Origin of the sequence: Streptomyces sp. NPDC005820, from assembly GCF_040630255.1 — a bacterium.
Classification (GTDB): domain Bacteria; phylum Actinomycetota; class Actinomycetes; order Streptomycetales; family Streptomycetaceae; genus Streptomyces.
In genome coordinates this window covers 68845-124047 of record NZ_JBEXXE010000011.1, presented here as the reverse complement: position 1 = coordinate 124047, position 55203 = coordinate 68845, and the positions used below count along the sequence as shown (strand labels likewise).

The 55203-nt window shown below is 72.2% G+C and carries 55 protein-coding genes and 3 pseudogenes (1 of these 58 only partly in view); 20 read left to right on the top strand and 38 right to left on the bottom strand.

All coding sequences use genetic code 11. The features are described 5' to 3' along the window. The first annotated feature begins 118 nt into the window (after window positions 1–118). Window positions 119–601 carry a rhodanese-like domain-containing protein gene (locus tag ABZ464_RS15795; protein ID WP_359276519.1) on the top strand — a complete coding sequence of 161 codons (483 nt, stop codon included), beginning with the start codon at window positions 119–121 and terminating at the stop codon, window positions 599–601. A gap of 16 nt (window positions 602–617) precedes the next feature. Here the strand turns inward: ABZ464_RS15795 and ABZ464_RS15790 are convergent, their stop codons facing one another. The 3 genes from ABZ464_RS15790 to ABZ464_RS15780 form a co-directional block, all read right to left on the bottom strand. Then, window positions 618–1421, bottom strand: coding sequence for an ATP-grasp domain-containing protein (locus ABZ464_RS15790; protein ID WP_359276517.1), 804 nt, complete (start codon window positions 1419–1421; stop codon window positions 618–620). Window positions 1422–1492: 71 nt separating this feature from the next. Continuing rightward, window positions 1493–3196, bottom strand: coding sequence for a DUF885 domain-containing protein (locus ABZ464_RS15785; protein WP_359276514.1), 1704 nt, complete (start codon window positions 3194–3196; stop codon window positions 1493–1495). Window positions 3197–3308: 112 nt separating this feature from the next. Further along, a complete protein-coding gene (locus ABZ464_RS15780; RefSeq protein WP_359276512.1) occupies window positions 3309–3812 on the bottom strand; it encodes an Lrp/AsnC family transcriptional regulator in 504 nt (167 codons plus the stop codon). Between the two features lie 60 nt (window positions 3813–3872). Here ABZ464_RS15780 and ABZ464_RS15775 point away from each other — a divergent pair, with 60 nt between their 5' ends. After that, window positions 3873–5099, top strand: a complete 1227-nt coding sequence (locus tag ABZ464_RS15775; RefSeq protein WP_359276510.1) for a PLP-dependent transferase — start codon at window positions 3873–3875, stop codon at window positions 5097–5099. Window positions 5100–5130: 31 nt separating this feature from the next. On the opposite strand, the gene ABZ464_RS15770 is transcribed toward ABZ464_RS15775, so the two are convergent. From ABZ464_RS15770 to ABZ464_RS15755, 4 genes are all read right to left on the bottom strand, one after another. Beyond that, entirely contained in the window at window positions 5131–6390 is a 1260-nt protein-coding gene (locus tag ABZ464_RS15770) for a GNAT family N-acetyltransferase (protein ID WP_359276507.1), read from the bottom strand. Window positions 6391–6499: 109 nt separating this feature from the next. Continuing rightward, on the bottom strand, window positions 6500–8086 hold the full coding sequence (locus tag ABZ464_RS15765; RefSeq protein ID WP_359276504.1) for an alkaline phosphatase D family protein: 1587 nt from the start codon (window positions 8084–8086) through the stop codon (window positions 6500–6502). Between the two features lie 369 nt (window positions 8087–8455). Continuing rightward, window positions 8456–9286 (bottom strand): alpha/beta fold hydrolase, encoded by an 831-nt coding sequence (locus ABZ464_RS15760; RefSeq protein ID WP_359276502.1) that lies wholly within the window; start codon window positions 9284–9286, stop codon window positions 8456–8458. 89 nt (window positions 9287–9375) lie between these two features. Continuing rightward, window positions 9376–10023: an NAD(P)-binding domain-containing protein gene (locus ABZ464_RS15755; RefSeq protein WP_359276833.1), complete on the bottom strand. Its 648-nt coding sequence runs from the start codon at window positions 10021–10023 to the stop codon at window positions 9376–9378. Window positions 10024–10207: 184 nt separating this feature from the next. Here ABZ464_RS15755 and ABZ464_RS15750 point away from each other — a divergent pair, with 184 nt between their 5' ends. Next, the gene (locus ABZ464_RS15750) at window positions 10208–10975 is read left to right on the top strand and encodes a GntR family transcriptional regulator (protein WP_359276499.1); all 768 of its coding nucleotides are present in this window, start codon (window positions 10208–10210) and stop codon (window positions 10973–10975) included. A 62-nt stretch (window positions 10976–11037) separates the two neighbouring features. On the opposite strand, the gene ABZ464_RS15745 is transcribed toward ABZ464_RS15750, so the two are convergent. From ABZ464_RS15745 to ABZ464_RS15735, 3 genes are all read right to left on the bottom strand, one after another. Next, entirely contained in the window at window positions 11038–12195 is a 1158-nt protein-coding gene (locus tag ABZ464_RS15745) for an ROK family transcriptional regulator (protein ID WP_359276497.1), read from the bottom strand. Window positions 12196–12294: 99 nt separating this feature from the next. Then, the gene (locus ABZ464_RS15740; protein ID WP_359276494.1) at window positions 12295–12957 is read right to left on the bottom strand and encodes a response regulator transcription factor; all 663 of its coding nucleotides are present in this window, start codon (window positions 12955–12957) and stop codon (window positions 12295–12297) included. Window positions 12958–12971: 14 nt separating this feature from the next. After that, complete coding sequence (locus ABZ464_RS15735; RefSeq protein WP_359276491.1) at window positions 12972–14126, bottom strand: histidine kinase; 1155 nt, start codon at window positions 14124–14126, stop codon at window positions 12972–12974. Window positions 14127–14236: 110 nt separating this feature from the next. Between ABZ464_RS15735 and ABZ464_RS15730 the strand changes: the two genes are divergently transcribed. From ABZ464_RS15730 to ABZ464_RS15720, 3 genes are read left to right on the top strand one after another with little or no spacing between them, the layout of a single operon-like run. Then, window positions 14237–15169 (top strand): ATP-binding cassette domain-containing protein, encoded by a 933-nt coding sequence (locus tag ABZ464_RS15730; RefSeq protein WP_359276488.1) that lies wholly within the window; start codon window positions 14237–14239, stop codon window positions 15167–15169. A 2-nt stretch (window positions 15170–15171) separates the two neighbouring features. Further along, a complete protein-coding gene (locus ABZ464_RS15725; RefSeq protein WP_359276486.1) occupies window positions 15172–15897 on the top strand; it encodes an ABC transporter permease in 726 nt (241 codons plus the stop codon). Window positions 15898–15954: 57 nt separating this feature from the next. Next, entirely contained in the window at window positions 15955–16329 is a 375-nt protein-coding gene (locus tag ABZ464_RS15720; protein WP_359276483.1) for a hypothetical protein, read from the top strand. Between the two features lie 90 nt (window positions 16330–16419). On the opposite strand, the gene mug is transcribed toward ABZ464_RS15720, so the two are convergent. The 3 genes from mug to ABZ464_RS15705 all read right to left on the bottom strand — a co-directional run bounded on the left by mug (window position 16420) and on the right by ABZ464_RS15705 (window position 19108). Beyond that, window positions 16420–16965, bottom strand: coding sequence for a G/U mismatch-specific DNA glycosylase (gene mug, locus ABZ464_RS15715; RefSeq protein WP_359276830.1), 546 nt, complete (start codon window positions 16963–16965; stop codon window positions 16420–16422). Further along, entirely contained in the window at window positions 16962–18404 is a 1443-nt protein-coding gene (gene purB, locus ABZ464_RS15710) for an adenylosuccinate lyase (protein WP_359276481.1), read from the bottom strand. Before purB ends, mug begins: the two co-directional genes overlap by 4 nt. A 395-nt stretch (window positions 18405–18799) precedes the next feature. Further along, complete coding sequence (locus tag ABZ464_RS15705; RefSeq protein ID WP_359276478.1) at window positions 18800–19108, bottom strand: helix-turn-helix domain-containing protein; 309 nt, start codon at window positions 19106–19108, stop codon at window positions 18800–18802. On the opposite strand from ABZ464_RS15705, the gene ABZ464_RS15700 reads away from it, so the two are divergent. The 3 genes from ABZ464_RS15700 to ABZ464_RS15690 all read left to right on the top strand — a co-directional run bounded on the left by ABZ464_RS15700 (window position 19047) and on the right by ABZ464_RS15690 (window position 21951). Then, window positions 19047–19784, top strand: coding sequence for an ABC transporter transmembrane domain-containing protein (locus tag ABZ464_RS15700; RefSeq protein WP_359276476.1), 738 nt, complete (start codon window positions 19047–19049; stop codon window positions 19782–19784). The two genes, ABZ464_RS15705 and ABZ464_RS15700, sit on opposite strands and share 62 nt — an antisense overlap. A 48-nt stretch (window positions 19785–19832) precedes the next feature. Then, window positions 19833–20888, top strand: coding sequence for an ABC transporter ATP-binding protein (locus tag ABZ464_RS15695; RefSeq protein WP_359276473.1), 1056 nt, complete (start codon window positions 19833–19835; stop codon window positions 20886–20888). Between the two features lie 121 nt (window positions 20889–21009). Further along, the gene (locus tag ABZ464_RS15690; RefSeq protein WP_359276470.1) at window positions 21010–21951 is read left to right on the top strand and encodes an AraC family transcriptional regulator; all 942 of its coding nucleotides are present in this window, start codon (window positions 21010–21012) and stop codon (window positions 21949–21951) included. On the opposite strand, the gene ABZ464_RS15685 is transcribed toward ABZ464_RS15690, so the two are convergent. From ABZ464_RS15685 to ABZ464_RS15665, 5 genes are all read right to left on the bottom strand, one after another. Further along, window positions 21842–22729: an aquaporin gene (locus ABZ464_RS15685; protein WP_359276467.1), complete on the bottom strand. Its 888-nt coding sequence runs from the start codon at window positions 22727–22729 to the stop codon at window positions 21842–21844. The two genes, ABZ464_RS15690 and ABZ464_RS15685, sit on opposite strands and share 110 nt — an antisense overlap. Window positions 22730–22732: 3 nt before the next feature. Next, complete coding sequence (locus ABZ464_RS15680) at window positions 22733–23545, bottom strand: MBL fold metallo-hydrolase (protein WP_359276464.1); 813 nt, start codon at window positions 23543–23545, stop codon at window positions 22733–22735. A gap of 49 nt (window positions 23546–23594) precedes the next feature. Then, the gene (locus ABZ464_RS15675; RefSeq protein WP_359276461.1) at window positions 23595–24245 is read right to left on the bottom strand and encodes a DsbA family protein; all 651 of its coding nucleotides are present in this window, start codon (window positions 24243–24245) and stop codon (window positions 23595–23597) included. Between the two features lie 203 nt (window positions 24246–24448). Beyond that, complete coding sequence (locus ABZ464_RS15670) at window positions 24449–24967, bottom strand: GNAT family N-acetyltransferase (RefSeq protein ID WP_359276459.1); 519 nt, start codon at window positions 24965–24967, stop codon at window positions 24449–24451. A gap of 225 nt (window positions 24968–25192) precedes the next feature. Continuing rightward, window positions 25193–25324 (bottom strand): hypothetical protein, encoded by a 132-nt coding sequence (locus ABZ464_RS15665; protein ID WP_359276850.1) that lies wholly within the window; start codon window positions 25322–25324, stop codon window positions 25193–25195. Here ABZ464_RS15665 and ABZ464_RS15660 point away from each other — a divergent pair. Beyond that, window positions 25301–25573 (top strand): annotated as a pseudogene (locus tag ABZ464_RS15660) (alkanal monooxygenase); the annotation flags it as partial. The gene ABZ464_RS15665 and the pseudogene ABZ464_RS15660 overlap by 24 nt on opposite strands. Before the next feature lie 191 nt (window positions 25574–25764). Here the strand turns inward: ABZ464_RS15660 and hpaD are convergent. Genes hpaD through ABZ464_RS15630 form a run of 6 tightly spaced genes read right to left on the bottom strand, consistent with a single transcriptional unit; the run spans window position 25765 to window position 32619 of the window. Continuing rightward, on the bottom strand, window positions 25765–26760 hold the full coding sequence (hpaD, locus tag ABZ464_RS15655; protein WP_359276456.1) for a 3,4-dihydroxyphenylacetate 2,3-dioxygenase: 996 nt from the start codon (window positions 26758–26760) through the stop codon (window positions 25765–25767). Then, window positions 26757–28241 (bottom strand): 5-carboxymethyl-2-hydroxymuconate semialdehyde dehydrogenase, encoded by a 1485-nt coding sequence (hpaE, locus tag ABZ464_RS15650; RefSeq protein WP_359276454.1) that lies wholly within the window; start codon window positions 28239–28241, stop codon window positions 26757–26759. Before hpaE ends, hpaD begins: the two co-directional genes overlap by 4 nt. Window positions 28242–28243: 2 nt before the next feature. Continuing rightward, the gene (dapA, locus tag ABZ464_RS15645; protein WP_359276451.1) at window positions 28244–29170 is read right to left on the bottom strand and encodes a 4-hydroxy-tetrahydrodipicolinate synthase; all 927 of its coding nucleotides are present in this window, start codon (window positions 29168–29170) and stop codon (window positions 28244–28246) included. After that, a complete protein-coding gene (locus tag ABZ464_RS15640) occupies window positions 29167–30627 on the bottom strand; it encodes a fumarylacetoacetate hydrolase family protein (RefSeq protein ID WP_359276449.1) in 1461 nt (486 codons plus the stop codon). The genes dapA and ABZ464_RS15640 overlap by 4 nt, the downstream gene beginning before the upstream one ends. Beyond that, window positions 30624–32093, bottom strand: a complete 1470-nt coding sequence (gene hpaB / locus ABZ464_RS15635) for a 4-hydroxyphenylacetate 3-monooxygenase, oxygenase component (RefSeq protein WP_359276446.1) — start codon at window positions 32091–32093, stop codon at window positions 30624–30626. The genes ABZ464_RS15640 and hpaB overlap by 4 nt, the downstream gene beginning before the upstream one ends. A gap of 22 nt (window positions 32094–32115) precedes the next feature. Then, the gene (locus tag ABZ464_RS15630) at window positions 32116–32619 is read right to left on the bottom strand and encodes a flavin reductase family protein (RefSeq protein WP_359276443.1); all 504 of its coding nucleotides are present in this window, start codon (window positions 32617–32619) and stop codon (window positions 32116–32118) included. A gap of 191 nt (window positions 32620–32810) precedes the next feature. Between ABZ464_RS15630 and ABZ464_RS15625 the strand changes: the two genes are divergently transcribed. The 6 genes and pseudogenes from ABZ464_RS15625 to ABZ464_RS15600 all read left to right on the top strand — a co-directional run. Then, window positions 32811–33350 (top strand): MarR family transcriptional regulator, encoded by a 540-nt coding sequence (locus ABZ464_RS15625; protein WP_359276440.1) that lies wholly within the window; start codon window positions 32811–32813, stop codon window positions 33348–33350. A 106-nt stretch (window positions 33351–33456) separates the two neighbouring features. Beyond that, window positions 33457–34404: a helix-turn-helix domain-containing protein gene (locus ABZ464_RS15620; protein WP_359276437.1), complete on the top strand. Its 948-nt coding sequence runs from the start codon at window positions 33457–33459 to the stop codon at window positions 34402–34404. 116 nt (window positions 34405–34520) lie between these two features. Beyond that, window positions 34521–35531 carry a carbon-nitrogen hydrolase family protein gene (locus ABZ464_RS15615; RefSeq protein ID WP_359276435.1) on the top strand — a complete coding sequence of 337 codons (1011 nt, stop codon included), beginning with the start codon at window positions 34521–34523 and terminating at the stop codon, window positions 35529–35531. 308 nt (window positions 35532–35839) lie between these two features. Then, window positions 35840–36520, top strand: coding sequence for an alpha/beta hydrolase (locus ABZ464_RS15610; protein WP_359276432.1), 681 nt, complete (start codon window positions 35840–35842; stop codon window positions 36518–36520). A gap of 121 nt (window positions 36521–36641) precedes the next feature. Next, on the top strand, window positions 36642–37265 hold the full coding sequence (locus ABZ464_RS15605) for a deaminase (protein WP_359276430.1): 624 nt from the start codon (window positions 36642–36644) through the stop codon (window positions 37263–37265). Between the two features lie 158 nt (window positions 37266–37423). Beyond that, window positions 37424–37562: pseudogene (locus tag ABZ464_RS15600) on the top strand (NADPH-dependent FMN reductase); the annotation flags it as partial. A 39-nt stretch (window positions 37563–37601) separates the two neighbouring features. Here the strand turns inward: ABZ464_RS15600 and ABZ464_RS15595 are convergent. The 7 genes and pseudogenes from ABZ464_RS15595 to ABZ464_RS15565 form a co-directional block, all read right to left on the bottom strand. Continuing rightward, a pseudogene (locus tag ABZ464_RS15595) lies at window positions 37602–37970 on the bottom strand (DUF5958 family protein); the annotation flags it as partial. Between the two features lie 64 nt (window positions 37971–38034). Further along, window positions 38035–38874 (bottom strand): SGNH/GDSL hydrolase family protein, encoded by an 840-nt coding sequence (locus tag ABZ464_RS15590; protein ID WP_359276427.1) that lies wholly within the window; start codon window positions 38872–38874, stop codon window positions 38035–38037. A 102-nt stretch (window positions 38875–38976) separates the two neighbouring features. Further along, a complete protein-coding gene (locus ABZ464_RS15585) occupies window positions 38977–39990 on the bottom strand; it encodes a hemolysin family protein (protein WP_359276424.1) in 1014 nt (337 codons plus the stop codon). Then, window positions 39987–41321 carry a hemolysin family protein gene (locus tag ABZ464_RS15580; protein ID WP_359276422.1) on the bottom strand — a complete coding sequence of 445 codons (1335 nt, stop codon included), beginning with the start codon at window positions 41319–41321 and terminating at the stop codon, window positions 39987–39989. The genes ABZ464_RS15585 and ABZ464_RS15580 overlap by 4 nt, the downstream gene beginning before the upstream one ends. A gap of 187 nt (window positions 41322–41508) precedes the next feature. Then, on the bottom strand, window positions 41509–41934 hold the full coding sequence (locus ABZ464_RS15575; RefSeq protein ID WP_359276419.1) for a GNAT family N-acetyltransferase: 426 nt from the start codon (window positions 41932–41934) through the stop codon (window positions 41509–41511). A gap of 204 nt (window positions 41935–42138) precedes the next feature. After that, window positions 42139–44706 carry an ABC transporter permease gene (locus tag ABZ464_RS15570; RefSeq protein ID WP_359276416.1) on the bottom strand — a complete coding sequence of 856 codons (2568 nt, stop codon included), beginning with the start codon at window positions 44704–44706 and terminating at the stop codon, window positions 42139–42141. A gap of 4 nt (window positions 44707–44710) precedes the next feature. Next, a complete protein-coding gene (locus tag ABZ464_RS15565) occupies window positions 44711–45505 on the bottom strand; it encodes an ABC transporter ATP-binding protein (protein ID WP_359276413.1) in 795 nt (264 codons plus the stop codon). A 121-nt stretch (window positions 45506–45626) separates the two neighbouring features. Here ABZ464_RS15565 and ABZ464_RS15560 point away from each other — a divergent pair, with 121 nt between their 5' ends. Together ABZ464_RS15560 and ABZ464_RS15555 are read left to right on the top strand one after the other, a co-directional pair. Next, window positions 45627–45869: a toxin-antitoxin system HicB family antitoxin gene (locus tag ABZ464_RS15560; RefSeq protein WP_359276410.1), complete on the top strand. Its 243-nt coding sequence runs from the start codon at window positions 45627–45629 to the stop codon at window positions 45867–45869. A 4-nt stretch (window positions 45870–45873) separates the two neighbouring features. Further along, on the top strand, window positions 45874–46248 hold the full coding sequence (locus ABZ464_RS15555; protein WP_359276407.1) for a fic family toxin-antitoxin system, toxin component: 375 nt from the start codon (window positions 45874–45876) through the stop codon (window positions 46246–46248). A gap of 13 nt (window positions 46249–46261) precedes the next feature. Here ABZ464_RS15555 and ABZ464_RS15550 read toward each other — a convergent pair whose 3' ends face one another. Both ABZ464_RS15550 and ABZ464_RS15545 read right to left on the bottom strand, forming a co-directional pair. Beyond that, entirely contained in the window at window positions 46262–46936 is a 675-nt protein-coding gene (locus ABZ464_RS15550; protein WP_359276405.1) for a class I SAM-dependent methyltransferase, read from the bottom strand. A 99-nt stretch (window positions 46937–47035) separates the two neighbouring features. Then, complete coding sequence (locus tag ABZ464_RS15545; protein WP_359276402.1) at window positions 47036–47722, bottom strand: alpha/beta fold hydrolase; 687 nt, start codon at window positions 47720–47722, stop codon at window positions 47036–47038. A gap of 193 nt (window positions 47723–47915) precedes the next feature. Here ABZ464_RS15545 and ABZ464_RS15540 point away from each other — a divergent pair, with 193 nt between their 5' ends. After that, on the top strand, window positions 47916–50006 hold the full coding sequence (locus ABZ464_RS15540) for a LuxR C-terminal-related transcriptional regulator (protein ID WP_359276399.1): 2091 nt from the start codon (window positions 47916–47918) through the stop codon (window positions 50004–50006). A gap of 55 nt (window positions 50007–50061) precedes the next feature. Here the strand turns inward: ABZ464_RS15540 and bioD are convergent, their stop codons facing one another. From bioD to bioB, 3 genes are read right to left on the bottom strand one after another with little or no spacing between them, the layout of a single operon-like run. Then, window positions 50062–50787, bottom strand: coding sequence for a dethiobiotin synthase (gene bioD / locus ABZ464_RS15535; RefSeq protein ID WP_359276827.1), 726 nt, complete (start codon window positions 50785–50787; stop codon window positions 50062–50064). Window positions 50788–50789: 2 nt separating this feature from the next. Further along, window positions 50790–52079 carry an adenosylmethionine--8-amino-7-oxononanoate transaminase gene (locus ABZ464_RS15530; protein WP_359276396.1) on the bottom strand — a complete coding sequence of 430 codons (1290 nt, stop codon included), beginning with the start codon at window positions 52077–52079 and terminating at the stop codon, window positions 50790–50792. Further along, window positions 52072–53283 carry a biotin synthase BioB gene (gene bioB / locus ABZ464_RS15525; RefSeq protein ID WP_359276393.1) on the bottom strand — a complete coding sequence of 404 codons (1212 nt, stop codon included), beginning with the start codon at window positions 53281–53283 and terminating at the stop codon, window positions 52072–52074. The genes ABZ464_RS15530 and bioB overlap by 8 nt, the downstream gene beginning before the upstream one ends. Before the next feature lie 148 nt (window positions 53284–53431). Here bioB and ABZ464_RS15520 point away from each other — a divergent pair, with 148 nt between their 5' ends. Further along, entirely contained in the window at window positions 53432–54559 is a 1128-nt protein-coding gene (locus ABZ464_RS15520; RefSeq protein ID WP_359276390.1) for an 8-amino-7-oxononanoate synthase, read from the top strand. A gap of 48 nt (window positions 54560–54607) precedes the next feature. Here the strand turns inward: ABZ464_RS15520 and ABZ464_RS15515 are convergent, their stop codons facing one another. Both ABZ464_RS15515 and ABZ464_RS15510 read right to left on the bottom strand, forming a co-directional pair. Then, on the bottom strand, window positions 54608–54865 hold the full coding sequence (locus tag ABZ464_RS15515) for a DUF397 domain-containing protein (protein ID WP_359276387.1): 258 nt from the start codon (window positions 54863–54865) through the stop codon (window positions 54608–54610). A 9-nt stretch (window positions 54866–54874) separates the two neighbouring features. Beyond that, window positions 54875–55203: the final stretch of a helix-turn-helix transcriptional regulator gene (locus ABZ464_RS15510; RefSeq protein ID WP_359276384.1), read on the bottom strand. 532 nt of this gene lie beyond the right edge of the window; the window shows 329 of its 861 coding nt (coding positions 533–861); the start codon falls outside the window, past its right edge; it ends in the stop codon at window positions 54875–54877.

The window sequence follows — 55203 nt, the reverse complement described above, 5'->3', positions numbered from 1 at the left end:
GAAGGCGGTGGATTCCCCGGCGGGCCGCGACGCGGGCCGGGGATTCTCCCTTCAGAAAGATGATCACCGGCCGTAGATTTCTGGTCGTCGGAAAACCCGTCCACCGAGAGGCCCCGCGATGACCGCCACGACCAGCACCGCGAACCCCGTCCTGCGGATCGCCCCCGCCGCCCCGGCCGAGGCCGCCGCCTACTTCCGGGCGAGCCTCGTCTTCCACGCCGACGTCTCCGACGTGGCCGCCGCGCTCGCCGCCGAGGGCGACCCCGGGTTCGTCGTCCTGGACTCCCGCTCCACCGAAGCCTGGGACCAGGGCCACATCCCCGGCGCCGTCCACCTGCCCACCGCCCTCATCCCCGAACAGGCCGAGCACCTCCTCGACCGGAACGTGCCCGTGGTGACGTACTGCTGGGGGCCCGGCTGCAACGGCGCCACCCGTTCCGCCCTCGCGCTCGCCGAACTCGGCTACCGGGTCAAGGAGATGCTCGGCGGCTTCGAGTACTGGGCGCGCGAGGGCTTCGCGTACGAGACCTGGGAGGGCCGCGCGCACCGCGACGCCGATCCGCTCACCGCCCCCGTCGACGCGGAGCACTGCGGCTGCTGATCGCCGCCCCCGGCGCTCAGTCCCGTACGACGTCCGGCACCGGCCGCAGGAAACGGTGGTCCGCCGCCCCGAACTCCCCCTCGGGGCGGGCCGCCCGCAGGACCACGTCCAGGGCCGCGTCCCCGTCGCACGCGTAATGTCCGCTGGCCCAGGCGGCGTTGGCCTCCACCACGGCCCAGCCGGCCCCGTCGATCTGACCCACGTCGACCACGATCGCGCCCGGCAGCCCCGCCCCCGCGAGCCGCGTCATCCGCTCAGCGAACGCCAGCACCTCGGTGCGGCGCGGGTCCTCCGCCAGCGGGGCCACGTCGAGGGCGCCCCGAACGGCGTACCGGCTCCCGGTGCGCACCTCGCCGTCCAGCAGGAACAGCCGGTACTCCGCGGCGAACGCCACGATGTCGCTGACCAGCACCGGTTCCGTGCCGTCGACCGCGTCCGGCCCCGGCAGTCCGCTCCCGTCGGGGTAGACCCGGGCCGGGAAGCTCTTGTCGTTCGGCGGCTTCACGAACGCCGGGCGCCGCAGCCGCCACGCCTCCTCGATGGTGGTGAACTCCACCTCCCGCAGGGTGAGTTCGTACGGCAGGCTGGCCAGCCAGTCCGGCGGCGCCTCCAGCAGCCCGACCCCCAGCTCCCGCGCGACCGCGTCCGCGAACAGCGGACCGGCGTACAGCGAGGCCCCCGGTTCCCGGCGGGATGCCTCCGGCACCCGCCAGTCGCGCAGTGTCTCCACGTGCGCTCCGCGCCGCCGTGCCGCGTCCGCGAGGGCGTGGCCGGTCGCGGTGACACGGGGGGAGAGGAACAGGGTCCGGGTGGTGGTCATGGGAGACGAGGGTGGCGTACGAGCGGGCCCCGGGAACAGCGAATTTCCCGGGGCCCGCCGCCACACCTGTCTCAGAGCCGCGCCAGCTCGTCCACCAGGTCGTCGAGCCCCAGCGACCCCTGCGAAAGGGCCGCCATGTGCCAGGACTTGAGGTCGAACGCGTCCCCCCGGCGCTCGCGCGCCTGCTCCCGGCCCAGCAGCCAGGCGCGCTCACCGAGCTTGTAGCCGATGGCCTGGCCCGGGATCGTCAGATAGCGGGTCAGCTCGCTCTCCACGAAGTCCGCCGGGCGGCTGCTGTGCGCCCCGAAGAACTCCTGCGCCAGCTCGGGCGTCCAGCGCTCACCCGGGTGGAACGGCGAGTCCGCCGGGATCTCCAGCTCCAGATGCATGCCGATGTCCACGATGACCCGCACCGCCCGCATCATCTGCGCGTCCAGATAGCCGAGCCGGTGCTCGGGATCGGTGAGGAAGCCCAGCTCGTCCATCAGGCGCTCCGCGTACAGCGCCCAGCCCTCGGCGTTGGCGCTGACCATGCCGACGACGGCCTGGTACCGGGAGAGGTCCGCGGCCACGTGCGCCCACTGCGCCAGCTGGAGGTGGTGGCCCGGCACCCCCTCGTGGTACCAGGTGGAGACCAGGTCGTACACCGGGAAGCGGGTCTGGCCCATCGTCGGCAGCCAGGTGCGGCCCGGTCGCGAGAAGTCCTCCGACGGGCCCGTGTAGTACGGGGCGGCGGCGCTGCCCGCCGGGGCGATCCGCGACTCCACCCGCCGTACCCGCTCGGCGAGTTCGAAGTGCGTGCCGTCCAGCGCCTCGATCGCCTGGTCCATCAGGCCCTGCAGCCAGTCGCGGACCTCGTCGACGCCCTCGATGTGCCTGCCGTGCTCGTCGAGGTGCGCGAGGGCCACCCAGGGCGTGGCCGCACCCGGCAGGATCCGCTCGGCCTCCTTCTTCATCTCGCCGAGCAGCCGGTGGTACTCCGCCCAGCCATACGCGTACGCCTCGTCCAGGTCCAGGTCGGTGCCGTTGTAGTAGCGCGACCAACGGGCGTACCGCTCCCGGCCGACCGTGTCCGGCGCGCCCTCGACGGCCGGCGCGTACACCTCGCGCATCCAGTCCCGCAGCTCCACGACCGCCGCCGTCGCGGTACGGGCCGCCTCCTGAAGCTCCGCGCGCAGCGCCTCCGGCAGCGACTCGGTCCCGGCGGCCACGAAGTCCTCGAACCAGCCGCGGCCGGCGCCGTCCGTGTCCGACCACTCGGTGAGCTGGTCGATGAAGGTGGCGGTCGGCCGCGGCGGCCCGTACAGCTTTCGTTCGAGGCCGAGCGCCAGGGACTCGCGGTAGCCGGCGAGGGCCGCCGGCACGGCGCGCAGCCGCTCGGCGATCGCCGCCCAGTCCTCGTCGGTCTTCGTGGGCGTCACGGTGAACACCTCGCGCACATGGTGCGCGGGCATGCCCAGGTTGCCGACCGCGCGCAGCCCCTCCTCGGCCTCGTGCACGGCGAGCTCCGCCGTCAGGCGCTCGCGCAGCAGGCGCGCGCACCGGCGCTCGATGTCACTGTCCGCGCCCGGCCGCCGCTCCGCCTCGTCGAGCTCGGCCAGCGTGTCCCGGGCCAGTCGCGCCCGCGCCTCCAGGCCCGCGGGCGAGAAGTCGGGCAGACGGCTCGAACTCTCCGCCACGCCTAGATAGGTACCGGTGACCGGGTCGAGGGCGATGAGGCCGTCGACATAGGCGTCGGCGACCGCACGGGGAAGCGGGTTGGTGGTCTGTGACATGCACACCATCCTCGTACGGAGGGATGCGCACGGCACGGCGTTTGAGCTGAGGGCGTAGGACGGTGCCGGAGGGTTTGAGCCGGACCGTCGTGGGGGTGCGAGCCGGCAGGCCTCACGGTGTTCGAACGGGCCGTGCGGCGCCCTCGCCCGGCGGCAGCAGCGGCCCGCAGTCCCACTGCTGGAAGATCAGCCGGGTCTCCACCCGCGCCACCTCCCGCCGGGCGGTGAACTCGTCCAGGACCAGCCGCTGCAGATCCGCCATGTCGGCGACGGCCACATGCACCAGGTAGTCGTCGGGACCGGTGAGATGGAAGACGGTCAGCGCCTCCGGCAGCGCCCGGATCCGCTCCACGAACGGCCCCACCAGCTCCCGCCGATGCGGCCTGACCTGCACCGACAGCAGTGCCTGGAGCCCCCGCCCCAGCTTGGCCGGATCCAGCCGCAGCTGATGCCCGAGGATCACGCCCGAGCGGCGCAGCCGGGTCACCCGGTCCAGACACGTCGACGGCGCCACCCCGACCTGCGCCGCGAGATCGCGATAGGTGGTCCGGGCGTCGTTCTGCAGCAGCCGCAGCAGCTGAAGATCCACCGGGTCCAGTACGACAGATTCGGCCATCGGCCGAACGTAGCACGGTATTCGATTCCTGTGACCCGTGCGTTGTTCACTCTGCGGTCCATGGACTCAGCCGCAGCGAGCACGCACGCCTACCACGAGGTACGTCCGTCCGCAGCACCCCGCGCCCTGGCCACCGAGGCCGTGCACGCCGGGCGGGACGATCTGGCCCGGCAGGGGCTGCACGCCCCGCCGATCGACCTGTCCACCACCTACCCGTCCTACGACAGCCGCGCCGAGGCGGCCCGTATCGACGCGTTCGCCGCGACGGGCGCCGAACCCGAGGGCCCACCGGTCTACGGGCGGCTCGGCAACCCGACCGTCGCCCGTTTCGAGACCGCCCTCGCCCGGCTGGAGGGCACCGGGAGCGCGGTCGCCTTCGCCAGCGGGATGGCCGCCCTGAGCGCGGTCCTGCTCGCCCGCGCCTCCCTGGGCCTGCGTCACGTCGTCGCCGTACGCCCCCTCTACGGCTGCAGCGACCACCTCCTGACCGCCGGGCTCCTCGGCTCGGAGGTCACCTGGACCGACCCGGCCGGCATCACGGACGCGCTGCGCCCCGACACCGGCCTGGTCATGGTCGAGTCACCGGCCAACCCGACCCTCGCCGAGGTCGACCTGCGGGCCGTCGCCCACGCCTGCGGCTCGGTCCCGCTGCTCGCCGACAACACCTTCGCCACCCCGGTGCTCCAGCGTCCCGCCGAACACGGCGCCCGACTGGTCCTGCACAGCGCCACCAAGTACCTCGGCGGGCACGGGGACGTACTGGCGGGTGTGGTCGCCTGCGACGAGGAGTTCGCGGGACTGCTCCGCCAGATCCGCTTCGCCACCGGAGGCGTCCTGCACCCCCTGGCCGGCTACCTCCTCCTGCGCGGCCTGTCCACGCTCCCGGTCCGGGTCCGGGCGGCCTCCGCGACCGCCGCCGAACTCGCCCGCCGGCTCACCGCCGACCCGCGCGTCGCCCGCGTCCACTACCCGCGTCTGGGCGGCGCGATGATCGCCTTCGAGGTGCACGGCGACCCGCACGAGGTGATCGCGGCGGTCCGCCTGATCACCCCGGCGGTGAGCCTCGGCAGCGTCGACACCCTCATCCAGCACCCGGCGTCCATCAGCCACCGCATCGTCGCCGCGGACGACCGCAGGGGAGCGGGCGTGAGCGACGGACTGCTGCGTCTCTCGGTGGGCCTGGAGGACGTGGAGGACCTGTGGACCGACCTGGACGAGGCGTTGGGGGCGCTTGCGCACCCCCTCCAGGGCCGCGGGGAACTGCGCGACAGATCACGACGCACCTGAACCCGCGAGCGATCCCGCACGCCCACGGCGCTCAGGCGTTCCCCGACTCGCCGGAGTGAGAGAACGACTCCGCGGCCACCCCCACGGAATCCAGCCGAGCCGTGATCACCAGAGTCCCTTCCTCGATCTGGTAGTCCAAGGGCAGCCCAAGACCACGCATCGCGGCGACCATCCCCGTGTTCGAGGACTGCGTCACGGCGTACACACTCGTGCACCCAGCCTCGACAGCCATCCCCACCAGCCGCTCGAGCAGCTCACGCCCGATCCCCCGCCGCTGCCACTGGTCCTCCACGAGCAGCGCCACCTCGGTCTCGTCCCCGTCCCACATGAGGTGACCCAGCCCGACGATCCGCCCGGACGGCGTCCACACCGCGAGGGTGCGTCCGAACCGGGGGCTGAGCAGGTGGTTGAGGTAGCGGTCGGCATCACCGACGGGCCCGTGGTACCGCCGGCCGAGCGTCCGCGCCGAGCACCGCTCGTGCATCGCCCTGGCCGCCTCCAGGCAGCCGGTGTCGGCCCGGCGTACGGTGATGTCGTCGCCCTCGGGCAGCGTCAGCACGTCCTGACCGCGCGGGATCCGCGGGCCGAGCCGGGCGTCCAGTTCGACCAGGGCACGCGCGCGGGCGAACTCGGTCGGGGTGAACGGCAGATACGGCCGCTCCACGGTGATCACTCCGCCTTCCGGCGCCCGCAGGCGCATCACGGTGTCCTCCAGCACCCCTTCGACGGGCACGTCGCCCGGTCCCCGGCCGCCGCCGACGGGTGTGCCGGGCAGCGAGCGGATCGTGCACCGGCCGAGGAGCTGGCGCAGCGCGAGCGGCAGTTCGGCCGCGTCGAGGGCGGTGCGGGTGGCGAGCCCGAGGATCCGGGTCGGCGCGTCCACCAGGTCGTGGGCGTCGGCCCGCTCGATCCAGGTGCCCGTGCCGCCCCCGTCGGCGACGGCGCGGGTGATGTCGGCCGAGGCCAGCGCCGCCGGGGCGCGCAGCAGGAACTCGTCGACGGTGTCCTCGCCCAGCGGATGCGTCTGCAGGCTGAGGATGTCCACCCGGTGCCCCGCCAGCGCGGTGCAGAGCGCGGCCAGGGATCCCGGCGCGTCCTTCACCGTGGTCCTCATGCGCCACAGGGTGCTCTCCCCGCCGACGGCGCCGGGCCCGGCCTGCTCCTCCGAGGGGGAGGGCCGGGCACCGGTATCGCTCGTGGGCGGCGGGTCTTCGTGGCGTCGTGCCCTCCACGGGGCCTTGAAGAACGCGGAGAGCGCGGCGATTTTCACGTCAGACAGGTTTCGACTCATGCAGCCACTGTGGAGGAACGGTGTTGCGTGATCACGAACGGCTTGTGACTGACGGGTAAAGGCCGCTAATGCCCGTTTTGTTAATTCTTCTACGACTACTGCCCCGCGCTCACTGCCCCACGCGCCCCGGCTGCAGCACCTGGGTGAACAGCACGGTGCCGTCCTGCTCGCGCAGCCGGACCGTCAGCTCCCCGCTGTCGCCGTCGATGTCGACCTCGCCGAAGAACTGGTAGCCGCCGGCCGGGGACACGTTGGACGCGGTCGGAGCCTTCACGAACACCCGCTCCGGGCCGAAGGTGTTGTCCAGCGCGTTGGCCGGGAAGGCGCCCGCGTTGAGCGGGCCGGAGACGAACTCCCAGAACGGCTCGAAGTCGGTGAACGCGGCCCGCGAGGGCTGGTAATGCTGGGCGGAGGTGTGGTGCACATCGGCGGTCAGCCACACCGTGCCGGTGATCCGGCGGTGCTTCACGAACCGCAGCAGCTCGGCGATCTGCAGCTCACGGCCGAGCGGGGCGCCCGGGTCGCCCTGCGCCACGGCCTCGATGTTCGCCCTGCCCTCGGTGGCGTCCGGCACGACCAGGCCGAGCGGCATGTCGGCGGCGATCACCTTCCACACCGCGCGCGAGCGCGACAGCTCCCGCTTGAGCCACTCCAGCTGCTCCCGGCCGAGGATGCCCTGCGGGTCCACCGTCTGGTCGTCGGGCGAGTTGGCGTTGCGGTACGTCCGCATGTCCAGCACGAACACGTCGAGCAGCGGGCCGTGTCGCAGCACGCGGTGCACCCGGCCCTCCTCGCGGCCCGGCCGGAGCGTCGAGATCGGGAAGTACTCGCTGAACGCCCGGCGGGCGCGCGCCGCGAGGACGTCGACGCTCTTCTCGGTGTAGCGGGTGTCGGAGGCGGCGATCACCTCGCCCGGGTACCAGTTGTTGCGGACCTCGTGGTCGTCCCACTGGATGATCGACGGCACCTGGGCGTTGAACCGGCGCAGGTTCTCGTCCAGCAGGTTGTAGCGGAAGTTGCCGCGGAACTCCGCGAGGGACTCGGCCACCTTGGACTTCTCCTCGGTGACGATGTTCCGCCAGAGGGAGCCGTCGGGCAGCGCCTGGGTCGCGGTGAGCGGGCCGTCGGCGTAGATGTTGTCGCCGCTGCAGAGGAAGAAGTCGGGGTCGAGCTTGGCCATCGCGTCGTAGATGCGGTAGCCGCCGAGCTCGGGGTTGATGCCCCAGCCCTGGCCGGCCAGGTCGCCGGACCACAGGAAGCGCACCCCGCGCCGGCGGCCGGCGGGCACCGTGCGGAAGGTGCCGGTGACCGGCTCGCCGGTGCGGCGCGGGTCGTCCGGGTCGGCCAGCAGCACGCGGTAGTGGATCTGCTCGCCCGTGGGCAGGCCGTGCAGCCGGGTCGTGCCGGTGAAGTCGGTACCGGCGCCGAGCAGCGGGCCGTGCCACCGCCGCGCGTGCCGGAACGACTCGGTGGCGGCCGTCTCGACGATCATCCGTGCCGGACGGTCCGACCGCACCCACACCAGACCGGAGTCCGAGGTCACGTCCCCGGTCTGCACACCCCAGTCGGCCCGGGGCCGTCCGGACAGGGCCAGGGCCGGCGCCGCGCCGGCCGCGACGGGCAGGGTCAGGGCCGCGGACGCGGCCAGCGAGCCGCGCAGGACACTGCGGCGCCCGGGCAGGGGAAGGTGGGACATGGGTGGGCCTCCAGGGGCGGGATCCGGCCGATGTGCACCGCCACAACTACTGGGGCGCCGCAGCGCACACGCAAACCCCAAGTGAACAACTACCGGCACCCCCGCGGGAGTCGCCCCGCCCACACCGGGGAGCGGCTCCCCGCATCGGCGGCATCCCGCTCCCGCGCGGGCCGCCGCCGGCCCTGGCCTGTCCCGGTCGCCCAGGCCGGCTTCCGGCTCACCTCGTGTCGGGCCCCTACCGGACCCGGTCGGTCTCCGGTCCGCTCCCGGTCGTGCGATGCCCCGCCGTCGGTTGCCCTCGGAGCATCCACCCCTGGTTCTTCACGGGACCGGTTCCCCCGGTCGGCGCGTCACCCGACCGGCGTAACCTCAGCTGCTCGCGTCCAGGATGACGCGGGCCACCAGCGCCGGGTCGTCGTTCATCGGGCAGTGGCCGCAGCCGGGGAGGCGTACCAGGCGGGCGGCCGGGATGATCTGCTTGGCGCGGATGCCCTGGCGGCGTACCAGCAGCCAGTCGCGGGTGCCCCAGCCGACGGTGACCGGGATGCCGGGGATGTCGTCGGTGAACTGCACGGTGGTGCCCGCCCGCAGGGTCTCGTCGAAGCCGGTGGCCTGCGCCAGTGCGAGCGTCTCGGCGACCACGGCCTCGGGCGCGCGCCGGCCGGGGCGGGCGTAGATGGTGCTGGTCAGGGCCGTGCGGCCGGCCGCCGTACGGGACAACCGCTCGACCAGGGGGAGCGGGAGCCGGCGTGAGATGTGCCGCATGGTGAGCAGGACGCCGAAGGCGTACCGCCGTTCGGCCTCCGACCAGAACCCGGCGGGGGACAGGGCGGTGACGGACCGTACGAGCTTCTCGCGGCCGAGTTCCAGGGCCAGCAGACCACCGAGGGAGTTGCCCGCGACATGCGGCCGTTCGAGCTCCAGCGCCTCGCAGAAGGCGGCGAACACGGCGGTCGTGGTCGGCAGGTCGTAGGCGAGCCCGTCCGGCAGCGCCGGGGAGACGCCGAAGCCCGGAAGGTCCACGGCGATGACGTCGCGTTCGGCGGCCAGGATGTCCACCACCGGGTCCCAGGCCTGCCGGTGATGGCCGATCCCGTGCAGCAGCAGGAGCGGCTCGCCGCGGCCCGTGCGCTCGTAGGAGACGGAGACCGGCTGCGGGCCACTCGGCGTGGTGACCGGGAAGGAGACGGTGGCGGGCATGGGGGAGCTCCTCGTCTGGACGGACCGGCGAACGTCGTAGACAGCTTGTCAGCAATTGCTACCGACGGGTAGCCCCAAGGGTGCCCGGGTCAACGGGGTGTGTGCAGCTCCAGGTTGAAGTCCGCGTGCCCGAAGTGGCGCATGAGGTTCAGCCACAGCGGCAGCCACATCTCCACACTCCGCGCCGCCTGGATGCCGCCCAGGTCGAGCACCCGGTCCGCCGGCCATCCGAACTCTCCGAGCAACTCCGTGACCTGCGCCTTCGCCTCCGCGTCCGCGCCGCACACGAAGATCTGGTGCCCCCCCGGCACCCGCCCGGGATCGACCATCACCTGACAGTTGACCGTGTTCAGCGACTTCACCACGCGCGCGTCCGGGAACGCCCGCTGGATCTGCTCGCCCACGCTGTCCGACTCCACCGGCGACAGCCGCACCTCGCCGTCCTCGAACGACAGCGGATTGGAGACGTCCAGCAGGACCTTCCCGGCGAGATGGTCCGCCCCGGCCGCCTCCAGCGCCGCGAGCGCCACCTGCCCGCCCACCGCGTTCACGACCACCTCGGCGCCCGCGGCGGCCTCGGCGAACGTACCGGCGGCGGCACCCGTGCTCGCGGCCCACTCCTGGCCCACCGGGTTGTCCTTCGTACGCGAACCCAGCGTCACCTGGTGGCCCAGTTCCACCAGCTTCCCGCCGAGCGTACGACCGACCTGCCCCGTGCCCAGCACCCCGTACCGCATGGCGACCTCCCGTTTCCGCACGACTGCCGACTCGGTCATTGTGTGCCGGGAGCCCGGATTCCGCCCGGAGGATTGGTCTTGACCAAGGGTGGGGGTCGCCCTATGGTCGCAGAGAAGTACAACAACCTTTAATAAACAAGGGCGCGAAATACGCCGCCGGACCACGGCGATTGCGGAGGACAGGGTGGGGACCACGCAACTGGAATCGGTGCCGGAACCGAAGTACTGGCATCTCAAGACCGTGCTCAGCGAGGCGCTCGACTCCGAGTTCGCCGTCGGCGAGATCCTGCCGAACGAGCGCGAGCTGGCCGCCCGCTTCGGTGTCGCCCGTGCGACGCTGCGCCAGGCCCTGGAGCAGCTCGAACTGGAAGGCCGGCTGCAGCGCCGCCGCGGCGTCGGCACGACCGTCGCACCGCCCCGGATGGGCGTGGCCGTCGGCTCGGAGCGGCAGGCCTGGCCGGGCAGCGGGGACGACGCCTGGAGCTGCGTCGACTGCGCCCTCGCGGTCCCGCCCGCCGCCGTCGCCACGGCCCTGGAGACCCCGCGCGAGGAGGCCGTGCACGTGGTGCGCCGCTCGCGCGTCTCCCACGGCCAGCCGGTCGCCGCCGAACTCCTCTACGTCCCGGCGGCCTCGGTGCCGGACCTGACCGCGATCGACACCCCGTCCGAAGCGGCACGCGCGCGTGCGGTGCTGCGCGAACTGCAGCACCTGGACCTGCAGGGCCAGGACCGGGCCGTGGAGCTGGGCTCGGCCCGCGCGGACGACGCCAGGGAACTCGACCGGCTGCCCGGCGCCCCCGTCCTCCTCGTCACCACCCGCTTCTTCGCGGGGGGCCGTACCGCCGCCCTCTCCGTCGCCACGTATCGCGCTGACACGTGCCGCCTGACGTTCGGCGCCTCGGGCGGTGTGGAGATACACCACGGGCCCGAACCGGAACGCCAGGCGTCCTGACGGCCGAAGCCCGCGCCCCGGAACTCCTCCGGGGCGCGGCGCGTTTCACCGGTGACGCCCGGTCACCTGCGGGCCGTGACCGTCCCCTCCACCGCGAACAGCTGCTCCTCCACATGGTCCAGCGCCAGCCGCAGCGCCCCCGTCGCCACCGCCGCCTCTCCCAGCATCGACAGCGCCACCCTCGGCGGCCGCAGACAGTAGCGCGCCAACTCGCGCCGCAGCGGCTCCAGTACGTCGTCCATCCCGGCCGCCCAGCCGCCGACGACGACCAGCTCCGGATCGAGGGCGAGGACCAGCGCGGCCACGTCGTGGACGAGCCGCTGGATGAACCGGTCCACGGCCGCCCGCGCCTGCTCGTCGCCCTCACGGGCCCGGGCGAACACCTTGGCCACCGCCTGCTCGTCCAGCGGATGCAGCGGCTCCCCCGTCGTGGACAGCAGGGTCTCCGGCGTCACCTCCCGCCCCAGCAGATGCAGCGCCCCGATCTCCCCGGCCGCCCCGCCGTACCCCCGGTGCAGCCGTCCGCCGATCAGCGACCCGGCGCCCGGGCTCAGCCCGGCCAGCACGAACACGACGTCGTCGGACTCCCTGGCCGACCCCTTCCAGTGCTCGGCGACGGCCGCCGCGTTGGCGTCGTTCTCCACCAGCACCGGACACTTGAAGGAACGGCCCAGCCGGTCGCCGAGCCGCAGCCCCGTCCACTCGGGCAGCGCCGTGCCCAGCCGCACGGTTCCGTCCGCCTCGACTATGCCGGGCGTGGCGACCCCGACCGCCCGCAGGGAGTCGCGCGGGACACCGGCCCGGCGCAGGAGTTCGGCGACCGCGGCGCGCAGCCGCTCCAACCGCTCGTCCGCGGACGCCGTCTCGTCGACGTCCTTGGCCTGTGAGCCCAGCAGCCGCCCGTCCAGGTCGGCCAGCAGGGCCGCCACCCGGTGCGGGCCGATCTCCAGACCCAGCAGATGCCCGGCCTCCGCGCGGAACCGGAACCGCCGCGCCGGCCGCCCCTGCCGCCGGGCGACGCTCTCGTCGGCCGCCTTCTCCACGACGAGCCCCGCCGCGATGAGATCCTCGACGACCCCCTCGACGGTCGGCCGGGACAGCCCGGTCACCCGGGTGATCTCCGTGAGCGTCGCACAGTCCGTGGCACGCAGCGCGTGCAGCACCACCGCGGAGTTGATCCTGCGCAGCAGCGAGGGGTCCCCGCCGGTCAGCCGCCCCAACGTCCGTCCTCCCAGCTCGTGCGCGTGTTGGGCGGATCGTACTCGGCGGGGACCTGCCGGGCGAGTGCGGAATCCGTACCGATGCGGTCACCGACCGTCTCAACCCGGCGCCACGAAGCCCGACTCGTACGCGGTGATCACCGCCTGGACGCGGTCCCGCGCCCCCAACTTCGCCAGCACCGCGCTCACATGCGACTTCACCGTCTCCGTGCCCACCACCAGCTGCCGCGCGATCTCCGCGTTGGACAGCCCGCGCGTCATCAGCCGCAGCACCTCGGCCTCCCGCTCGGTCAGCCGGGCCCGCTCCAAGGTGTCCCGGGCCGCGCGGTTGCCGCCCACCGCGCCGTACTCGGCGGCCAGCCGCCGTACCGACGACGGGAACAGCAGCGACTCGCCCTCCGCGACCAGCCGTACCGCGTGCACGATCTCGGCGGGCCGGGCCCGCTTCAGCAGGAACCCGTCCGCGCCCGCCCGCAGCGCCTCGTACACGTACTCGTCGTTCTCGAAGGTCGTCACGACCAGGATCTTCGGCGGCCCGTCCACCGTCCGCAGCACCGCGCGGGTGGCCTCGATACCGTCCATCAGCGGCATGCGTACGTCCATGGCGACCACGTCGGGCCGCAGTCGCCGCACCAGCGGGATCACCGCGGCCCCGTCCGCCGCCTCTCCCACGACCTCGATGTCCCCCTGCGCCTCCAGCACGGCCCGCAGACCCGCACGGACCAGGGGTTCGTCGTCGACGAGGAGTACGGTCACCGGCATCCGGCCAGCGTAGATCAGCGCAACGGCAGCTCCGCCCGCACCTGCCAGTCGCCCGCGTCCGGACCCGTCGAGGAGTGTCCCCCGAGCAGGGCCGCGCGCTCGCGTATCCCACGCAGCCCGCTGCCCCGCCCGGGGCCCTGTATGGAGGCCGCCAGCGGATTGCGCACCTCCAGACGCAGGGTGTCCTCCGCGACGCCCACGCGGACCCGGACCGGGACGGCTCCCGCGTGCCGCAGCACATTGGTCAGCGCCTCCTGGAGGATCCGGTAGCCCTCCCGGGAGACCGGTCCCGGCACGGTGTCCAGCGGGCCCGTCAGCTCGGCGTCGACCTTCGCGCCGGACGCCCGCGCGGACTCCAGGAGCCGGTCGGCCTCGGCGAGCGTGGGCCGGCCGCGCACCGGGCGCTCCGCCTCGCGCAGCACCCCGAGCACCCGCTCCAGATCCGCCAGCGCCGACCGCCCCGTGTCCTCGATGGCCGCCAGGGCCCGGTCGGTGAACTCCGCGTCGCCGGCCGCCCGTGCCGCGCCCGCCTGCACCACCGCCACCGTCAGCGCGTGCCCGATGGAGTCGTGCAGCTCCCGCGCGATACGGGTGCGCTCCAACAGCTGCTCGGTCCGCTCCTCCAGGGCGGCGAGCCGCTCGGCGGCGGAGGGACCGAGGAGGGCCCGGGCGGCCTCGGTGACCAGCCGGCCGAGGCCGACCACCACGCCGTACAGCACGAAGAGGGGCAGGGGGGCGAGCAGCGCCCAGGCCCAGTGGCCGGGGGCGTCCCGCACGAGGGGGATGTCGCCGCCCGGGTGACCGAGGGCGGCGGCCGTCAGCTCGTAGCAGAGGGCGGGCAGCCAGACGCAGGCGAAGACCGTCGACACGCCCAGCAGCATGCGCACTTCCAGCCACACCACCGTGCGCAACCGGTCGCGCCACGTCGCGGACGGGGCCATCGAGAAGCCCGGGCCGGCCTCGCCGGGCAGAAGCAGCAGCCGCGCCTGCACCCCCTCGCCCCTGCGCACCCCCGGGATCAGACCGACGGGGACGAGCAGCAGCGCGGGCACCCAGGGCCGGGACGGGTCGATGAACATCCAGACGCTCACGACCAGCACCGGCACCCACAGGTGCAGCAGTCGTGTGTACGTCGTCCCCCGCAGCAGCGGGCGCAGCAAGCGGCCCATGCGGACAAGCCTGCCAGGACCCACTGACAACGGACCTCCCCCGAGCGGGGGAGACGCTCTCCCCGGCCGGGGGAGGCCCCGTGCCCCGGCCGGCGGCCAGAGTCGTGGCCATGACCAGCATCGACGTCCACGACCTCACCAAGGAGTACGGCAACCGGCGCGCCGTCGACCGGCTCACCTTCGGCGTCCGGCCCGGCCGGGTCACGGGCTTCCTCGGCCCCAACGGCGCCGGCAAGTCCACCACCCTGCGCCTCGTCCTCGGTCTCGACCGGCCCACGTCCGGCACCGCCACCGTCGGCGGCCGCCCCTACGTCACCCTCCCGGACCCCCTCCGCCGGGTCGGCGCCCTGCTCGACGCACAGGCCGCGCACGGCTCCCGGACCGGCCGCGACCACCTCCTCGCCCTCGCCGCGAGCAACCGCGTCCCGGCCCGCCGGGTGGACGAGGTCCTGGAGGAGACCGGCCTCGCCCCGGCCGCACGCCGGCGGGTGCGGACGTACTCCCTCGGCATGCGCCAGCGCCTCGGCATCGCCGCCGCCCTGCTCGGCGACCCCGAAGTGGTCCTGCTCGACGAGCCGTCCAACGGCCTCGACCCCGAAGGCATCGTCTGGATCCGCGGGTTGCTGCGCGGACTCGCCGCCGAGGGCCGCACGGTGCTGGTCTCCAGCCACCTCATGAACGAGACCGCCTCGTTCGCCGACCACCTCGTCGTCCTGGGCCGGGGCCGGCTGCTGGCCGACACCCCGCTGCGGGACTTCATCGACGCGCGCGTGCACCCCCGCGTCCGCATCCGCACGACGGACCCCGCCACCCTGCGGACCGTACTCGCCCGGCACGGCCACGAGGCCGAGGAACACCCCGAAGGGCACTGGACGGTGTCCCCCGCGCGCGTGGACGACATCGGCGCCCTCGTCTCCGCCGCCGGAGTGCCCCTGCTCGAACTGACCACGGAGGAAGGCACGCTGGAGCAGGCCTACCTCGACCTCACCGCCGCCGACGCGGAGTTCGCGGCTCCGCAGCCCCGTCTGCACCAGGAGGCCTGACCATGACCCCGTCGGACTTCACGCCTGCGCTCCACTCCGAGTGGATCAAGATCCGTACGCTGCGGTCGCAGACCGGCGCCCTGTGCGCGGTCCTCGTCGCCACGGTGGCCTTCTCGGTGCCGGCCGGTGCCCACGGTTCCGCCTCCGACCCGCTCTTCTCCGTCTTCTTCGGGGTGAGCTTCGGCCAGATCGCGGCAGTCGTCTTCGGTACGACGGCCGTGTCCGCCGAGTTCCAGGGCGGTGCGCTGAGGGTGTCGCTGGCGGCCGTACCGCGGCGGGGCCGCTGGTTCGCCGCCAAGCTGACGGCGATCGCCCTGCCCGTCCTGGCCGTCGGCCTGGTCACGGGCCTGGCGACCCTGGTGGTGGGCAGCGCGACGCTCGGCGACCGGGCGGACGTCCCGGGCCCGGCCGACGGCCTGCGCGCGGTGGCCGGATGCGCCCTCTACCTGACGTTGATGGCGCTGCTGGCCGCCGGACTGACGGCGGCGCTGCGCAGCGGGACGGGGGCGCTCAGCATCCTGATCCCGTTCCTCCTCGTCGTGTCCTTCGTCGTCGGTGACATGTCCGGCAACGCCGCCGACCTCCTGCCCGACCGGGCCGGCCAAGTGGCGCTCCACAGCAGCTGGGACGGCAGCCTAGGGCCCTGGTCCGGGCTCGCGGTGACGGCCCTGTGGGCGGCGGCCGCGGTCACGGCGGGAGCGTGGCGGCTGCGGCGCAGGGACGCCTGAGCGGAGTGCGGGACTGACGGGCCACCAATTGTCAGTGGCGGCGGGTTTACTGGATCCATGGACATCGAGAGGTTGCTCGCCGGTCCCGGCGACCGCACCGCCGCCTTAGCGACCAGCCACGGTCTCGGGGCGGCGGACGCCGCGGTGCGCGTCGCGGAGGCGGAGCGGATCCATGAGGAGAGGGATGACCTGGCCGGGAAACTGACGCGGAGATGGGGCGCGCCGGAACACATCGGCCTGCAGACGGTACGGCTGCGGACCGCGAGCGAGCAGATACCCGCGCCCTGGGCCGAACTGAGCCTGCGGGTGGGAGACGTGTACCTCTGGCAGGTCGCCGAGCACGGCCGCTGGGTCGCCCTGGGCGTGGCCGACCTCGACCCGGACGACGAGATAGAACTCCTCCTCGTCGTCACCGAGACCGACCCGCCCTGACCGCCGCTCAGTCCTGCGCCGCACAGCCCCCTGCGTCGCTCAGCCCTCTGCGTCGCTCAGCCCTCTGCGTCGCTCAGCCCTCTGCGTCGCTCAGTCCTCCGCTGCCACCCGCAGCCGGGCGAACTCCTCCGCCATCGTCGCCGCCGTCCAGTGGGCGTTGAGTCCGCTGGGATTGGGCAGCACCCACACGCGGGTCCGTCCGATCACCCGCTCCTGCGGCCCCACCGAGGCCCTCCGGTCCTCGAAGGCGGCCCGGTAGGCGGTCACGCCGACCACCGCCAGCCAGCGCGGCTCCAGCCGGGTCACCTTCTCCGTGAGCAGCCGCCCGCCCTCGCGGTACTCCTCGGCGCTCAGCTCGTCGGCCCGCGCGGTCGCCCGCGCCACCACGTTCGTGATGCCGAGGCCGTACGACAGCAGTTCGCCCTGCTCGGCCGGCTTCATCAGCCTCGGTGCGAAACCGGACAGGTGCAGCACGGGCCAGAAGCGGTTGCCCGGACGGGCGAAGTGGTGACCGGTCGCCGCCGTCATCAGCCCCGGGTTGATGCCGCAGAACAGCACACGCAGACCGCCCGCGACGACGTCCGGTACCAGACGGTCGCGGGCGGCCTCCAACTGCTCCGGGGTGAACCGGGTCAGAGGATCGCCCCGGGGGTGTAACCGGCCGCCTCCGGACGCTGCTTCACGATCTCCTCGATCCGGCCGACGACCGTGGCGACCTGCGCGGCCGCCGCGCCCGTGAAGGACAGCTTGTCGGCCATCAGGGCGTCCAGCTCGGCGCGGTCGAGCGGCAGACGCTCGTCGGCGGCCAGCTTGTCCAGCAGCTCGTTGCGCTCGGCGCCCTGCTCGCGCATCGCGAGGGCGGAGGCGACGGCGTTCTCCTTGATCGCCTCGTGCGCGAGCTCACGGCCCACGCCCGCGCGCACCGCGCCCATCAGCACCTTGGTGGTGGCGAGGAACGGCAGGTAGCGGTCCAGCTCCCGGGCCACGACCGCGGGGAAGGCGCCGAACTCGTCGAGCACCGTCAGGAACGTCTCCAGCAGGCCGTCCAGCGCGAAGAACGCGTCCGGCAGGGCCACCCGGCGCACCACCGAGCAGGACACGTCGCCCTCGTTCCACTGGTCGCCCGCCAGCTCGCCGGTCATCGACGCGTAGCCGCGCAGGATGACCATGAGGCCGTTGACGCGCTCGCAGGAGCGGGTGTTCATCTTGTGCGGCATCGCCGAGGAGCCGACCTGGCCGGGCTTGAAGCCCTCGGTGACCAGCTCGTGGCCCGCCATCAGCCGGATCGTCTTCGCGAGCGAGGAGGGGGCGCCGGCGAGCTGCACCAGCGCGGTCACGACCTCGTAGTCCAGCGAGCGCGGGTAGACCTGGCCCACGGAGGTGAACGCCTGCGAGAAGCCCAGGTGGCCCGCGATCCGGTCCTCCAGCTCCGCGAGCTTGCCCGCGTCACCGCCCAGCAGGTCCAGCATGTCCTGTGCCGTCCCGACCGGGCCCTTGATGCCGCGCAGCGGGTAGCGGCCGAGCAGCTCCTCGACCCGGCCGTACGCCACGAGCAGCTCGTCGGCGGCCGTCGCGAAGCGCTTGCCGAGGGTGGTGGCCTGCGCGGCCACGTTGTGCGAGCGGCCGGCCATGACCAGCTCGCCGTACTCGCCGGCCAGCTTGCCGAGGCGCGCCAGCACGGCCACCGTGCGGTCGCGGACCAGCTCCAGCGAGAGGCGGATCTGCAGCTGCTCGACGTTCTCCGTGAGGTCGCGGGACGTCATGCCCTTGTGGACCTGCTCGTGCCCGGCGAGGTCGTTGAACTCCTCGATCCGCGCCTTCACGTCGTGCCGCGTGACCTTCTCGCGCTCGGCGATGGACGCGAGGTCGACGGTGTCGAGGACACGCTCGTAGTCGGCGATCGCCGCGTCCGGCACCTCGATCCCGAGGTCCTTCTGGGCCCGCAGTACGGCGAGCCAGAGCTGACGCTCCAGCTTCACCTTCTGCTCGGGCGACCAGAGCGTGGCGAGCTCGGCGGAGGCGTAGCGTCCGGCGAGGACGTTCGGGATGCGGGGCTTGGCGGGCGCAGAAGTCACGTGTACGGATTCTACTGGCGATTCGTGCAGGCCAGCGACACGGTCCCGTTCGGCGGATCCTACGAGACGGGCGTCACCCGAGGGTGTCTCCCGGAGGACTTGGCCCACGTGGGCCGCCGCTGGACCCTCGGCGGCTGGGGCCCCCGGCAGCCGCTCCCCTGTAAAACCCCTTGGCGCCGCCCTGCGCGGGACCCCAATCCGAGCGCCAAGGAGCACCACCCCCGATGGCCGTCAAGCCTCTCATGGACCTCTGCCTGCGCAAGAGCAAGAATTTGCTGGCTAAAAGGCGGACACCAAGCGCCCCGACTTCGACAAGGCGCTAGCGGCGCTACGAAACCGTGAGACCTGAAAGCTGGAGCGCGAAATGAGATCAAACGCAACGGAGGAGGCGCCCCCTATGGACGGCCTTCGCTCGGTGGCGTGAGATCAGCCGCTGCCCCACCAGCTTGGCGACGTCGGCCGCGGGACCGTCGCCGATCTACGCCGATGGCCGCCAGCAGGTCCGAGCGCTCTGGGAAATATCGGTGGACGGTCGTACGTCCCACTCCGGCGGCCGCGGCGACCTCGCTGAGCGACGCGGTCGGGTCGGTTGCGAGGAGGGTGATGGCCGCGTCGAGGATGGCGCGCCGAGTTATGGAACATATGAACCTGAAAACGGCCGCACCGCGGTTGCGGATCCTCTGGTCGTTCGCCCGACCCCACAAGGGCTCGTTGGCCCTGGCTCTGGCTTTGGGCCTCGTGGGGTCGGCGCTCGGACTGGCCACGCCCATGGTCACGAAGGGGGTGATCGACGCGCTGGGCGGATCGGCGTCGCTGCGGGCGCCGGTACTCACCCTGCTGGGACTGCTGGTGGTCGGCAGCGCCGTCACGTACTGGCAGTGGACACTGCTCGGCGAACTGGGTGAGCGCGTGGTGCTCGGGGCACGCGAATCGATGGTGCGGCGCTTCCTGAAAGCCACCGTGCCCTCCGTCACCCGGCGCCCGCCGGGCGAACTCGTCACCCGCGTCACCTCCGACACGGTCCTGCTGCACGAGGCAGCCACCGGCACCCTGGTCAACTTGATCAACGCCACGGTCATGCTGATCGGGACCCTCACCCTGATGGGCGTGCTCGACCTCGTGCTGCTGGGGACGACCGCAGCGGCCGTGATGGTGGTCGCCGTCCTGTTCGCCACCCTGATGCCCGGAATCGCCGCCGCCCAGCAGCACGCCCAGGAGCACCTCGGGCGGCTCGGCGGCACACTGGAGGGCGCCCTGCGCGCCGTCCGGACCGTGAAGGTCAGCCGAGCCGAGGCCCGCACCGCCGAGCGCATCCTGTCCGACGCGCGCTCCGCCGCCGAGCAGAGCGTCCGCGCGGTCCGCCGCGAGGCGCTGGCCTGAACGATCGCCTCGTCCGGTATCGAGCTGGCGATTGTTCTCGTCCTTGGCGTGGGCGCCTGGCGAGTCGCCGACGGGCACCTGGGAATCTCCAGCCTCATCGCATTCCTGCTGTACGCGTTCGGCCTGATGGACCCGATCAACGAACTGAGCCAGAACGTCACGGCGCTCCAGTCGGGTATCGCCGCGGCGGAGCGTATACGGGAGATCGACGAGATGCAGGCGGAAGGGGAGGCGGACGGCCTGGCGGAAGGTGTTCCCAGCGGACCGGCGCTGTCGGTAGGGCCGATGCCGGAGAGTCCGGTGCTGGAGCTGAAGAACGTCAGCGTCGCCTACGGCCCGGACGCCGAGGCGGCAGTGCGGGACGTGGCACTGGTAGTCCCGCGACGCGGGCACACTGCGATCGTCGGACAGTCAGGCGCGGGCAAGACGACCCTCTTCTCTCTGATCCTGCGGTTTCTGGAGCCGGCACAGGGCGAACTGCTCCTGGACGGCCGCCCGTACCGCGAACACAGTCATCACGAGATCCGCGCGCGCCTCGCCTACGTCGAGCAGGACACCCCGATCGTCCCGGGAACGATCCGGGACAACCTGCTGCTCTCCCGTCCTGACGCGACGGACGCGGAACTGCAGCAGGTCCTGCACGAGGTACGGCTCACCGAGAAGATCAACGCCCTGGACGACGGCCTCGACACCCCCCTGTCCGGCACGACCGTCTCAGGCGGCGAACGCCAGCGAATCGCTCTGGCCCGAGCCCTGCTCCGCACCCCGGACGTACTGCTCCTGGATGAGGCCACGGCTCAGCTCGACGGCTTGACCGAGGCCGCCGTCCAGGACTGTGTCCGCGTCCGCGCGGCCCGCGGTGCCGTCATCACCATCGCCCACCGGCTGTCGACCGTGATCGATGCCGACACCATCGTGGTGATGGAGGGCGGCAGTATCCGCACCCGCGGTACCCACGAGGAGCTCCTCGCGACGGACTCCCTCTACCGCGACCTGATAGAAGCTCTGCGTATCGCAGCCGACCCCGCGGCCGCCCGAAACGCCCCAGAGCGCGTACGACACCCGCTGACGCCGGCTGGCGACGCCATCCGTGGCATCGCGTGATCAAACACTTCTGTCAGGACCTCTTATGCTGCGGTTGGTGGCATCCGATCGCAGCCTGTACCGGCCACCTACCCCTCGGACTGAGAGGTGGACAGGCCGGCTCTGTACATGGTGACTACTGGTGACGGTGAGAAAACGACCTGGCGGCCCGCGTGAGATCGCGGACGTCGCCTTTGCCCCGCCGGTCGGCATTCCGACCGGCGTCGAGGTCATGTCTCTGGCGCAGCTGAGGGAGCGCGCCGCCGTCCGCATGGCCGGAGTGGGGTTGAGGACACCTCAGCGGCCGACGTTCCACCACCTGATCACTCTCTCCAGCGGCTCCTTGTGGCACACGGTGGACTTCACCGCCTACGCCCTCAAGCCGGGCTCGTGGCTGTGGGTCCGGCCCGGCCAGGTGCAGCAGTGGGGTGATCTGCACGAGGCCGAGGGCACCCTTGTTCTCTTCGAGCGCGATTTCGTCGATCCGGGCACCGTCGCAGCCGCGCGCGTGGATGATCCGCACGCACCCGTGCTCCAGGTCCCCGACCTCGACGACGGCCACGCGTTGGAGGTGGCCGTGCATCATCTGGCACTCGAGTTCCAGGCGCTGCGCGGCATTCCGCTGGAAGCGCATGTGGCGGTGCTGCGTCACCTGCTGGCAGTTCTGGTGCTGCGCCTTTCACAGCGCACCATGCCGGTCGGCAGCCCGGCCCCGGAGCCGGGAGAGACCTTCGTGCACTTCCGTGACGCGGTCGAACGCGACTTCACCCGGACGCGGCGCCTGGAGGACTACGCCCACACCCTGGGCTACTCGCCCCGTACCCTCTCCCGGGCCACGCTGGCCGGTGCGGGGGTGGGAGCGAAGGAGTTCATCGACCGGCGGGTGATCCTGGAGGCCAAACGCCTCCTGGCGCACGGCGACCAGTCGGCGTCCCGGATCGCGGCGCAGCTGGGCTTCACCAGTGCCACCAATTTCAGCAAGTACTTCCAGCAGCGCACCGCTCAGTCTCCGATCGCTTTCCGCGCGAGCGTGCGGGGCCGCTCGGAGGAGAGTGGCGGGGGCGATGTGCCCGGTACCGGCTGACCAGGGCGGGAAGGACTGCCCCTGCGAGCGGTGCCACCAGATAGATCCACAGGTGTGACCAGTAGACGGGCTGGTGGGCCCAGAGGGCGGGGCCGAACTGGCGGGCGGGGTTGGCGGACCCGCCGGTGAGGGTGCCGAGGGTGACGATGACCAGGGCGGTGGCGGCGGGCAGGGCGAGCGGGATCCAGCGCGTCCAGGCGGGGCGGGACATCAGCAGCAGGGCGACGGCGAGGATCGCGGCGGTGGCCGCGGCTTCGACGGTGAACACGGCGGCTGTCGACCAGGCGGGGGTGGGCTGGACCGCGGCGTAGGCCATACGAGCGTCGACGACCGGGCCCCATACGAGGCGGGCCAGGCCGGTGCCGGCCAGGGAACCGGTGAGCTGGGCGGCGACGTACGGCAGGACACGGCGGCCGGGGAAGGCGCCGGTGAGCCACAGGGCGAGGGTGACGGCCGGGTTGAGGTGGCCCCCGGACAGGCGGCCCCATGGGGAGGACAGCGCCCAGGCGAGCGCCGCCCCAACGATCAGGGCCACGGCCGTGAGCTGGAGGTGGGGCCCGGGCAGGGCACGGCTGAGCGGGGAGGCCATGACCCATCGGACGGTGGTGACCAGGGCGAACAGCAGGCCGCCGGTGAGGGCGAACTCCGCGGCGGCCGCGGCCCGGGCGGTCGTGCCGCCCTGGGCCGCGGGCCTCCCGGCGGCACCGGCTCTGCCGGTGCCGCCGCCGGACGCCGTCCCGGTGGCCCGCGGCGCGGGCACTCGGGTGGAGGTGAGCATCGGTCAGCCCCAGGTCATCTCGCCGGTGGCGACCTTGGTGCCCAGGTCCAGGGCCACCAGCAGGCCGAGGTCCGGGTGGCGCTCGAGGAGCGCGGCCTTGAGCGCCTCGGAGTCGTTGCCGCTCGCGGTCAGTTCCTTCTCGAACTCGGCGAGGTAGGTGCGGGTATAGGCGATCACGGAGGCGTCGGTGGGAGAGTCCGCGGCGCGGTGGCCGGCCACCACGAAGCGCGGGGCGAGGCGTTCCATCTCCTCGAGGGTCTCGGTCCAGGCGGTCCGCTCACGCGGCGTGGGGGTGTCGGCGGTCCACACGTGCAGGCCGGCGAAGAGCAGCACCCCGCCCACGACCGCGCGGTCCTCGGGCTGCCACAGGTACTCGGTGCGCCACACGAGGTCCGGGTGGCCGCCGCGGAGCTCGAAGTCGTGGCCCTCGATGCTGACCCGGTCGCCGTCCAGCACCTCTGGGATGATCACTTCGGTGGGCAGGTTGGTGCCCAGGTGCGCCCAGGTCTTGAGCTTCTTCTCCCAGCTGGCCTTGATCCGCTGAACGGTGGTGGCGGTGGCGACGATCCGCACGTCCGGGAACGCCTTGCGGATCACTTCCAGGCCGAAGTAGTAGTCGGGGTCGGAGGTGGTGACCACGACGGTGGTCAGCTCCTTGCCGCTGTCGATGATGTCCGCCAGCACCCGGTGCTGCTCGGCCAGGGTGAACTGGCCGTCGACCAGGAGGGCTTCGCGCTCGCCGGTGATCAGGACGGACGACTTGTGCAGGCCGGTGTCGCCGGCGGTGTGGACGGTGTACGTCAGGGTGGTCGACATGGTGTATCGCCTTTCAGGGTGTTGTTGTAAAGGGGTGGGGTGGGTGGGTTCAGGCGCCTGTGGTGGCGGCCAGGTGCTGGTCCAGGGCGTGGGTGAGCGCGTCGGCCGAGGAGACCGGGCCGCCCAGGCGGTCGGTGCCGTGTGCGGTGTGCAGCAGCAGCGTCGGGTAGCCGTCGACGCCCAGCCGGCGCACCTTGAGGAAGTCGGCCGCCGCCTCCGCACGGGTGGCGGGGGAGGCGTAGGCGGCTGCCACGGCGTCGGCGTCCAGGCCCAGCTCGGCGGCGAGGTCCCGGTAGACCGCGGGGTCGGAGAGGCTGCGGCCGTCGACGTACCAGGCACGCTGCAGCGCGGCTGCGGCATCCAGGGCGTTCGCGCCGGGCTGGCTGCGCAGTGCGACCAGGCCTGTGGCGGCATCGGCGGAGTCCATCACGGCACTGCCGTCCGCCAGCGCGGCACGGTAGCCGTCGCCGAACGTGACGCCGGTCAGCTGGGCGATGCGGTCGTTGGCGCCGGGGATGTGGGGGTAGGCCGACACCGGCAGTGCGCGGGAGCCGGTGAACAGTCCGCCGGACAGCACCCGCAGCTCGATCCGGTCCGCGTTGGTGGTGGCGAACTCGTGCAGGGCCGGGCCGAAGCCGTAGCACCAGCCGCAGTAGGCGTCGAAGGCGTAGGTCAGTGGAATGCGCTCCACGGATTCCATGAGTGTCATCCTTTCCGAATTCCGTCACCCGGCTGCCTGTCTCGGTCGGGTTGACAAGCTCAAAGCTATGGTCGGAAAGGGGGGCTCCCCGGGTGTCAGGACGACACGAGATGGTGAAAAACTGACAGCCTTGTGAGCCTCCGTGCCAACCCGGTCTCCGTAGAGGCTTCCGGGTGATCGTGGCTGAGCCCTGAGGTCGCGCCTCAGTCTTCGGTGAGCTGGTACTCGGTGAGTCGCGCCGTCACCGCGAAATTTGTGCGCAGATAGATCGTCAGCGGGTCGGTGGGGTTCCTGGGGTCCACTTCGAGCCCTACCGCCGTCAGGCCGTCCGCGGCACACGCGTGCAGGGCACGAACCAAGAGCGTCGTCGCGAGCCCACGTCCTCGGTGTACGCGACGGGACCCCAGGCGCGCGATCCACCCTTCGCGGGTTCCTGCCGCGGCCTCGCCTGCGGGCCATTCCTCTGTGTGGAGATAGGCCGCGACCTCGTCACCCGAGGTGGCGACGGCGGACAGGTCCCAGCGGACCTGGCTCTTGTCGACCACCATCTCCTGCCAGTCGTCGGCAGACCAACGTGCCGCACCGGGCTGGTCTTCGAACGCGTCACCGTGCGCGGTGAGGAGGGCGGCTTGGGATGTGTCGTCCGTGTTCCCTGTGATCCCGAAGCGGACCGGGACCTGCGGGGCGTGTTCGGCATGTACCTCCCGACTGCGCTTCAGCATGGCCGGGACGAGAAGAGAACCGATGCCTTGGGCGTGCCGGCGGGGTGTCACCCCGCCGTCGAGCTGGACGGCCTGGAGGGAACCGGTGGGCTCCCGCCCGCTCACGGAGAAGTACGCCACCAGGTCGGTGTCATCGTCTGTGAGGTCACGAAGTTCGATCATCGCGGGCAAGGCTGGAGCAATCGCTGATGCCAGGGATGAGGAGGGCGCGGCGCCCTGCCTGCCTCACGCGTCGGAGAATGCTCCGGCCGCGGCTTCGAAGGCGTCGGCCGCGACACGTTCGAGGGTGCCGGCGTCGTCGTGAAACGCCCAGTACTCGACGGCGGTGGCGGAGGCCACCCCTACCGGCACGTCCACGCAATCCCCGGCCCCGTCCAAGGCGGCACACCCGGAGGGGTCCAGGACCCCCACCGGCCGCCTCTGTGGATCCTGGGCTCATCCGGCTTCGGTGCCCGCCTGGCCGGAGCCCTCGGCCTCCCGTTGGCCTTCGGCCACCACTTCGCCCCGCACAACACCGTCGCCGCCCTGGACCTGTACCGCGAGTCCTTCCACCCCTCGTCGACTCTCGGCTCGCCGTACGCTCTCATCAGCGTCATGACCCTGGCGCGCACGGCTCCGTTCGTACGAACTCATCGCCGACGCGTACGGGTTGCCTGCCGCGCAGCGCAGCTGCGTGACGGGCCCTCCTGAGTCGGGCTCCGGTCCAGCATGAACCGGAGTCCGACGCACGTCACTCCTCAAGGACGACAGCCCGGTGACACGGTGCACCACCCGTACGTCGAGGCCGTCGGCGGATGTCAGCCGAGGCCGTCCGCTCCCACCTGGACGGCGCTTTCGTCGAGCAGGGCGTCCGAAACGGTTTGCGGGTTTCCGTCGAGGTCGAGGACCGGGGTGGCTTCCTTGTACCAGGACTCGATGACGGCGTTGCCCCAGAAGTCGCGGCGGCGGTCGTCGTTCACGTTCCAGCGGTACGTCTCGTGGTCGGGGTCGCCGGTGTAGTAGTCGGAGGTGTAGATCTCCACGCGGTGGCCGTCGGGGTCGCGCAGGTACAGGTAGAAGGCGTTGGAGACGCCGTGCCGGCCCGGGCCGCGTTCGATGTGGTGTTCCTTGCGCACCGCGCCGAACAGGTCCGCGGCGCGCAGCACCTGGTGGGACTCGTGGGTGGCGACGCCGAGGTGGTGCAGGCGGGGTCCGGCGCCGCCGGTGAAGGCGACGTCGTGGACGGTCTGCTTGCGGTACATCCAGGCCGCGTACAGCTCGTGTTCGTCGCCTTCGATGGTCTCGGAGCAGCCGAAGCCGAGGGATTTGTAGTGGGTGTGGGCGGCGGGGATGTCGGGGGTGCAGAGGTTGAAGTGGTCCAGGCGGGCGATCTCGGCGCCGTGGCGCAGGTCGTAGCGTTGGATGAGGCGTTCGGCGCGGTCGATGTCGTGGAAGAACTCGACGGGGAAGCCGAGCGGGTCCACCACCCGTACCGCGTCGCCGATGCCGGGGGTGCCTTCGCCTTTCTTCAGTCGCTTGACCGGTTGGCCGAGTCCGGTGAAGAACCTCTCGGCCTTGTCGACGTCCTCCGGGGTGCGCACCCGGTAGGCGATGTGGTCGAGGGCGGGCTGCTCGCCGCGCCTCAACACCAGGGAGTGGTGGGTGAGTTCGTCGGTGCCGCGCAGGCAGAGGGTGCCGGCGTCCTCGTACTGGACGTGGAAGCCGAGCATGTCGACCCAGAACCAGCGGGCTGCCCCGAGGTCGGTGACGGCCAGCTGCGCGTAGGCGGAGCGGATGACGTCGGGTGCGGTCATGAGCCGGCTCCGAAGCGGGGGGTGTGGACGTCACCGAGGGCGACGTGGACGATCTTCGACTCGGTGTAGAAGTCGATGGAGTGGGCGCCGCCCTCCCGTCCCACCCCTGAGGCCTTGACACCGCCGAAGGGGGTGCGCAGGTCACGGACGTTGTGGGAGTTGAGCCAGATCATGCCGGAGTCGACGGCGTGGGCGATGCGGTGGCCGCGCTTGAGGTCGGAGGTCCAGATGTAGGCGGCCAGACCGAACTGGGTGGCGTTGGCCAGCTCGATCGCCTCGGCCTCGGTGTCGAAGGGTGCGACGGCGACGACCGGGCCGAAGATCTCCTCCTGGAAGATACGGGCGTCGCGCTCGACGTCGGCGAAGACGGTGGGCTGGAGGTAGTTGCCCTCGGTGAGATGGCCGGGGCGGGTGCCGCCCGCGACCAGCTTCGCCTCCTTCTTGCCGATCTCGACATAGTTCAGGACGCGTGTGTAGTGCTCGGGGTGGACGAGTGCGCCGACCTCGGTGGCCGGGTCGGCGGGCAGCCCGACGCGGACGTTCGCCGCCCGCTCGGCCAGCCGGCGGGTGAACTCCTCGTACAGCGGGCGCTCGACGAGGACCCGTGAACCGGCTGTGCAGCGCTCGCCGTTGAGGGAGAACACGCCGAAGACGACGGAGTCGAGGGCGGCTTCGAGGTCGGCGTCGGCGAAGACGACGGCCGGGGACTTGCCGCCCAGCTCCATGGAGGTGGTCTTCAGGTGCTGGGCGCTGGAGCGGATGATGTGGCGGCCGGTGTCGGTGGAGCCGGTGAAGGAGATCAGCGGTACGTCCGGATGGTCGACCAGGGCCTGGCCGGCCTCCTCGCCGATGCCGTGCACGATGTTCACCACGCCGGCCGGCACGCCCGCCTCGGTGAAGATCTCCGGCCAGAGGGAGGCCGACAGCGGGGTCCACTCGGCCGGCTTCAGGATCAGTGTGCAGCCGGAGGCGAGGGCCGGGGCCAGCTTCCAGCTCTCCAGCATGAACGGGGTGTTCCACGGTGTGATCAGCCCGGCGACCCCGACCGGGGTGCGCACGACGTAGGAGAACTGCTCCTCGCCCTGCCGGAAGGCCTCCTCGCCGAGGGCGACGATGACGTCCGCGAAGTAGCGGAAGTTCTCGGCGGCCCGGCGGGCCTGGCCCTTGGCCTGGGTGATGGGCAGTCCGGTGTCGTAGGTCTCGAACGCGGCGAGACGGTCGTGGCGGGCCTCGACCGCGTCGGCGATCCGGTACAGCACGCCTGCGCGCTCGCGGTGGGAGATGCCCGACCAGGCCGGGAAGGCGGCCCGTGCGGCGGTCACGGCTCGTTCGACATCAGCCGCCGAGCCGCGCGCGGCTTGGGCGTACGGCGTGTTGGAGACGGGATCGGCGACGTCGAAGGTGCGGCCGTCGGCGGCGTCGAGGAGTTCGCCGCCGATCCAGTGCGGGATGGTGGAGGGCAACCCCTCGATGGCTGTCATGTTCAGGCTCCGATCGGTGCGGTGAGGTCGCCGCCCTCGGCGAGCAGTGCGCGGATCTTCGTCAGACCCGCCTCGGTGGGTGTGGTCAGCGGCGGGCGGACGTGCGCGGAGGAGATACGGCCCTGCTGTGCGAGCACCCACTTGGCGGGGGCCGGGTTGGTCTCGACGAACAGCAGGTCGACCAGCGGGTGCAGCCGGTAGTGCAGGTCACGGGCCGCGTCGAAGTCGCCGGCCTCCCACAGCTCGTACATCCGCGCCACCGCGCCCGGCGCCAGGTTGGCGACTGCCGACACGAAGCCGGCACCGCCGAGGGCGAGCAGCGGCAGGCACAGCAACTCGATGCCGGACCACACCAGAAGGGAACGCCCGCAGGCGTGCAGCACACGCGAGAAGTGCTCGAAGTCCTTGGTCGTCTCCTTCACCCCGACGAAGTTGTCGAAGTCGCTGAACAGGCGCTTGACCGTCTCTGGGGCGATGTCGACGGCCGTGCGGGAGGGCACGTTGTAGGCGACGATCGGCAGGTCCGGGAACTCCCGGGCCACCGTCGCGTACCACTGGTAGAGGGCCTCCTGGGTGGGGCGGGCGTAGTACGGCGTGATGACCAGGGCCGCGTCCGCGCCCAACTCCTGGGCGGCGGCGGTCATTTCGAGGGTCTCGTCCAGCTTGGCCGAGCCGGTCCCGGGCAGGAACGGCACCCGGTTGTCGATCACCGCGGCCGCCGTGCGCATGCTGGCGATCCGCTCGGCGGTGCTTTGCGCGCTCGGCTCACCGGTCGAGCCTCCGAGCGAGATGCCGTGCGAGCCGGACTCCAGCTGGAAACGGATCAGGCCGCGCAGGCTGTCGTGGTCGACGGCGCCGTCCGCCGTGAACGGGGTGACGACGGGGGCGATGGACCCGCGGATGACCGACGGATCGCTGCGGAACTTCACTGTGTCTCTCCCTTGCACCAGTTCTCATAGACGTCCCGCCAGGCCGGACCCAGCGGATACAGACCATCGACGCTCTCGCCCGCGGCGACCCGCTCGGCGATGAACCGCTCCTGCCGCTCCTGCTCCCGGCAGTCGGCGACCAGCTCGGCGGCCAGCTCCGGGGGGACGACGACCACGCCGTCCGCGTCGCCGACGATGAGGTCGCCGGGCTGGACGAGGGCGCCGCCGCAGGCGATCGGCACGCCGGTGTCCCAGGGGACGTGACGGCGGCCCAGCACGGACGGATGGGCGCCGGCCGCGTAGACGGGCAGGCCCAGCTCGGCGACGGCGGCGCTGTCGCGGACCGCGCCGTCGGTGACGACCCCGGCCGCGCCCCGCTTGGCCGCCCGCAGGGCGAGGATGTCGCCGAGCGTGCCGGCACTGGCGTCCCGGCGGGCGTCCATCACCAGGACGTGCCCGGGGCGCAGTTCCTCGATCGCCCGCTTCTGGGCGTTCATGCCGGTGCCGTACCGCTGGAACAGGTCCTCACGCAGCGGCAGATACCGCAGAGTGTGGGCGACGCCCACCATGGAAGGACCTCCCGGGCCGACCGGCCGTACCCCGTCGATCGACATGTGCGGCAGCCCACGCGAGCGCATCTGAGCACTGAGCGTCGCCACGGCGACCGAGCGCAGCCCGTCGGCCAGCCGCGGGTCGAGCTGGGGGCACCGCCCAGCGGTAGCTGGGGGAGGCTCCGGTTCGTACGCCACGCCGTAGGCGGCTTCCCGCTCGGCCGGGTCGGTCCTCGGCATCGCCCCGTAGGGGGCGAGTGGTCCGCCTTCGGCGATCGGGTTGGCCAGCCGCCCGGTCGACAGCTCGCCGGCGGTGACCTCGACCTCGACCAGATCCCCCGGCTGCGCGACCGAGGCGCCTGCCGGGGTGCCGGTGAGGATGACGTCTCCCGGCTCCAGGGTGACCAGCCGCGACAGATCGGCGATCAGCTGCCCGAACGGGAACAGCAGGGTGTCGGTGGTGTCGTCCTGCGCCGGCTCACCGTTGACCCAGGTCCGCACCCGAAGCGCGGCCGGATCGAGCCGGCGGGCGTCCAGCAGGCGCGGACCGATGGGGGTGAAACCGTCGGCGCCCTTGGAGCGGAGGTTGGAGCCGCGGTCCGCGTACCGCAGGTCGTACACGCCCGCGTCGTTGGCGGCCGTCACCCAGCGCACGTACGACCAGCCGTCCTCCGGCTCCACGCGCTGCGCGCGCGAGCCGATGACGAGGGCGATCTCGCCCTCGAACCCGAGGAGTTCGCAACCCGACGGCCGTACGATCGGCTCCTTCGTCCCCGCCAGCGACGACGGCGGCTTGAGGAAGTACGACGGATGGGCGGGCACCCGTCCCCGTTCCTTCGCCCGGCTCGGGTAGTTCAGATGTACTGCGATGATCTTCGACGGGAGATTCCCCAACGGGTGTGTCATGAGGAACGCTCCAGGCTGTGCCGGCTCAGGAAGTTCTGCACCTTGGCCTTGTAGGGCTCGCGGTCGTAGGACTTCACATAGGCGCCCGCCATCCGGACCGGGTCGCCGAAGAAGTAGTACTCGTACAGCGCCTGGCGGCTGGAGAAGGCGGAGATGCAGGTGTCCCACACCAGGCGGAAGAGCCTGACGCGCTCCGGGCCGGTCAGGGTCGCGGACTGCAGGTAGGCCTCGATGTCGGCGGCGGCCGGGCCGTCGATGTCGAGTTCGGTCGGGGTGGCCATCAGGCCGGATGCGCCGAGCTTGCGCAGGATCTGTGGGAAGCGCTGGTACAGCTTCGGGTAGAGGTTGCGGGCGGCGTTCAGCGGGGCGAAGGCCGGCGTGAGGACCCCGTACTCGTTGACCTGGGCGTCCGCTTCTGCCGCGCGCAGGAAGGCGCGCAGCATCTCCAGCGTGGTGATGATCTCGGCGATGTCCTCCTGGACGTGCTGGAACTGCTCGATGCCGATGGCTTCCGTGAGCAGCGACACCAGGCCGAGGATGTACTCGGTCTTGGCGGTGGTCCGGGTGACGACCTGGTGGGTCATGTGCACCACGGACGCCGTCTGCGAGTAGAAGCCGTTGCACAGCTCGGCGTCACCGAGGGCGAAGCAGCGCTCGTAGGGCACGTGCACGTTGTCGAAGACCACCACGCAGTCGGACTCCTCGAAGCGGGAGGCGAGTGGGTGGTCGTGGCGGGGGCGGTCGTGGTCCAGCGGCTCGCGGGCGATGTAGCGCAGGCCCGGAGTGTCGTTGGGGATGGCGAAGGCGTACGAGTACGGCTTGTCCTCGGGGGTGCCGCGCAGCACGGTCGAGGGGAAGACGAGCATCTCGTCGGCGAACGGCGCGATGGTGGCGAGCATGCGGGCGCCGTGGATCACGACGCCGTTGTCGTCCTCCTTCACGATCCGCGCGGCCAGCTTCCCGCCCGCCTGCTGGGTGCCGGCCACGGACCGGTTGACCTGCGGCGGGATCAGCGTGTGGGTGCACAGCAGGTCCTCTTCGCGGACCTTCTCGTAGTAGCGGCGGATGTTCTCGCCGAAGGCGGGGTCGGCCTGTGCGAACCAGTCGGCGGCCGAGGCGAGCGCCATCAGAGAGCTGTTCATGTAGTCGCCGGTACGGCCGAGCATGCCGTTGCTGTGGTCGGCCCACACCTTGAACGCCCGACGGCGCTTGACGAGGTCCTCCGGAGTCCGGGGGGTGAGGAAGGAGGTGCCCACCGGCTCACCGGACGTGGGGGAGAGGTAGGTGAGGGTGTCCTTGTGCTCGGCTGTGTGCTGGAGGTCGTACAGCTCGGCGTAGGTCCGCACCACATTGCGGAAGGCGGGGTGGTCCTGGACACCTCCGGTGAGGGTCTCCCCCTGGATGTGCACAGTGGGACGGGAGGCGGAGAGGCGCTCCAGGTACTCCTTGCCGGTGCGGGCTGGCATGTCGTGCTCCTCGGAGGTGCGGTCAGATGAGGTGTTCGATGCCGTCGGCGGACTCGGCGAGGCTGCCGAAGCGGCTCCAGGCGTAGGTGAGGGCGTCGCCGTCGCGGTGGCCGAGGTCGGTGACGCGGCCGACGACGAGGGTGTGGTCGCCTCCGTCGTACGACCGCCAGGGGTCGCATTCGACCCAGGCGAGCGGGTTGTCGAGGCGGGGGATGCGCGCAGCGGGCGCCCACCCGGGTTCGGCGGCGCCGCGCATGCCGGCGAACTGCCTTGCCAGCGGCTCCTGTTCGGCGCCCAGGACGTTGACGCAGAAGGGACGGTCGAGGAGCTGGTCGTGGCAGCGGGCCCGGCGGGCGACGCTGATCAGTACCAGGGGCGGGTCGGCCGAGACGGACGTGAACGCGTTCATCGTCGCTCCGCGCGGTCCGTCGTCACCGTCGTACGTCACCACCGTGACGCCGGTGGCGAACCGTGCCATGCAGGCACGCAGGGCACCTGGACTGGGCGGGGCAAGGGCTTCGGGCATGAGGGGCTCCGTGGGATCGCTGCTCGCCAACTCGACGTGGAGAACAAAGCAGTCGATATCCGAACCAAAGCATTCAATCAAAGCTTTGATTAATTGGTCAGGACCGTACCCCGGGAGCGACCGCTTGGGAAGGCCTCAAGAGGAAAAATCTCGCTGCCAGGCTCGTGGGCGACCCGGCCTACACTCCCGGTGTGACCCACGAACAGCCCGACGCCGAGCATCTGCACTTCTGGTCGTTCATCGACCACGCCGTCGAGCGGGTCGGGCGGGAACTGCCCGGCGTCGATCCGCTCGCGATGCGCATGATCCTCACCCTGCACCGGGCCGCCAACATGATCGTGTACGACCTGGAGTCGACCGTGCACCGGCCACGCGGCTGGTCGTGGCCCGGGTTCCGGGTGCTGTTCGCCATCTGGCTGTCGGCGCCGGTCGAGGCGAAGAAGGTCGCCGAGCTGTCCGGCATGAGCCGCGCGGCCGTGTCCGCCCTGGTGGGCACGCTGGAGAAGGACGGCCTGGTCAGCAAGGAGCGCGCGCCGTACGACGGACGCGCGGTCCAGCTGCGCCTCACCGACGCCGGCCGGGAAGCGATCACCTCCGCCTTCCAGGCGCACAACGAGCGCGAACAGGAGTGGGCGGGCTCCCTCAGCGAGGAGGAGGCGCGCACCCTCGTCGACCTGCTCGGAAAGCTGACCGCGCATTCCATGGACTTCGACGCCCGGCACCGGGCATGACGGGTACGGGAGTCAGCCCTCCCAGCGGCCTTCCGCGGCCTTGAACCACGAAGACGACACAGCTGCGTTGACACCGGTGCGACAACCGCCGAACATACTCGGCCATATGGGAGTCCTCGTCGCCAAGAACCTCGATGAATGGGCCCAGGTCATCACCGAGAGCTTCGTGCCGCTGTCACTCGGCTCCGTGTCCGGGTCCTTCCACGGTTCCGTGCGCTCCAGCGCAATGGGGCCCGCCGCCACCCTCACCGAGGTGCGCACCCACGGGCCCTCCATCGTCCTGCGTTCATCCCGCCTGGTACGCGCCGAGCCGCGTGACGACTACCTGTTCTCCCTCCACCTGGACGGAGTGAGCGCCGTCGTGCAGGACGGGCGGGAGACGCTGCTGCCGTGCGGCGGCGGAGCGCTGTACGACACGTCCCGGCCGTACGAACTGCGGTTCCCGACCGGCGCGCGACAACTGGTGCTGCAGATCCCCCGGGACCAGCTGCACGCCCGGGTGGGACGCGTGGAGAACGTGTGCGGGCGCGCGCTGCCCCCGGGTCACCCGACGGTCCGGATCCTGGCCGCCTACGTCCGGGAACTGGCCGACACCAGCGACGGCCTCACCGGCGACCAACGAGCCGAGCTGGGCCTCACGACCGTCGACCTGATGGCCACGGCACTGCGGGCGGTGGCCGGGGAAGGTTCCGGTGTGCCCACCGGCAGAGCAGCCCTGCTCGCCTCGATGCAGGCATACGTCCGTGACCACCTGGCAGACTCCCGACTGACCCCCGACGCCATTGCCCGCCGCCACCGCGTCTCCCTGCGGTACACGGCCGAGGTGTTCGCCGCGGGCGGCACCTCGCCCGCGGCCTTCATCCGCGCCGAGCGGCTGCGTGCCGCCCACCGCATCCTGACCGATCCCCGGTATGCCGCCCTGACGGTCGCAGCCGCCGCGGCCCGCTGCGGCTTCACCGACCGCACCACCTTCACCCGCGCGTTCGTACGCACCTACGGCCGGACGCCTGCCGAAGTGCGACGGCATACGACGGAACCGCTGGTCGACGGCTGACGCACGCCCGGCGCGCGCCGTGGAACACGCCGCACTCCGGTGCACGCAACGCCGCACCCCCGCTGCCGCGGGCTTCTACGGTCGGAGCACTTCGCCAACGCTTCAGGAGGCCCGCAGTGCCGACCACGTACCGTGTCGCCGCCGTTCAGGCCGAGCCCGTGTGGCTCGACGCCGATGCCACCGTCGAGAAGACCATCGGCCTCCTCGAGGAGGCCGCCGCTCAGGACGTCGCCCTGGTCGCCTTCCCCGAGACATGGATCCCGGGCTACCCGCTGTTCCTGTGGCTCGGGCCGGTCGCCGGCCAGATGCCGTACATCGCCCGCTATCACGCGAACTCCCCGACCGTCGACGGCAAGCACATCACCGCCATACGCCAGGCCGTCCGCCGCACCGGCGTCACCGTCGCTCTCGGCTACAGCGAGAAGGACCACGGCAGCCTGTACATCTCCCAAACCTTGATCTCGCCGGACGGCGGCGTGCTCCTGCACCGCCGCAAGCTCAAGCCCACCCACGTCGAACGCAGCCTCTTCGGCGAGAGCGACGGCAGCCACCTCAAGGTCGTCGACACGCCCCTCGGCCGGCTCGGCGCGCTCAACTGCTGGGAGCACCTCCAGCCGCTGAACAAGTATGCGATGTACGCGCAGCACGAGCAGGTCCACATCGCCTCGTGGCCCGCCTTCGGCCTGTACAAGGGCATCGCCTACGCACTCGGCGCCGAGGCCAACCTGGCGGCGACGCAGACCTACGCTCTGGAAGGGGGCTGCTTCGTCATCGCGCCCACGCAGGTCATCGGCGAGCACTGCATCGAGACCTTCGCGACCACCGACGAGCAGCGCGCCCTGCTCACGGCCGGCGCGGGCAGCTCCCGCATCTACGGTCCCGACGGCAGCCCGTTGGGCAAGCCGCTGGACGAGCATGCCGAGGGCCTCCTCGTCGCCGACATCGACCTCTCCCTGATCGACCTGGCCAAGAACGCCGCCGACCCCGCCGGACACTACGCCAAGGCCGATGCCACCCGCCTGCTGCTCGACGACCGGCCCAAGTCCGCCGTCGTGCGGCCCGGCGAAACGCCGGGACCGTATTTCCCGGACCTGGACGAGCCCGCGCCGGAGGACGCCACCGTCTGACCACAAGGTTTTTTCCCCGGATTCGGCCACCCGGTGGCGGAGGGGCTGTCCGTGGTGCTTGTCCTGGTCGACAAGCCGGTACACATCGCTGGGTGGGGCGGCGGCGCCGAGCAGTACTGGGATACTCCAGGACTTGAGTCGGCGGTGGGCGATCAGGCAGCAGCACCTGTGTTCAGCCCAGGAGCGCGCGCCTCGCGGCCGGCTCCGGCTCGTGGACCGGAGCGACGCGGCCACGGCCCGTCGTCCAGGGCGCCCGGACCGGGGCCCACCACATCCACCCGTCCCTTCTCCCATCGGAGGTTCGCACCGTGACCGCCATCGTCCTCGTCCACGGCCTGTGGGCGGACGGCTCCTGCTGGAGCGAGACGATCACCGAGTTGCGCGCACTCGGCCACGAGCCTGTTGCCGCGCAACTCCCGCTCGAATCCATGGCGGACGACATCGCCGCCGTACGCCGGACGCTGTCCACCGTGGACGGGCCCGTACTGCTGGTGGGCTGGTCCTACGGCGGAGCCGTGATCACCAATGCTGCCCGGGGCCAAGAGCGCGTCCAGGCACTCGCGTACATCGCCGCCTTCGTACCCGACGAGGGCGAGTCGGTCAGTGACCTGGCCCATCACCACCCCGGTAGCCTGCTGGCCGAGCACCTGAGGGTCACCGAGGGCGGCCGCTCCTACATCGACCGCGCCGCCTACGGCGAGGTCATGGCCGCCGACGCCCCCGAGGAGCGCACCGCGCTCGCCGGAGCCGTGCAGAAGTACCCGCGCCTCGGGATCGACCGAGCCCCATCCGGGGCCCCGGCCTGGCGCGACCGACCAAGCCATTACCTCATCGCCGCCCACGACCGCGCCCTGCCCGCAGCCACCCAGCGTGAGCTCGCTGCCCGCGCCGGCGCTACGACAACGGAGTGGGCGACCGGACACGGGCCCATGTACGCCCGACCGAAGGAACTCGCCGCGTATCTGGACACCATCACCAGCAGGCTGTGACGTGCCGGTGATGGCGGACCGGGGCTGCCGCGTGTGCGACGTCGGGGTCGTGGCCCCCGGTTGGCACCGTGCCGCCGTCCGTAGGCAGGCTGTCGAAACGGCGGTGGCGGTCGCCGTCGGCATGGCACCCCCTACGGTGGGCACCGACACCACGGGCTCGCTGCGGATCGCGGCTGCCTTGTGCGGGCGGGATGGACAGCTGATCGGCCCCGGCAGCGTAGACCACCTCATCGAGCGCCTGCTCACCCACAAGAATGGACCCACCTTGACCCCGCTCTCCCCGCAAGACGAAAGACTCCTGGCAGCCGCCATCGACCTGGCCCAGCAGTCCCGGGACCACGGCAACCACCCCTTCGGCGCCCTACTGGCCAGTCCCTCCGGTGAGGTGCTGTGCCAAGCGGAGAACACCGTGGTCACGCAGAACGACATCACCAACCACGCGGAACTCAACCTGGTCAGCAAGGCGTGTCGCACCCTGACCGTCGAGCAGCTCGCCACGGGCACTCTCTACACCAGCACCGAGCCCTGCGCCATGTGCTGCGGAGCCATCTACTGGAGCCGTATCCCGCGCGTGGTCTACGCCCTGGGCGAGGACGAACTGGCCGTTCTGGTCGGAGGCAGCAGCGAGCTCGTCCTCCAGCTCCCCAGTCGTCAGGTGTTCGCAGCCGGATCGCCCAAGGTCGAAGTCTCCGGACCCCATCTGCATGGCGCGGGCGCGGCAGTCCACAAGGACTTCTGGACGTAGAGCGCCCGAGGGGATCCCGTACGACGTGGCCACCGACGGACCATCGCCGCAATCGCCCATCCACACGGAGCATGGCGTGGGCGAGCATCTCGTGATCGCCCTCGACTTCCGCTTCCCGCAAGAGGGACTCGACGTGGTGGTGGAAGGCGCGGCCCACGCTCGAGGCCGGCGCCAAGGAAGCCGGCGCCGTCGTGAACCTGATCGCCGTCGGCGAGATCACCGACGCCCAGTGGGAGCAGCTGGACGCCTCGGACGCGATCATCTTCGGCGCCCCCCACCTACATGGGAACCGCCAGCGCCGGGTGGGCCGTCGGCGACGGACAGTCCGTGCCACCAGTGATCGCAGCCGCCGGAGCAGAAGCGTTCGCGGCGTCGTGCGTCGGCAAGCGCGAGCACCGCGATCAGCAGCCTGAACGCCTTACGGCGTTCGTCGAGAGGCGCGAGACCGGCGATCTTGCCCAGTTGCTCGTCGATCCGGCCTCGTGAGATCAGCACTGCGGGCGTATGCGTCGGGCGCAGCCCGGCACGGCGGATGCTCTCCGGTGCGTCCTCGGCGACGGCACGCGCCTGGACGCAGTGATGGCGCAGGAACAGCAGAACCTCGGACTGCTCTTCCTGGCCGAGGCCGTCGAACCATTCGATGCCCTCCGACATCGGGCGCAGCCCCTGCGCGAGCTCGTTGAGCAGGACGTCGCGTTCGTGCATGACTGCCTCCCATGGGACTCGGTCATGACGTCCCGCAACAACAACCGCCGGGCGGGGTCCCGGGTCAGGGCCCCACCTGTCGCCAGTCCGTCACCGGGCCGGGGTCTGTGTGGTCCGCAGGGGTGACCCAGAACGCTTTGCCCAGCTCAGCGCTGAACTGGGCGCCTGTCCGGCCGTCCCCGGAGGAGCGGCCGGTCAGTCGGCGGCCGATCCACGGCAGCAGGTGCTGCCTGGCGAAACGGGCGTCGGCGGCCCGGCGGGCGGCCCAGCCGGGCGGCACGGTCGCCGCGACCGGCGTGCGCCACTCGGTGTCCTCGGGGTCGTAGCCGAGGGTCTGCCAGACCGCCTCGGCGACCCGGCGGTGCCCCTCCGGAGCCAGGTGCAGCCGGTCGACGTCCCATAGCCGGGGGTCGGAGAGCGAGGGGGCGCCGTACAGGTCGACGACCAGGGCGCCGTGGCGGGCGGCCAGCTCGTCGACGCAGACGAACAGCTCCTCCATGCGCGGCCGGAACCGCTCCAGGACGGGACCCTGGCGCCCCGGGCTGCGCATCAGCACCAGCTGCTTGCAGGACGGGGCCAGCCGCTCCACCGCCTCCGTGAGCAGGCCCTTGACCAGGCCCATGTCGCACTTGGGGCGCAGGGTGTCGTTGAGACCGCCGACCAGGGTGATCACGTCGGCGTCCATCGCGGCCGCCACGTCCACCTGCTCCTCGACGATCTGACCGATCAGCTTGCCGCGCACCGCCAGGTTGGCGTACCGGAAGCCGGGCGCGCGCGCCGCCATCCGGCCCGCCAGGAGGTCGGCCCAGCCGCGGTAGGAGCCGTCGGGCAGCAGGTCCGACATGCCCTCGGTGAAGGAGTCGCCGACCGCGACCAGGCTGGTGTGTGTGGGGTTCGTCTGCATGGCGACATAGATGGTAGCCCGAGTCCCATACCCGTCGGTCGGTCACCCCTGCCCGGTACGCGGCCTCGGGCACCCCGGCCTCGCCCGCGTCCCACGCCCCTCTCACGCCGGCTGTCCGAACAGCTCGCGCAGCACGTCCTCCATCGTCACCAGCCCGGCCAGCCGCCCGTCCGTGCCCAGCACCGCCGCCAGGTGCGTACGGCTGCCCCGCATCGCGGTGAGGACGTCGTCCAGGGGCGTCGCCTCCCGCACGCGCGCGATGGGCCGCATGTCCCGCAGCCGGAACGGTTCGTCCCGGGGCGAGGCGTCCAGCGCGTCCTTCACATGCAGATAGCCGATGATCCGCCGCCCCTCGTCCACCACCGGGAACCGGGAGAACCCCGACTCCGCGGCCAGCCCTTCCAGCTCCTCCGGAGTGACGCCCACGCGCGCGTAGACGACGCGCTCCAACGGCAGTACGACGTCCCGCACCGGGCGCCGGCCCAGCTCCAGGGCGTCGTGCAGACGCTCCTGGGCGCGGCCGTCGATGAGCCCCGCCGCGCCCGCGTCCTTGACGATCTGGGCGAGCTGGGCGTCCGAGAAGGCCGCCGTGACCTCGTCCTTGGTCTCGATCCGCATCAGCTTCAGCAGCGCGTTGGCGAACGCGTTGATCGCGAAGATCACCGGACGCAGCGCCCGTGACAGCGTGACCAGCGGCGGACCGAGCACCAGCGCGGTGCGCACCGGCTCCGCGAGCGCGATGTTCTTCGGGACCATCTCGCCGAGCAGCATGTGCAGATAGGTGGCCAGCACCAGCGCGATCACGAAGGACACGGCGTGGCCCGCGCTCTCGGGCACGCCGACCGCGTGGAACACCGGCTCCAGCAGATGGGCGATCGCCGGTTCGGCGACGACACCGAGGACCAGCGTGCACAGGGTGATGCCGAGCTGTGCCGCCGCCATCAGCGAGGACACGTGCCGCAGCCCCCACAGCACGCTCCTGGCGCGCCGGTCGCCCTGCTCGGCGTACGGCTCGATCTGGGCGCGGCGGACGGAGATCAGCGCGAACTCGGCCCCGACGAAGAACGCGTTGACGACGAGGGTCGCCAGGGCGATCAGCAGCTGTACGGCGGTCACTGGTCCGCCCCTTCCACGTGGTCCTCGGCGAGCGGGGCGTGCAGCAGGACGCGCGCGGCGCGGCGGCCGGACGCGTCGACCACGTCCATGCGCCAGCCGGCGACCTCGACGCCGTCACCGACGTCCGGTATGCGGCCCAGTTCGGTGGCGACGAGGCCGGCGAGCGTCTCGTACGGCCCCTCGGGGACGTGCAGGCCGACGCGCGCGAGCTGGTCCATCCGGGCGGCGCCGTCGGCCGAGTACAGCGCGCGGCCGTCGTCGTCGGTGCCCGCGGGGGCCAGGTCGGGCGTCTCGTGCGGGTCGTGCTCGTCGCGGACCTCGCCCACGACCTCCTCGACGATGTCCTCCAGGGTCGCCACGCCCGCCGTACCGCCGTACTCGTCGATGATCACGGCCATCGTCCGTTTGCCGGACAGCCGGTCCAGCAGCCGGTCCACGGTCAGCGACTCGGGCACCAGCAGCGGCTCACGCATGATCTCCGAGACGGGTACGTGGAGACGGCGTTCGGCGGGGATCGCCAGGGCATCCTTGATGTGCGCGGTGCCGACGACCGCGTCCAGGCCGCCGTGGTGGACGGGGAAGCGGGACAGACCGGTCGCCCGGGTCGCGTTCGCCACGTCCTCGCAGGTCGCCAGGGCGTCCAGGGAGATGACCTGGACGCGCGGGGTCATCACGTTCTCCGCGGTGAGGTCGGCCAGGTTCAGGGTGCGCACGAACAGCTCGGCGGTGTCCGCCTCCAGCGCGCCCTCGCGGGCCGAGTGCCGGGCCAGGGCGGCCAGCTCCTGGGGGCCGCGCGCGGCGGCCAGCTCCTCGGTGGGCTCCAGGCCGAAGCGGCGCACGACATGGTTGGCGGTGTTGTTGAGATGGGCGATGAACGGCCGGAAGGCGGCGCTGAACCACCGTTGCGCGTTGCCCACGGTCTTGGCCACGGGCAGCGGCGAGGAGATCGCCCAGTTCTTCGGCACCAGCTCGCCGACGACCATCAGGAAGACCGTCGACAGCGCCGTGCCCAGCACGAGCGCCACCGAGCTCGCCGCGGCGTCCGACAGCCCCACCGACTCCAGCGGTCCCGCGATCAGCGCGGCGATCGACGGCTCGGCGAGCATGCCGACCACCAGGTTGGTCACGGTGATGCCGAGCTGGGCGCCGGAGAGCTGGAAGGTGAGATTCCGTACGGCCTTGAGCGCGCCGGACGCGCCGCGCTCGCCGCGCTCCACCGCCCGCTCCAGCTCGCTGCGCTCGACCGTGGTCAGCGAGAACTCGGCGGCCACGAAGGCGCCGCACGCGAGGGAGAGCAGGATCGCCACCAGCAGCAGGAGCACTTCCGTCATCGGTTCACCTCCGTCCCATGGTCCGGCAGGGCAGGGAGGATCGCGCGATGTCGCGCACGGCTACTGGGAGGCTCGCCCATGGGCGGAGGCTCACACCTTTCGAAGACTCGCAGGGGACCGTACGTGGTCGCACGGTCCCCCAATAGTAAAGGATCAGCAAAGTCCCCTCGGGTGGGGGCGGTGTCGATCAGTGGGCGAGCGGCTTCACCCAGCGACGCCAGTTCTCCTCCGGCGCGTACCCCGCCGCGCGCCACGCATGATGCGCCGTCTCGTTCCGGGTGAGCACCATCGCGTCCCCGCGCCGCCCGCCGAGCTGTACGAACCTCTCCTCGGCGGCGGCGAGCAGCGCCGAGCCGATGCCCTGACGGCGCCGCTCCGGATGCACCGCCAGCCGGTACAGATGGCACCGCCACCCGTCGAACCCGGCGATCACCGTGCCCACCAGCTCACCGCCCTGCTCGGCGAGGAGCAGCGCCTCCGGGTCACGGGCGACCAGCCGCTCCACACCGGAGCGGTCGTCGCTGATGCTCGTCCCCTCGGCGGCGGTCTTCCAGAAGTCGAGCACGGTGTCGAGGTCGTCGGGCGTCGCGGCCCGTATGCGCGGATCAGACATACGGCGATCCCACCACGGGCGCGGCGGCGAGACGGGGAATTCCACGATCCGGACGCCATGTGAGCGGGCCCGACGGCCGGCCCCGCCCTCCACTCCGCGACGCCTCGCGCAAGCGCCGGACGGGCCGACCCGAGCCTCCCCCGACGACCGGGCCTGCGGGCCGACCGAGCCCCGCCCGGCCGCCCCCGCAGCTGCGGCGCCCCCTCACTCGTGGGCGATCGCCGCCAGGACGTTCATCCGGGACGCGCGCAGGGCCGGGAGCAGGGCGGCCACGACGCCCACCACCGCCGAGCCGATGACGACCGCGACGATCGTGCCCCACGGGACGGCCAGCGCCTTCATGCCCTGCAGGGCGAGCACCTGCTGTATGCAGACGCCCCACACCAGTCCCAGCGCCAGCCCCAGGACCGCGCCGAACACCGCGATCACCACCGACTCCAGCCGGATCATCCGCCGCAGCTGCCGCCGCCCCAGACCGATCGCCCGCAGCAGTCCGATCTCCCGGGTCCGCTCCACCACCGACAGCGCCAGGGTGTTGACCACACCGAGCACCGCGATGACGATCGCGAGGCCGAGGAGGGCGTACACCAGGTAGAGGAGGACGGCGATCTGGTCGTGGACCAGCTTCTTGTAGTCGGCCTGGTCGCGCACCTGGACCTGCGGGTACGCGTCGAGCGTCTTCTCCAGCCGGGGCCGCAACTGCTCGGCGGTCGTGCCGGCGGCCGCGTTCACGTACAGCGCGGAGTCCTGGCCGTCGGGCACGTACTTCTCGACGGTCCCCGTCCCGAGGAACAGCCCGCCCTCCATGCCGAACCCCTCGGAGGCGTCCTGGTCGGTGAGCGCGCCGACCTTCAGCGAGGTCGTGCGGTCGCCGGGGAACTCCACCGGGAGCACACTGCCCAGCTTCACCCCGTGGTCCTTCGCGAAGTCCACGTCCATGCCGATCGCGCCGTCCGCCAGCGCCGCCGCCGAGTCGCCCTGCGCGTACGTGACATGCGCGACGTCGTCGAGCCGGTCGTCGTACCCGGAGGCCGTCGTCTCGACCCGCTTGCCGTCCGGCAGCCGTACCGCGAGGGGCGCGAACCGCTGCCGTACGACGAGACCGACGCCGTCGGTGGCGCGGACCGCGTCCGTCAACTCCTGGGAGAAGGGCGTGAAGTTGGCGTTCTGGATCACGAAGTCCGCGCCGAGCGTCCTGTCGATCTGCTCGTCGAAGGACTTCGACATCGAGGCGCTGGCCACCGACATGCCGCCGACCAGGGCCAGGCCCACCATCAGCGCGGCGGCGGTGGCTCCCGTGCGGCGGGGGTTGCGCAGGGCGTTGCGCTGGCTCATCCGCCCGACCGGGCCGAACAGGGCCGGGAAGGCGCCGCCGAGGACCCGGATCACCGGCCGGACCAGCAGCGGTCCCGCGATCACGGTGGCGATCAGCGTCAGGACGACGCCGAGGCCCAGGAAGGAGGCCGCGGACGCCGTCTTCGAGGCGGTCGCACAGCCCAGCAGCGCGGCCGCGCCCAGCGCCCCGACGACCGCCCCGACGATCGCGCGCACCTTCAGCGGCCGGCCCACCCCCGCGATGTCCGCGTCGGCGAGGGCCGCCATGGGCGAGACCGTGGCGGCGCGCCGGGCCGGCAGGTAGGCGGCCACGAAGGTGACGCCCACGCCGACGGCGTACGCCGCCACCGGGGTCCCCCAGCCGACCACCATCTCCGTCGTCTTCAGGTTCATGCCGAACGCGCTCATCAGCCGGATCAGCCCGGCCGCGAGCCCGATACCGGCCGCGAGGCCCAGGGTGGAGCCCACCAGTCCCAGCAGCACCGCCTCGGTCAGCACCGAGCGCCGCACCTGACGGCGGTCGGCGCCGAGCGCGCGCAGCAGGCCCAGCTCACGGGTGCGCTGGGCGATCAGCATCGAGAAGGTGTTGACGATCAGGAACACACCGACCAGGACGGCGATGCCGGCGAACCCGAGCATCACGTACTTGATCACGTCGAGGAAGCCGCCCAGCGACGCGGCCGAGGACTCGGCCTGCTCGTCGGCGGTCTTCACCTCGTACGGCCCCGAGCCCAGCGCGGCCGAGACGCGGTCCTTGAGCACGGCGTCCGAGACACCCGAAGCCGCGTCGATCGAGATGCTGGTGGCCCGGTCCGCCGAGCCCAGCAGCTCGGTCGCGGCGACCTTCGGGTCGAGGAAGACGAGGGCCGCGCCCGGGTTGGTGGTGGTGAAGGTGGCGATGCCGACGATCTCGACGTCGAAGGAGCCCGGCTGGGCCATCACCGTGAGCGTGTCGCCGATCTTCACATGCTTCTTGTCGGCGGTGTCGGCGTCCAGCATGGCCTGGCCGGCGCCCTGCGGGGCGTGTCCGGAGGTCAGCTTCACGGGGCTGCGGTGGGTGACGTACCAGTCGGTGGCGATGGTGGGGGCGCCGGTGGTCGGGCCGACGGACTTGTGGTCGCTGTCGACGACCGTGATGTTCTCCACGCTGACGTCCGCGTGGGCGGAGGCGACCCCGTCGACGCCGGCGACCTCGGCGGCGAGGGCGGCCGGAACCGTCTGCACCGCGCCGCTCGGCACATTGGAGTTCAGGTCGTCCTTCGGCTCGACCGTCACATCCGCCGAGGTGGAGGCGAACAGCCGGTCGAAGGTGCGGGTCACGGTGTCCGAGAAGATCAGACTGCCCGCGACGAACGCCACGGACAGCACGACGGCGAGGGCCGACAGCAGCAGCCGCCCCTTGTGCGCCAGGAAACTCCTGAGGGTCGCCTTCAGCACCGGGTCAGTCCTCCTCGGGAGCCGTGCCGTCGGTGACGGATGCCCGGCCGACGTCGAACCGCTTCATGCGTTCGAGTACGGCATCGGCCGTAGGGCGTTCCATCTCGTCCACTATCCGGCCGTCCGCCAGGAAGAGGACCAGGTCCGAGTGGGCGGCGGCGTTCGGGTCGTGGGTGACCATGACGACCGTCTGGCCGAGCTCGTCCACCGCCTGGCGCAGGAACGCGAGGACCTCCAGACCGGCCCGCGAGTCCAGGTTGCCGGTCGGTTCGTCCGCGAAGATCAGCTCGGGCCGGGAGACCAGCGCCCGGGCACAGGCCACCCGCTGCTGCTGACCGCCGGAGAGCTGGGACGGCCGGTGCCTCAGCCGCTCCCGCAGCCCGAGTGTGTCGACGACCTGGTCCAGCCACTTCTCGTCGGGCTTGCGGCCCGCGATGTCCATGGGCAGCGTGATGTTCTCGGCCGCGTTCAGCGTCGGGATCAGGTTGAACGACTGGAACATGAACCCGATCCGGTCCCGCCGGAGCCGGGTCAGCTCGCGCTCCTTCAGTCCCGTGATCTCCGTGTCGCCGAGCCAGACCTGACCGGCCGAGACCGTGTCGAGCCCGGCCAGACAGTGCATCAGCGTGGACTTCCCGGACCCCGAGGGCCCCATGACCGCGGTGAACCGGCCCCGCGCGATGCTCACGTCCACGGAGTCCAGGGCCAGCACCGTCGTCTCGCCGGAGCCGTACGCCTTGGTCAGACCGTGGGCACGGGCCGCGATCCCGTCGGGGGTGGACAAGGCCGCTGTGGACAAGACTGCCTCCTCGCTCGCGTCGACGTGCCGAGACTAGTGTGATCCGGCGCACAGTCGGTATCTCTTTTCGATTCCGGCGCGCCCTTGCCGCTGCTAGCGTCCACGCGCTAGCGTCGAAGGCATGGCGAAGACCCAGCTGAACGTCCGCGTCGACGAGGGCACGGCCCAGGCCGCCCGCGAGCGCGCCACGGCGCGCGGCATGAGCGTCAACCGCTATATCGAGGAACTCGTCAGACAGGACGCCGGCGAGGTGGGCCACACCTTCGTGGAGGCCGCCGCCGACTTCATGAAGCAGTACGAGAGCGTCTTCGCCGATGAGTTCGGCGCGGACCGCGAGGGCACCGTGCCGGAAGGCCGCCGCTGATCCCTTGAGCGATCTCCGTATCGATCTCGCCTGGCTGCTCATGCTCGCCGAACAGCAGACCCCGGGCGACCCCCAGGTCACCGACTGGGGCGCCCTGATCGCCGCCGTGGCCCGCCACCAGGCCGAGATATTCGACGTCCCCGTCTACACCGACCCGCCGGCCCGCGCCGCCGCGCTGCTCCAACTCCTCATCCACGTCCCCGCGCTGGAGCGCTCGAACGCGCTGTTCGCCTGCGCGGTGGCCTACGCCTACCTCGTGGCCAGCGGTCTGAAGGTGGCCACCTCGCCCGAACAGGTGCGGGATCTGGCCCGCCTGGTCAAGACGGGTGATGCGTCGGTCGCCGACATCGCGCAGGAACTGCGCCAGTGGAGCCTGTGAGGACACCCCGCGCCTAAGGCCGGTAGGCCGTGCCGAGAACGCCGTAGGAGAAGGGGAACCGCGGCCCCTTCTCCGGCAGGAACACCTGCCGGTACGGGCCGAGTTCGAACCCGGCCTCGCGCAGTGCGCCGACCGTGTCCCGGGTCAGATGGCAGCCGCCCGCGAGAGAGGGCCAGACCGTGCGGTCCAGGGCGCGCTGGGTGGCGCGCATCGCCCGGCCGCCGCCGGGGCCGTGTTCGAGGAACCGCAGCTCACCGCCGGGCCTCAGCACCCGCCGCAGCTCGGCCAGCGCGCGCGGCACGTCCCGTACGCTGCACAGCACCAGCGAGACCACCGCCGCGTCGAACGCCTCGCTCTTGACCGGCAGCGCCTCCGCCGCACCGGGCACCACGTCCACCGGCACCCCGGCGCGCAGCGCCGCCTCCAGCGCCAGTGTCCGCATCCGGCGCTCCGGTTCGATCGCGACGACCTCCGAGACGGTCCCCGGATAGTGCGCGAAGTTCAGTCCGTTGCCCGCGCCGATCTCGATGACCCGGCCGGAGAGCCCGGCGAGCAGCCGGTCCCGCACACCGGCGAGACCGGCCCGGGTCTCCGCCGCCGAGCCGAGTGCGGCGTAGCAGCGGGCGAACAGCGGGTGGTGGACGGGGTCACCGGGCACCCGGCCGGAGCCGGCGGACCGTATCGGCATGACGACCTCCCGGGCAGGACGGGCCTACCCGGATTCTCCCCCGCGGGGAGCCGTCGCACCCCCGCTGTCCTTCACACGGTCACGGTCGTGCGCGCGGGGTCACTGGATGAAGTCGCGCACCTGCTCGTAGACGCCGTAGTCGTTGTTCATGTCGTTGTGCGAGATGCACCCGACGCCGACATTGGTGGCCCCGCTCAGCAGCGCCGAGGAGTCGGGGTCGATGGCCGCGTCGCAGTTCGACCAGTACGTCGCGTAGCTCACGCTGCCCGGCGTCTCGTCACCGGAGTTGAGCGCGGTGAGGAAGGAGCTGCCGGTGACCATCTCGGCGCAGGAGGTGTACAGCCAGCTGCACCAGGAGGCGGCCGACGTACCGTGGTTGACGCCCGCGACGGAGACGAAGTCGTCCACGTAGGACGTGCCGCCGAGGTTCTTGAGGTAGTAGCGGGCGCTGAGGGCGCCCATCGAGTGGACGACCACGTCGACCTTGCTCGCGCCGGTTCTCGCCAGCACGTTCTTGATCTCGGTGGCCAACTGGGAGGCCGTGGTGGCGTTCGACTGGGACCAGCTGTACGTCCACGCGTCCAGCTCGGCGGACGTGTAGCCGTCGGCCTTGAAGTCGGCGACCCAGTCGTCCCAGCTGCTCGACGAACTGCTGATGCCGTGCACGAAGACGACGGGGTTGTGGGTCGCCGCCTGGGCGGTGGGGGCGGAGAACGACAGTGACAGAAGGAGCGACGAGACCACGGCCGAGAGGACCGTGGCGATGCGACGCCTGGAGCGCTGCATGATGCCTCCTGAAACGGGTGGGGTTGCCAGGAGTGTCCGGTCGGGTCTACGCGCGCCGCATCGGTGAAATCGCCGGTCTTTACTGTTCAAGTAACCCGCCAGTAACGTCAATCGCGTGGTGACTCCTGTAAACCCCCCACGTTTCGACGGCACTTCGCCACCGCCGCCCCCGGCCCCGTGGCGGCGCCCGGTCATGTCCCTCCCCGAGGGCGTCCGGGCGCGCGTGCTGCGTCTGGTGTACGGCGATCAGCGCGCCGCCGCCGAACTCGCGGCGCGGCTCACCGACCGTCAGGCGGCCGGCCTGGACCCCCTGCCCACCGACCCCGCCGACCTCGCCCCCGGCCTGCTGCACGGCTACCGCCGGGAGATCCGCGCCCTGCCCGACGACACCCGGCTGCTGCTGCTCCTGGCCGCCGCCGACCAGTACCCGGTCGCCACCCACGCGTTCCTGCGCGCCGTGGCCGCCGCCCGCCTCGACACCCGCCCGCTGGAGGCCGCCGAGAGCGCCGGCCTCGCCCACGCCACGGCGGGCGGGGTCGGCTTCCGCGACGCCTGGACCCGGATCGCCGCCTACGAGACGGCCGCCCCCGCCGACCGCCGCGACGCCCACCGGCTGCTCGCCCGTGTCCTGCACGACGACACCGAACTGCCCCGCCGCTCCTGGCACCGGGGCGCGGCCGCGCTCGGCCCCAGCGGGCGGCTCGCCGCCGAGCTGACGGCCGCCGCCGACCGGGCCCGCCGGGCCGCCGACCCCGCCCTCGCGGCCGCCCTCAACGAACGCGCCGCCGCCCTCGGCACCGACCCCCGCGAACAGTCCCGCCAACTCGCCCGCGCGGCGGCCGACGCCTGGCACTCCGGCGACGCCGACCGCGCCCGCACCCTCGCCGCCCGCACCAACACCGACGCCCTCACCGGCGTCCTCGCCCTGCGCACCGGCCAGGCGGGCGAGGCGTTCGACGCCCTGGTCGCCGGGGCCACCCTCACCACCGAACCCGTCGCCCTCCTCGCCCGCGCCACCGAAGCCGCCGTCTACACCGGCGACCTGCGCCGATGTCGGGAAGCGATGGCCGTCGCGCGACGGCTCGGCGTCCGGCCGCCCGGGGTGCTCCCCGCCCTCGCCGCCGCCGTGGACGGACGGTACGAGGACGCCCGCGACCTGCTGGAGGCCACCGCCGGACGGTGCGGCCCGGGTGGCGACCCCAGCCGGCTCCTGCACGCCGGCATCGCCGCCCTGATGCTCGGCGACCACACCCGCGCCGCCACCGCCACCGTCCGCGCGGCCGCCGCGGCCCGGGCCCGGGGCCTGACCGCGACCGTCTCCCAGGCGATGGAGTTCCGCGCCTACGCCGACTTCTGGACCGGCCGCCCCCGCGCCGCCGAGGCCGCCGCGCTCGACGCCCTACGCCAGTCGTACGCCACCGGACAGGACAACGGCGCCTGCCATCTGCAGGCCGCCCTCGCGATGTTCGCCGCGCTCACCGGCGACGGCGACCTGTGCCGGGAGCGTGCCGCGGCGGCCCGCTCCTACGCCCTCGCCCACGGCCTCGGGCTGCCCGCCGCCCTCGCCCAGTGGGCGCTCGCCTTCCTCGACCTCGGCTCCGGACGCTACGGCGCCGCCGCGGCCCGGCTGCGCGCCCTCGCCGCCTTCGGCCCGGGCCACGGGCACCGGGCCGTCCGCCACCTGGCCACCCCGCACTACGTCGAAGCCGCCGTCCGTGCGGGCGACACCCGGATCGCCCGCGCCGCCCACGCCGACTACGACCGCTGGGCCCGCGCCGTCCGCAGCGCCGACGACCTCGCCCTCAGCGCCCGCTGCCGGGCCCTGCTCACCCCCGGCGCCGAAGCCCTCGACCACTACCGCACGGCCCTCGACCTGCATGCCGACGGCACCCGCGCCTTCGAACGCGCCCGTACGGAACTGCTGTTCGGCAGCGCCCTGCGCCGGCTGCGCCGCCGCGCGGAGGCCCGCGACCGGCTGCACAGCGCGCGCGAGGCGTTCGAGTCCTTCGGGGCGCCGCACTGCGCCGAGGCGGCGCGGGCGGAGCTGCGCGCGCTCGGGGCGCCGGCCGGCCCGGCCCGGGGTGCCGAGCCGCCGATCGTCCGGCTGACCGCCCAGCAGCTCATGGTCGCGCGGATGGCCGCGGAGGGTGCCACGAACCGGGAGATCGCCGCGCGGCTTGCGCTCAGTCCGCGGACCATTGATCACCATCTGCGGGGGGTTTTCACGCGGCTTGGGATTCGGTCCCGGATTGAGTTGGTGCGGTTGCTTTCGGAAGGGGAATGAGCATTGTTGTTCGTCCGCGGGTGCGTTGTGGCTGGTCGCGCAGTTCCCCGCGCCCCTATCGGGGCGCTGCCAGTGCCCCTTCTCGGAAAGCTGATGCCTCCCATGTCCCGTCCAAGCGCGCCGCCAGCCAGCCCGGGGCCGCCGTGCGGAAGTCGGCCGGGGCGAGTGCGCCCACGCCCATCGGGAGGGCGCCCAGCAGAGGTGCCCCGGCCACGTCCGGCAGGTCCGTGACGTTGCAGCGCATCGCCAGGTCGGGGGAGTCGGGCCAGCCGCCGATCACCACGCCCAGGAGCTCCACGCCCCGGGCGCGCAGTTCGCGGGCCGTCAGTTCCGTGGTGTTCAGCGTGCCCAGGCCCGCCGAGGCCACCACGAGGACCGGCGCCCGCAGCGCCTGGGCCACGTCGGCCAGGGTGCCGCCCGCCTCGTCGAAGCGGACGAGCAGTCCGCCCGCCCCCTCGACCAGGACCAAGTCGTGCTCCGCGGCCAGCTTCTGGGCCGCCTCGACGACGTCGTGCGGCCGCACCGGGGGCAGTCCCGCACGCCGGGCCGCGGTCGCCGGGGCGAGCGGTTCGGGGTAGCGGGCGCACTCGGCCGTCGTGACCGGGCCCGCGAGCCGCGCGACCTCCTGGGCGTCGCCGCACTCGTCCGGCCGCACCCCGGTCTGCGCGGCCTTCAGGACGGCCACCGTGCGGCCCGCCGCGAGCGCGGAGGCGGCGACGGCCGCCGTGGTGACGGTCTTGCCGACCTCCGTGCCCGTCCCCGTGATCACCAGGATCGGCATGTTCATCCCTCCCGCGCCGCGGCGCACACCGCGCGCGCGATCCGTGCCACGTCCGCGTCGCCGGTGACGTACGGCGGCATCGTGTAGACCAGATCGCGGAACGGCCGCAGCCAGACGCCCTCCCGCACGGCCGCCGCCGTGGCGGCCTTCATGTCCACCGGGTGGTCCAGCTGGACCACCCCGATGGCGCCGAGGACCCGTACGTCCCGGACCCCGGGGAGCCCGGCGGCCTCCGCCAGCCCGTCCCTGAGGCCCGTCTCGATCCGCTTGACCTCCGCGAGCCAGTCCTGCCCGAGCAGCAGCCCGATCGAGGCACAGGCGACGGAGGCGGCGAGGGGGTTGCCCATGAACGTCGGGCCGTGGGCCAGGACCGGCACCTCGCCCCGCGAGATCCCGTCGGCCACCCGGGAGGTGCACAGCGTCGCCGCCATGGTCAGACAACCGCCGGTCAGCGCCTTGCCCACGCACATCACATCCGGCGTCACCGCCGCGTGCTCCGCCGCGAACAGCGCGCCCGTGCGCCCGAACCCGGTCGCGATCTCGTCGAACACCAGCAGCACGTCGTGCGCGTCGCACGCCTCGCGGAGCACCCGCAGATACGCGGGGGAGTGGAAGCGCATCCCGCCCGCGCCCTGCACCACCGGCTCCACGATCACCGCGGCCAGTTCGTCCGCGTGCCGTTCGATCGCGGCGCGCAGCTGATCGGCGTACGTCTCCTCGTACTCGACCGGTGGCGGGTCCACGAAGATCTGACGGGGCAGCACGCCGGTCCACAGCTCGTGCATGCCCCCCTCGGGGTCGCACACCGACATCGGCTGCCAGGTGTCGCCGTGGTAGCCGCCGCGCCAGGTCAGCAGGCGTTGTTTGGTCCCCCGGCCGAGCGAACGCCAGTACTGCAGACACATCTTCACCGCGACCTCGACCGACACCGAACCGGAGTCGGCGAGGAAGACATGTTCGAGGCCTTCGGGAGACATGTCGACAAGGAGCTTCGCCAGCCGGACGGCGGGCTCGTGCGTGAGCCCGCCGAACATGACGTGGCTCATCCGGCCGAGCTGCTCGCGCGCGGCCTCGTTGAGCACCGGGTGGTTGTAGCCGTGGATCGCCGACCACCAGGACGACATGCCGTCGACCAGCTCGCCCGAGCCGTCCGCGAGCCGCAGCCGCACCCCGCTCGCCGACTCCACGACGAGCGGGTCCACCCGGCCGGGCATCGGACCGTACGGATGCCAGACGTGCCGCCGGTCCAGCTCCAGCAACTCGGCGACGGGCAGTGCGGGCAGCTCAGGCATTGGGCGCGAGGTCGGTACCGGCGCCTCGGCGGCGCACGGCGACCAGGTCCGTACGGGGCTCACCGGCCGGGGCGGCGGCAGCGGCCGTACCGCACACCGGGCCGCCCTCGTGCGACCCGCAGCCGGAACCGCAGCCCGCCTCCGCGTGGGAGCCGCAGCCGGCCTCGGCGTGCGAACCGCACCCGCCCGCGCCCGCCGTCGCCCGGTGCTCCGGCAGGGTGATCTCGCCCGCGCCCTCCACCTCGAAGCCGGCGTCCGCGATCATCTCCAGGTCGGCCTTGCCGGCCTGGCCCTCGGTGGTGAGGTAGTCGCCGAGGAAGATCGAGTTCGCCAGGTTCAGCGCGAGGGGCTGCATCGTACGGAGATGGACCTCGCGGCCGCCCGCGATCCGCACCTCGACGTCCGGGCAGACGAACCGGACCATCGCGAGGATCCGCAGACAGCGCTGCGGGGTGAGGTTCCACTCCTTGCCCAGCGGGGTGCCCTCGACCGGGATGAGGAAGTTGACCGGCACCGAGTCCGGGTCCAGCTCGCGCAGCGAGAAGACCACGTCCACCAGGTCCTCGTCGCTCTCGCCCATGCCGGCGATCAGCCCGGAGCAGGCCGACAGGCCCGCCGCGTGCGCCTTGGAGACGGTGTCCACCCGGTCGGCGTACGTGTGGGTGGTGGTGATGTCCCCGTACGTCGCCTCGGAGGTGTTGAGGTTGTGGTTGTAGGCGTCCGCGCCCGCCTCGCGCAGCCGCTCGGCCTGGCCGTCGGAGAGCAGCCCCAGACAGGCGCACACCTCGACGCCCTCGTTCTGGTCCTTGATCGCCTTGATGGTCTCGGAGACCCGGTCCACGTCACGGTCGGTGGGACCGCGCCCGGACGCCACCAGGCAGACCCGCTTGGCCCCGCCCGCGAGCCCCGCCGCGGCCGCCTTGGAGGCCTGGTCGGGCTTGAGCCAGGTGTACTTCAGGATCCCGGTCGTGGAGCCGAGCCGCTGGGAGCAGTACGAGCAGTCCTCGGGGCACAGGCCCGACTTGAGGTTGACGAGATAGTTGAGTTTCACCCGCCGGCCGAACCAGTGGCGGCGCACCTTCCCGGCCGCGGCCACCACGTCCAGCACGTCGTCGTCGGAAGTGGCGAGGACGGCGAGCGCCTCCTCGCGGGTCGGCAGCTCGCGCCGAAGCCCCTTGTCCACCAGCGTGTTCAGCAGGTCCATGAGAGCCGATCCTGTCCTACGGGACCGCCCCGGGCCAAGGTAGGGATCACACAACACACCCGGATCGACGTGTGGGTATTGCCACACCGTGGGTAGCGGTCCGTGACGCTAGGGTCTGTCCGCTACCTACAAAAGCCCCGGAGGAGCCATGGCGTTCGGCTGGATCGACGAACAGGCGCGGGCGCGCCGGCGGGCCGGACTCGTCCGGACGCTGCGGCCCCGTCCGGCCGACTCCCCGCTGCTCGATCTCGCGAGCAACGACTACCTGGGCCTGTCCCGGCACCCGGAGGTCACGGCGGGCGCCGCGGCGGCCGCCCGGACCTGGGGCGGCGGATCGACCGGCTCCCGGCTGGTCACCGGCACCACCGAGCTGCACACCGAGCTGGAACGGGAACTGGCGGAGTTCTGCGGCTTCGAAGCGGCGCTCGTCTTCTCGTCCGGGTACGCCGCGAACCTCGCCGCGGTCACCGCGCTGGCCCCGCACGGCTCGCTGATCGTCTCCGACGCGGGCAACCACGCCTCGCTGATCGACGGCTGCCGGCTGGCCCGTGGGACCACCCAGGTCGTGGCGCACGCGGACCCGGACGCCGTCCGCAAGGCGCTCGGCACGCACGACGGCCCGGCGGTGGCGGTCTCCGACACGGTCTTCTCGGTGGACGGCGACGCCGCCCCGCTGGCCGGTCTCGCCGCCGCCTGCCGGGAGCACGGCGCCGGGCTGGTGGTGGACGACGCGCACGGCCTCGGCGTGCTCGGGAACGGCGGCCGGGGCGCCGCGTCCGCGGCCGGGCTGGCCGGCGCCGAGGACGTCGTCGTCACGGTGACGCTGTCGAAGTCCCTCGGCAGCCAGGGCGGGGCCGTGCTGGGGCCCGCGCGGGTGATCGACCATCTGGTCAACGCGGCCCGCACCTTCATCTTCGACACGGGCCTGGCCCCCGCGGCGGCGGGTGCGGCCCTCGCGGCGCTCCGGCTGCTGCGCCGGGAGCCCGAGCGGGCGGCACGCGCGCGTGCGGTGGCGGCCGAACTGCACGAGCGGCTGACGGCCGCGGGCCTGGAAGCGGTGCGTCCGGACGCCGCGGTCGTCTCCGTGCGTGCGCCCTCCCCGGAGGAGGCCGTGCAGTGGGCGGCGGACTGCCGGTCGGCGGGCCTGGCCGTGGGCTGCTTCCGTCCTCCCTCCGTGCCCGACGGCGTCTCACGCCTGAGGCTGACCGCCCGCGGCGACCTCTCCGGGGCCGAGCTGGATCGCGCTGTACGGGTCATCGGGGAGACACGACCATGAGTCGGCGTGACACGGCCGTGGGTCGCCCCTGCTGCCGGATGACGGTGATCAGTGGAACGCGGTGGTGAAACCCGACCAGCTCTCGGGGGAGAAGAGCAGGGCGGGACCCTCCGGGTCCTTGGAGTCGCGTACGGCGAGCAGCCCGGCGAAGGGCCCGAGGGCCGGCCGGGCCGTCTCCACGCAGTTGTTCGCTCCCGTGCTGTAGCTGCTGCGCAGCCACCGCACCTGGGGCAGAGCGTGGGGATCGGTGCTGCGAGGTGCGTTCCGGGTTACGTTCCGAGGTACGTTCCGAGGCAGAACAGTCATGGTGCCTCCCTACGCGCCGTCAGCTGTCGCGGCGATGTAGTCCAGTGATTCCCCGGGCGAAAGGGCATGTGCCCGAAGGGCGTTGAAGGCCTCGGTGTAGGCCTCGAGGTCTTCTTTCCGTTCGAGGTAGAGGCTACTCGTCAAGTGGTCGAGAACAACCACATCCAGATCAGGCGCGCTCGAGAATGAGAAAATAACGAAAGGGCCGGTGACGCCGATATGGGCGCCGGCCGCGAACGGCAGTACCTGCAATCGCACTTGGGGCAGTCGAGCCGCCTCCATAAGCCGGACGAGCTGGCGCTCCATGACCTCGGGGCCGCCCACCTCCCGCCGCAGCA

Coding starts and splice junctions, on each gene's coding strand:
- ABZ464_RS15515 (WP_359276387.1), bottom strand. CDS start 54,865: ATGACTGTTCTGCCTCGGAACGTACCTCGGAACGTAACCCGGAACGCA.
- ABZ464_RS15550 (WP_359276405.1), bottom strand. CDS start 46,936: ATGCCGATACGGTCCGCCGGCTCCGGCCGGGTGCCCGGTGACCCCGTC.
- ABZ464_RS15765 (WP_359276504.1), bottom strand. CDS start 8,086: ATGTCCCACCTTCCCCTGCCCGGGCGCCGCAGTGTCCTGCGCGGCTCG.
- ABZ464_RS15700 (WP_359276476.1), top strand. CDS start 19,047: ATGAACCTGAAAACGGCCGCACCGCGGTTGCGGATCCTCTGGTCGTTC.
- ABZ464_RS15790 (WP_359276517.1), bottom strand. CDS start 1,421: ATGACCACCACCCGGACCCTGTTCCTCTCCCCCCGTGTCACCGCGACC.
- ABZ464_RS15605 (WP_359276430.1), top strand. CDS start 36,642: ATGGCACCCCCTACGGTGGGCACCGACACCACGGGCTCGCTGCGGATC.
- ABZ464_RS15785 (WP_359276514.1), bottom strand. CDS start 3,196: ATGTCACAGACCACCAACCCGCTTCCCCGTGCGGTCGCCGACGCCTAT.
- ABZ464_RS15795 (WP_359276519.1), top strand. CDS start 119: ATGACCGCCACGACCAGCACCGCGAACCCCGTCCTGCGGATCGCCCCC.
- ABZ464_RS15675 (WP_359276461.1), bottom strand. CDS start 24,245: ATGGAATCCGTGGAGCGCATTCCACTGACCTACGCCTTCGACGCCTAC.
- ABZ464_RS15560 (WP_359276410.1), top strand. CDS start 45,627: ATGGCGAAGACCCAGCTGAACGTCCGCGTCGACGAGGGCACGGCCCAG.
- ABZ464_RS15640 (WP_359276449.1), bottom strand. CDS start 30,627: ATGACACACCCGTTGGGGAATCTCCCGTCGAAGATCATCGCAGTACAT.
- ABZ464_RS15520 (WP_359276390.1), top strand. CDS start 53,432: ATGGCGTTCGGCTGGATCGACGAACAGGCGCGGGCGCGCCGGCGGGCC.
- ABZ464_RS15540 (WP_359276399.1), top strand. CDS start 47,916: ATGTCCCTCCCCGAGGGCGTCCGGGCGCGCGTGCTGCGTCTGGTGTAC.
- ABZ464_RS15730 (WP_359276488.1), top strand. CDS start 14,237: ATGACCAGCATCGACGTCCACGACCTCACCAAGGAGTACGGCAACCGG.
- ABZ464_RS15770 (WP_359276507.1), bottom strand. CDS start 6,390: ATGAGTCGAAACCTGTCTGACGTGAAAATCGCCGCGCTCTCCGCGTTC.
- ABZ464_RS15780 (WP_359276512.1), bottom strand. CDS start 3,812: ATGGCCGAATCTGTCGTACTGGACCCGGTGGATCTTCAGCTGCTGCGG.
- ABZ464_RS15670 (WP_359276459.1), bottom strand. CDS start 24,967: ATGCTGAAGCGCAGTCGGGAGGTACATGCCGAACACGCCCCGCAGGTC.
- ABZ464_RS15680 (WP_359276464.1), bottom strand. CDS start 23,545: ATGTCGACCACCCTGACGTACACCGTCCACACCGCCGGCGACACCGGC.
- ABZ464_RS15630 (WP_359276443.1), bottom strand. CDS start 32,619: ATGCCCGAAGCCCTTGCCCCGCCCAGTCCAGGTGCCCTGCGTGCCTGC.
- ABZ464_RS15580 (WP_359276422.1), bottom strand. CDS start 41,321: ATGACGGAAGTGCTCCTGCTGCTGGTGGCGATCCTGCTCTCCCTCGCG.
- hpaD (WP_359276456.1), bottom strand. CDS start 26,760: ATGACCGCACCCGACGTCATCCGCTCCGCCTACGCGCAGCTGGCCGTC.
- hpaE (WP_359276454.1), bottom strand. CDS start 28,241: ATGACAGCCATCGAGGGGTTGCCCTCCACCATCCCGCACTGGATCGGC.
- ABZ464_RS15530 (WP_359276396.1), bottom strand. CDS start 52,079: ATGCCTGAGCTGCCCGCACTGCCCGTCGCCGAGTTGCTGGAGCTGGAC.
- ABZ464_RS15685 (WP_359276467.1), bottom strand. CDS start 22,729: ATGCTCACCTCCACCCGAGTGCCCGCGCCGCGGGCCACCGGGACGGCG.
- ABZ464_RS15755 (WP_359276833.1), bottom strand. CDS start 10,023: ATGCGGTACGGGGTGCTGGGCACGGGGCAGGTCGGTCGTACGCTCGGC.
- hpaB (WP_359276446.1), bottom strand. CDS start 32,093: ATGCCAGCCCGCACCGGCAAGGAGTACCTGGAGCGCCTCTCCGCCTCC.
- bioB (WP_359276393.1), bottom strand. CDS start 53,283: ATGGACCTGCTGAACACGCTGGTGGACAAGGGGCTTCGGCGCGAGCTG.
- ABZ464_RS15590 (WP_359276427.1), bottom strand. CDS start 38,874: ATGCAGACGAACCCCACACACACCAGCCTGGTCGCGGTCGGCGACTCC.
- ABZ464_RS15725 (WP_359276486.1), top strand. CDS start 15,172: ATGACCCCGTCGGACTTCACGCCTGCGCTCCACTCCGAGTGGATCAAG.
- ABZ464_RS15575 (WP_359276419.1), bottom strand. CDS start 41,934: ATGTCTGATCCGCGCATACGGGCCGCGACGCCCGACGACCTCGACACC.
- ABZ464_RS15760 (WP_359276502.1), bottom strand. CDS start 9,286: ATGCCCGCCACCGTCTCCTTCCCGGTCACCACGCCGAGTGGCCCGCAG.
- ABZ464_RS15735 (WP_359276491.1), bottom strand. CDS start 14,126: ATGGGCCGCTTGCTGCGCCCGCTGCTGCGGGGGACGACGTACACACGA.
- ABZ464_RS15740 (WP_359276494.1), bottom strand. CDS start 12,957: ATGCCGGTGACCGTACTCCTCGTCGACGACGAACCCCTGGTCCGTGCG.
- ABZ464_RS15620 (WP_359276437.1), top strand. CDS start 33,457: ATGGGAGTCCTCGTCGCCAAGAACCTCGATGAATGGGCCCAGGTCATC.
- ABZ464_RS15775 (WP_359276510.1), top strand. CDS start 3,873: ATGGACTCAGCCGCAGCGAGCACGCACGCCTACCACGAGGTACGTCCG.
- bioD (WP_359276827.1), bottom strand. CDS start 50,787: ATGCCGATCCTGGTGATCACGGGGACGGGCACGGAGGTCGGCAAGACC.
- ABZ464_RS15545 (WP_359276402.1), bottom strand. CDS start 47,722: ATGCAGCGCTCCAGGCGTCGCATCGCCACGGTCCTCTCGGCCGTGGTC.
- ABZ464_RS15720 (WP_359276483.1), top strand. CDS start 15,955: ATGGACATCGAGAGGTTGCTCGCCGGTCCCGGCGACCGCACCGCCGCC.